Raw genomic sequence first — 57671 nt, forward strand, 5'->3', positions numbered from 1 at the left:
TATAATTACGATAGGTACCAAAAACGATTAAATGGCCTTAGCCCTATGGAATATAGAGCTAAAGCCGCTTAAGTGACTTTTTATTATTTCCGCTGTCTACTAGACAGGGAGCAGTTCAAATTAGTTAACCTCTACTAGTTCTTTTGAATGCGTTTGGATATATTCTAACACTTTCTTAACTGCCTCTTCACCTTGATCTATACAATCTGGGATGCCTAAGCCTTCGAACGAGCTTCCTGCTAAAAATACGCCGGGTAATTCCTTCTCCATTACTTCTTTCACATTCTCCACTCGTTCTTTATGTCCAACAGTGTATTGAGGCATTGATTTTTTCCATCGAGTTATGATAGAAAACTCTGGATCGCTAGTAATATTCATTGTTTTATTTAAATCTTCTAAAACAACTTTTATGATCTCATCATCCGTTTGATCAACAATTACTTCATCTCCAGCTCTACCTACATAGCAACGTAACAGGATTTTTCCTTTTGGTGTTGTATGTGGCCATTTCTTATGTGTCCAAGTACATGCAGTAATGGTAAAATCACTATTTCTTGAGACAACAAACCCAGTACCATCTATGTCTTTGTTGATTGCCGACTGCGGAAATGCAAGTGCAACTGTAGCAACTGAAGTTGATGGCATATTTTTAAATCCGTCAAAAAACGAATAATCAGCAAGAATGTTTTGGGTAATTTCATGTGGTGTTGTAATAACAACCGTATCAGCTATTATTTGCTCACCATTACTTAAATGAACAATATATTCATCATTTACCTTTTCTAACTTGATCACACTTGTGTTCTTTAATACTGAACCAGCATCTAACTTCTCCTCAACTGCATCAACTAACGATTGTAAACCAGTTGAAACAGTCAAGAACATCCCTTTTGCTTTACCCTTCTCAGCATTTTTCGCTTTTCGAGGTGTCATACTCTTCATTCCGACTATTAAACTACCATGCTTTTGTTCAACTTGATGAAATTGCGGAAAGGTTGATAATAAGCTCAGTTTGTCAATATCACCTGCATATATACCTGAGAGTAATGGCTCTATTAAATTTTCTACAACTTCATCACCTAATCGTCTGCGGAAAAATTGACCTAAAGATTGATCACCAACTACTTTTGATTTGGGTAATACAAAATCAGCTGCTGCTCGAATTTTACCGAATGGCGAAAACAACCCTGTTGTAACAAATGGAGCAATTTGTGTAGGAATTCCCATAATGGATCCACCTGGCATCGGGTGTAAGTTTCCTTTAACTTGTACAAAAGATTGTCCGGTAGAATTATTTACTAGTTTATCCCCTAGTCCCACTTCTGTAGCAAGTCTTGATGCACTTCTCTTTCTTTCTAAAAAAGAATCTGGTCCCTTCTCAATAACAAAGCCATCTCGCTCAGCTGTTTGAATCTTTCCTCCGAGATGATTGGAAGATTCTATTAACGTACATGCTAAAGAAATCCCTTTCTCTCTTGCTTCCTTTTGCAAGTAATATGCTGTTGTTACTCCAGTGATACCACCACCAATTACGACAGTCCTTTTCTTCACATTACTCACTTGCACATCGCCTTCTTTATTATAGTTTTTTATTATCTAATGCTTTTAACACAACTGAAGCCATTGCATCTATGAAATCCGAGTTTGTATTTGGCATTTCAGGACGGTAGTATGTTGCATCCAGTTCATCAGTAACCATTTTACATTCAATGTCATTATCATATAATACTTCTAAGTGATCGGAGACAAACCCAACAGGTATATATACGAATGTTTTATATCCTTGTTCTTTATACAGCTGTCTAGTTAAATCTTGTACGTCTGGCCCTAACCACGGCTCAGGCGTATTACCAGCACTCTGCCAACCAATTACATAGTCAGAAACCTCTGCATTCGTTGAAATTAAATCAGCTGTGTCCTGTAATTGCTGCAAGTAAGGGTCACCATTAGCAAGGATTTTCTCAGGTAAACTATGAGCTGAAACAATAAGTACAGCGTTATTCCGTTGCTCATCAGACATTTTATGATAAGTTTCTGTCACCTTTTCCACCCAATAATTGATAAATTTAGGCTCATCATACCAACTTTCAATTGAATGAATGATGGGTCCACCAAGTTTATTAGCAGCTTCCTTTGCTCTACCATTATAAGATTTAACACTGAAAGTTGAAAAATGTGGTGCTAAAACAATGCTAACTGCTTCTTCAATTCCGTCTTCTTTCATTTGTTTCACAGCATCTTCAACAAATGGCTCAATATGCTTTAAGCCAAGATAAGGTTTAAATTCTATCTCCTGCTGAATATCATTTAAATGTGAAGCAAGCTTATCTGCTTGTTCTTGGGTAATTTTAGCGAGTGGAGAAATTCCACCAATTGCTTGATATCGTTCTCTAAGATCTTCAAGCATATCAATTGTTGGTTTTCTTCCACGACGGATATGAGTATAATATCTCTCTATATCTTCCTCATTGTATGGTGTCCCATATGCCATAACGAGCAAACCCATTTGTTTCTTCATAATTTTATTACCCCCTTTTAATCTCTTAGCCAATATACCCCTTCTACATCTTTGTTACTTATTTAATGAATAATCATGAATAAATGTAGTAAGACGTTTTAAAGTATCAGGTTGAACTTCCGGAAATACCCCATGACCGAGATTAAAAATATAACCAGGTAACTCCATACCTTGATCTAATATTGCTTTAGTTCGTTCTTCAATGACTTCCCACGGTGCGAGTAAAATTGCTGGGTCAAGGTTTCCTTGTACTGGTTTATGAATACCTATAGACCTAGCTTCTTTTATCGGAAGTCGCCAATCTAAACCTACAACATTTAACGGTAAATCATGCCATTCTTTAGCTAAATGGCTTGCACCAACACCAAACATGATTAATGGAACTTGCTCTTCACTTAGTTCTGAAAAAATTCGATTCATTATCGGTTTAATAAAATAACGATAATCTGCAACATTTAATGCACCAACCCATGAATCAAATATTTGTATCGCACTAGCACCTGCATTAATTTGTGATTTTACATATGTAATAACCATGTCTCCTAACTTGTCCATTAAGGCAAACCAAGCAGTTGGTTCTGCATACATAAAGGCTTTCGTCTTATTGTAATTTTTCGACGGACCTCCCTCAATCATATAGCTAGCAAGTGTAAATGGTGCTCCCGAAAAACTAATTAGTGGTACATTTAATTGTTCCGTAGTCAATAATTTAATTGTATCAAGAACATATGGTACATCAGCTTCTGGATTTATTTTTCCTAGATTTTCAACATCGTTTAATGAACGTATCGGATTCGATATAACTGGTCCAATACCTGATTTAATTTCTACATCAACCCCCATTGCCGGAAGAGGGGTCATAATATCTTTATATAAAATTGCTGCATCAACATTATATTGCTCAACTGGAAGTCTCGTCACATACGCACAAAGTTCTGGTTGATGAGTAATGTCAAAAAGCGAGTATTTTTCTTTTATCTTTCTGTATTCTGGTTGTGAGCGCCCAGCTTGACGCATGTACCAAACAGGCACGTAATCTGTCTTTTCACCTCTACATGCCTTCAAAAACGTATCATTTAAAATTGTGTTGTTTGCCATAAAGCCCACCCTTTCATTATTCCACCTAAGTATCATATAAGAACTCTTATTTCCAATCAAATGATACATATTATTATACAAAACAATATACTGATAGTAGTATGTATATCTTGTGAACGTTTTCTTTTATACGAAGACTTGGCTGTAGCCAAGTCTATCTTTTTATTTATACAGGCCCTTGTCATAAATTTTGTTATAATATTAACTTAAAAAGGACACCTAGGCGTAGTATGAATATAATTTCTCTCCAAAGGAAAGATGCCTCAAAATCTTATTGATTTGATTTCTTACTACGCAATAATAACAATGAATGCGAAAACATCGTTGTACAAAAACACTATTAACTATAACTGTTTATACTATACTTGTATATATAACATTTAAAAATGTCAATAAATTGACCATAATTACTCATCAAATGTAAAGAATTGTGGCTTAACATTATTAGAAGGACTGCCCTCTTCGCCTGTAATTGGATTATAAGGGACTACTTGATAATTGGGTATCGAAAAAATGTTGACAGATGAAATAGCAAAGTTTCCTTTTCCTGTAACCGTACCTATAAGTGTTGCTTTATTATTTTTCTTTTCATAAATTCGATACTTGATTCTCTTATCGTCAGCTGGTGTCCATTCTAGATTTACAGAAAAAAAACCATATGGTTTGAAAGAGAGTTGTGCAAATAAATCATTTATCTCTTTTAATCGGATGGGTTGTTCTAGATCCTTTACTCGCTCAGGAACTTCAAAAGCTAAATGTTTACTTTCAAACGTCTCTTCTATAATTTTTTTAAATAATAGGGTTGGCTGACTACTACCTTTTGTTAAATAATGAGATTTGTCTGTTTTGTCATACCCCATCCATAATGCGCCAACAACTGTAGGTGTATACCCAACAAACCACGCATCTTTTGTCGCATCTTCAACTGGCTCGTACGATGTCGAGCCAGTTTTTCCAGCTAAAGCTCCTGAGTATTTTCCCATTTGTGCTGTTCCTTCTCGAACGACCCCCTCTAGCATGCGAGTCATATACCAAGCAGTTTGCTTAGAAAATACACGTTTTTCTTCTTTATTAAATTTACCGATCACCCGATTGTTACGGTCTTCAATTTTTGTAATAAAGTGAGGTTCAATTATTTTACCACCTTCAGCAAATGCACGGTAAACTGTTGTTAAATCAATTGGAGAAACTCCTTCCTCTAATCCTCCGAGCGCCATTGCGAGACCTTTATCTTTTATTGAAATCCCAGCTTTTTCTAAATATTTTTTTCCATAATCAATACCTAAATTATTTAACGCCCATACAGCAGGGGCATTTGCAGATTCAATAATAGCATCATACATCGTTATTTTATCTTTATAAACATCGTTGTAATTATGCGGTTCATAATCACCATATTGTAGCAGTTGATCAACTAATAATGAGTAAGGATTAAATTCTTCTTTCTCAAGTGCAGGACCGTATACGACTATGGGCTTAAATGTAGAACCAGGCTGTCTTTTTACCGTTGCACGATTCAAGCCCTTTTGTACATAGTTACGCCCACCAATACAAGCAATGATCCCCCCTGTTTTATTATCCATTAAGACAAAAGCGCCTTGCACATTTTCATCTGTACCAGCAAAATTATTTGAGTCTTGGAATAATTCATAAGCTTTTTGTTGCACAGTCGCCTCTAAGGGAACAGTAATTTTGTATCCACCCTTTAATAATTCGTTATTCGTCAGTCCATATCTTTCTTCGGCTTCCTTGACTACTAAATCTATATAAGATAATAAATACATATTTTCATTCATCTGATTTATATCTAACGCTAACGTTCTACCTTGATAACGAACTGCATCCTCAGGTGTGATATACCCTTTTCTTTCCATCAAACTTAAAACAAGGTTTCTCCGATCAAAGCTTTTCTCTGGCTGTAGTATCGGGGAATAATTAGTTGGAGCTTTTGGTATTGCAGCTAATAACGCTCCTTGTTCTATAGTTAGTTCAGACACATGTTTGTTGAAATATAATTGGGAAGCAGCTTCAATCCCGTAAGCACCGTGCCCAAAATATATTTGGTTCAAATACATTTCTAGCAGTTCTTGTTTACTATATTTTTTTTCCAAATTAAGGGCGATAATTACTTCTTTTGTTTTTCGTAGCCACGTTTTTTCATTGGAAAGGAAGATGTTTTTAGCGAGCTGTTGTGTTATCGTACTTCCTCCCTCCACCTTCTTTCCTTCAGTAATATCTCTATATAATGCCCTCATAATGGCTCTTAAATCAACTCCATGATGATTATAGAAACGTTCATCCTCCACTGATATAAATGCCTGCTGGACATGTTTAGGAATGTCTTGTATAGAGACCAACTCTCTGTTCTCTATATAAAGCTTTGCAATTAACTCATCCTCATCACTTACTAATGTTGAAGCAGAGTTCATCACAAGCTTTTTCTCATCAACTACATAATCTCCAGCATATATTATAAATAAATATGCAACTAATCCGACAAAAAAAGTAAAAAATATAATTACACTTGCTTTACCAATCACTTTAAGCATGCAACATCACCTCCAAATGACGCATTATAAAACTGATAACTTAATAGCGACCTCGACAGTACAGCTATACTATATTGAATTATCCATTCATGCAACTATTAATTATTATTCATGTAAATGTTTCACAATATGTAAAAAGATTAAGCTCTTTTTGTAGAAGTTTGTTGTTATTCTTAAAGGCTCTTTTCGTAAATTGAGCTCAAGATGTCGTTTAACACAACAGTTTTCATTTTTATAAGAAAAGATGTTAAGTATTTACCTTAATACGAAAACCAACAATGAATGGGAAAACAGCATAAGAATAGCCGCATTGTCCAGCATGGCACAATTCAGACTTATCTACATGTCGTAGGATATTGTTACTGAAATACCTCCAAGCCTCTCTAGACGTTTCTCTTCAATCCATAAAGACAAAAAACGCATTCATATGACTTGATGGTCCAACGCTTGTCGAACGTAGTCATGGATGACGACATTTCATCGTTGCCCTCAGGATATGGGAAGAATTTAGATGAAATTAAGTCGGCTTCGTTTTTCTATATAAGTTAACAATTTTTTCAATTTTATTGATTGGGACAATGGATAAAATTGTTATAATAATAGTGAGGTGATGAATGATGAAAATTTATCTGACACATGGTACGTATCATTATTTAAAAACCAAAAAAGATGAGTTTTCTAACGAGCTAATCGTTCTCATGCAAAACGAAGATCAAACTTTATTATTACATGAAACCAACCGAAATTGTGTCTTTAACGAACCTCGAAAATATGAAGTGCTTGATTCAGAAGGTAGCTTCCCACTAAAAGGCTATGTTGTTATGAATCACGTTCCAGTATCAGAGGAAGGAAGACCTGTCTTTGAATATAGATTTAGCAAGCGCCCCGGTCTTATTGACAAAGAACCTGGGTTTATTGCGATGCGTATTTTAAGGCCAATGGACAGCCATACATATATCATTATTACAGTATGGCATAATGAACAAAGCTACCAAAATTGGCAAAAGTCCAACGCATACGAAAAAACTCATGAAAAAAGAACTCCGGAAGGCGTTGATCACTACAAATCGTTTTTCCCTAGACCTTCTTATTTAAAAATCTATTTCATCACTAATGAAGATTTATCATAATCCCTTATAATTAATTATCCATGTATGCAAGTATAAGAATAAAGCCGCTTTTCGTAACCATTGTTGCTATTGTTATCTAATAAGTGCTAAAAAAGTGGTTTTATATTGTTAGTCATTGTTTTACAAAAGAAAAGATGCCACGAACTCTAGTTGTGTACGTGTTTACTTCTTAATGCGAAAACAGCAAAAAAGGTAAAACCAGTGGTATAGATGCCACCTGGTTTTACCTTTTTTGCTGCTATCAAATTCAATTAATATTTAGTTTAGTATACGTAAACGAAATCCGTTCATCGCAGTTTCTCCTAGCTGGTTAAGAAGTTGAAAGTTAGCAAAAGCTCCAACGACCGCTCCTACTCCAGGTACAATTTGCATCATTTTAATTAAATCAATATGATCTCGATATTCTTGCTGAAATTTTCTCCAATCCAATTCAATGAGTTCATTTTTTTTCTCGTTCCAGTTCGCAATAATCAAAAATGTTTCTTTTCTATGCTTATCACTTGAAAACGCTAATTGAAATAAATATAACAAAAATAAACGCTCTTCATATTTTTTCACATCATACCCATATAATGTAGCAATTTCAAACAATAGCTTCATTTTAATAGACAGTAATAAAGGGAAATCAGCAAGACCTAACAATATCCCTCCCATACCTGTTCCAGCCCCTTCTACTGCCGCTGTTCGTTTATAGGACTTAATTTTTTCTTTTATTAACAAATCTTTTTCTTGTAACGTAAGATGAGACACCTCGTGATCTTTCGTGGTAAAATCTGAACCAACAAGCGTTCCTTTGACAAGTTTTTTTATACTTTCTGTAATTATTTCATGAGCTTGCTCAGGGATCATTTGATTCACTTTGTACTGGGCCTTTTTCGTCACCCTAGTGTAAATTGGTGGTCGCTGTAACATTTTTTTACGCCATTGAATTAACTCATTTAAAATTTTTCGCTCATATGTGTTCATTCCTCATACTCCTCTGAACCTAGACGTATTTATAACTTTTTCAGCCTACTTTTAACATATAAATTTATAAACACATAACTAAAAACTATCCCACAAACGAAAGCTAAAAATGCAATAAATACTTTACCTATAAATAGTATGACGATAGCAAATATACTAGCTTGAATAATTAACAATTTATGTAACAGTTGTAAGAATGCTTTTTCCCTCATGGAGTTTTGAATCGGATACAAACCAAGCCAAATTTTCATTGAAAAATGTCGCCATAAGGTCATAAGTTGAAAGCCGGTAAGATATAAAAATAAAACAACAATGACGAGCGTTCCATAACTTAAAGGCAACATTACAAGTAAAAGTATCCCTATAATAAGTAATCGGATAAACAAACCAAAATAATCACTTGATCGTAAAAAAGCCCTCGCGAATAAATGAGTGAAAGTAGCATCTTGTGAAAAAGGTAACCTCTTCAATGTCCAATCTAGCCACTTTCGTCTCTTAACTTGTATTTTCAACTGTGGAACGTCTGTGAACAAATTAGCAATGCGGTAAAACGTCATCATCCTTTTCGATTCTAGTTCAATTAAGTGATCCCATTTCAATCGTTTAGAAGATGTTAGCTTTCTAAAATAAAAGTATAGGCCAAACATAATAAGGATGATTAAAATAGGATATAAATAATTGGCTTTAATAATGACAAAATAGACAAACGAAAAAGAAATGAATAATCGAATGATGAAATCAACAATGTGAACTTCTTTTTCAACAAAATATTGTACTGCCCATTCGATTAACATATTCCAAACCTTTAATATTAACAATAGTACTAGTAATAAAAGAAGGCTTGTAGCTCCTCTACCAGACATTGTTAAATAAAGAGGTGCAAGACCTGCTACGACCAAAATAACAATGTAGCTTTGTAAGGTAAAGCTGTACAAAAACGACCGATAGAAATATGCCGACATTTTTGTTTCCATTGGCAATAAGAATACAATGTCTGCTTGCTTTAAAAAAGTTTGTATTGGGCTTTTCGTGATTACTACGGCTAAAATAATTGACATGACTATCGCATACGGAAAATGCGGTGAGAGTGTCTCGAGCCACTGCTGATAATAATAAGCCCCTGCTCCAATGCTAAATATTAAAACAAAAGCTAAATGTTGATTAAATATATAACGAAGGTATCTGCCCGTTTCTTTTCTATGTTGTGCAAATCGCTGATTCCAAATCTTTTTTCCCTCATTCATCTGACTCTGCTTCCTTTGTCAATTGGATATAAAGATCATCAAGTGTAGCTTCTGGAGCTTGAAACTCTTTCCGCAACTCATTCAATGTCCCTTTCGCTCGTACTTTACCATTATGTAAAATAACAAATGAATCACAGTATCGTTCAGCAGTTGCTAAAATATGGGTTGACATTAAAATACCAGCACCATTCTTTTTCATCTTATTCATTAACTCTAATAGTGACTGAATGCCCAATGGGTCTAACCCTACAAAAGGTTCATCAATAATATAGAGCGACGGCTCAACTAAAAACGCACACATAATCATTACCTTTTGCTTCATACCTTTTGAAAAATGGGCAGGAAACCACTTCAACTTCTTTTCCATCCTAAATTCTTTTAGTAATGGTTCTAGTCTCTCTTCAAAAGTTTCTTTTGTGAGACCATACGCCATCGCCGTTAATTCTAGATGTTCTCTTAGCGTGAGTTCTTCATATAAAATAGGCATTTCCGGAATGAAGCTATATTGCGCCCGATATTCTTCAGTGTCTTCTAACATGGTCTTTCCATTTATTTTAATTGTTCCGTTTCTCACATCCATTAAGCCAATGATATGTTTAATTGTAGTACTTTTTCCCGCACCATTTAAGCCGATTAACCCGACTATCTCATTATTATTTACCTCAAAAGATACATCTTTAATGACTGGTCTTTTTGTATATCCACCAGTCACACCGTTCAATTCAAGTAATGCCATTGTACATCTCCTTAAGTTTATATATTTAACTATACTTAAGTATATTTTACCAAACAAAAAGAAAAAGAAACAATAATAAAAGCAGAAGTGCCTCGACCATTCCCGACAAGCACTGGAGTCAAATTACGTGAAGGCGCTGTTTGCCTTCAGGGGATTTGACGAAGTGACCTCGAGGGAATAGGCACTGGAGCTAGAAAATAATAAAAGCGGAAGTGCCTTGACATTCCCGACAAGCACTGGAGTGAAATCACGTGAAGGCGTTATTTGCCTTCAGGGGATTTGACGAAGTGACCTCGAGGGAATAGGCACTGGAGCTAGAAAATAATAAAAGCAGAAGTGCCTTGACATTCCCGACAAGCACTGGAGTCAAATTATCTGGAGGCGCTGCTTTTTAAAAGGCTGTTTTCAAACTTTGTTGCTTTTAGGTATGATTTTTCTTAACCTCATTATTACTAGCACTTTTTAACAAAATACATTTTAAAGTTGGTGGGAATATACCCATATGGAGGTGAAATAGTGAGTAAAACCATTCTTTTGTTTTTGTTTCTTCTAATTCCATTTGCCCACGTAGTCGAAGCCTCTGACCAATCAGAATGTGAGAAAGCACTACTTTCCTTGATGTTTGAGGATATTTATAAAGCAGTTAATGAAAATTATGAATTCGAAGGGGTTCAGTTTGAAAATTGGAAAATTACGGACTTAAAGATGACTAACGGACTTACTTTTGATATAACTGTTCAGATTTCCACGTTTATAGGGGCACACAACACAATTGGAACTGATACATTAAAATTTAAACGGGAAATTGATGGACTACAGTTAGTTAGTTTCGACCATATCCCGTCTGAACACAAAGACGAAATATTAGAGTGGTACTTTAATATTTCAACTCATCCTTAAAAAGAGCCGATTTATTATGCACTCCGAAGCATTTCCACAGTCGAATAATTAGATTTCTGACAAGCTGATTAAGCATATCCTCAACACGTTTACAAATGTTAAATTCTACCCTAATTCAAGCCAAGGGAACCAATTAAGATAGTTATCCAAGTAGTGAGTTCCTTAACCAACCTTTTAATCGATTGTGGAAGTTGTTGACGTACTGGATATGATAAATCCATTTCTTGGCATGATAAAATCCCATCCATTTTTTAGTAGTAAATAAAATCATATTTTTTTGTATATTGTTTTAAACATTGGGTATTCTAATTGTTGAAGAGAGGGAAGGGTGTTAGCTAAGAAATTGAACTCCCGCTTTTCTAGTGGTAATTCAATCTAAAGGAATGAGGTGTCTGTGAAAGACAACTTTCTATTTTAGACACTGGACCTATTAGTTGCTTTTAATGACGTTTGTCAAAGAGGGGATGGTCATCTTGAACAAAGTGAGTTAACGACGTTCAAAGACTACATTCATAATGAGGTGTTTACAGAAGGCAATTTAGTCTTTGCATCTAATTAAAGATCCCTTACTTCAATGTAGGGTGTAATCACTTAGAATGCTCATCTTGAACAATCATTCTCACTTTTAAACACATCATTCATAAAACAAATGAGGTGTTTACGAAAGACACATTAGCTTTTTCACAACGTATTCAAAGCAAAACACAATATCCCTCATCTTCAACTCAGGATGCAACCTAAAAGGTTGTATCCTGTTTCTATTTCCAAACAAATATATGGTAAAATAAAAAAATGTGCAAACAAGTTGACCATCTCGATACGCATACGCGAGCTAATACTCTTACTTGTTTCTAATCATAAAATTAATGGAGGGGTAAGAATATGTCTGATTGCATTTTTTGCAAAATAATTAATGATGAAATTCCTAGCGCAAAAGTTTTTGAGAATGAACATGTTATAGCAATACTTGATATTAGCCAAGTCACAAAAGGACATACACTAGTTATTCCGAAAGTACATAAAGAAAATATTTTTGATTTAACTCCTGACATTGCTAGAAACATATTTGAAGTAGTCCCAAAGATAGCTAATTCGATTAAAGAACATTTTGAACCTCTCGGATTAAATCTGCTTAACAACAACGGCGAAATTGCAGGGCAAACAGTATTTCATTACCACATGCATATTATCCCTCGCTATGGGAAAGGTGACGGCTTTGGAGCAGCATGGAAGCCACATGGAAATGAATATAGTCCGGAGGATTTACAACAAATTGCTCGTACAATCGCATCAAGCATAAAATGATGTCTGTTAAGTAAGTCGATATGGTAAACATTCCAATTAGACAGAGCTAATAACATATGTTGTATTTTCTACAATGGTTGTTTTTCATATTAAGAAATAAACACGCACACAACTAGAGTTCGTGGCATCTTTTCTACTTTTACAATTATTGAGTTCTCATAAAACTCAGCATTCTGACATTATTAGTAACAATAGCAACAAAATTTTACGAAAAGAGCCTCTACAATTTAAAAGGTAATCAGCTACCATAATCTGTCCTATATAGGATATTCTATATAGGACAGATTATGGTTCTTATTATAAATAGGCTCATTACGTAAGGCTGTTTTCGCATTGATTGTCTTTAGGAAATAAACACGCATACAACTAGAGTTCGTAGTACCTTTTATTCTGAAACATGATAACTAACATTTAGAGCCACTTCCTATGGTACGAATTTGGTGATAATTGCAACAAAGTTTACGAAAAGAGCCTTTTTATTTACTAAATTACACTAAATGCAATTCTATGAGTTTGTCATCGTTTTATTGTTTTCAAATTGTATTTAAACTTCATTCAACGATAACAACAAACCCCTATATTCAATAATCGCTAAATTTTCTGATCATTGCACGAACTGGTGTTATTTCTGATATTTTCAACCAATCCTCGTGATCAAAGAAATCTTCATACTGAGAAAGAAACCCTTCTACTGTTCTATGAAAAGAATCATTCCACCTTAATAGATGAATAAACTCTTCTCTTGTTCCAGTAAAACCGTATAGATCTTTTATTCGGTTTATCATATCCGCTTGCCATACTGATGGAATAGTAGAAATGCTGGAAATATCATTAAAACGATAATATGTTCCATCTAACTTCAGAGCATATGGATAATAATATGCATATACTTTTTCAAACGTTTCTCCTGTTTGAAGTGTTAGTTTTCTATTAAGATGTTCTCTAAGTTCATATCCGGTTTCTGTTCTATCCATAAGTTCAAGTTGATCCTTATCCAAGAATGTTAGCCATATTTCCGTTTGTGCACCACGATTTGGTGCAATTACTGCTGGTAATGCCCCGTAAGGAGCTAAAAATGGGCCAAAAATAATATCTGAATCAACCATCGTCCCTTTCATACAAATGAGTATTTGTTTCGAGTTTTGATTTAAGCCAAATTTGTACACAAGTTGTGCAATACATACGTTTGATCCATAAGCAACGACAGGAAATCTATTATCGATAGAACTTACTCCTTCTGACTCTAACAATTCCCCAATGTTGAGTACCTCTCCATCACCCGTTAAAAATGAACCTAGTGGGTGACTATTATTTGCAACATGAACTGAAAGTTGTTCAATTTTAGTATTATTTGCTTCTTCAATTTTATGGACTCTACCATTCATAAAAACAAATGAGCTAGGTGGTCTTGGTCCTGGATAAATGTCTGGGTGGTCATAAGGGCTAATAATAAACGGCTTGTTTTCACGGTACAAAAATATATCTCCCCTTTTGAATTCATGTAAGTTCATATTTGTATTTTGTTAACTAATCTTAGCTAATTTTCGAAAACTTTAAAATAATAGCTTACTTCATTACCGTTTCATGGTACTATATAAACAATTTAAGCAATTAACGTAACAAAACATTTTTGAGGAGGATATTACGTGATGCGTGCATACAACTTTAATGCTGGACCATCTGCACTACCACTAGAAGTTCTACAAATCGCTCAACAAGAGTTAGTCAATTTCCAAGGAACTGGGATGTCTGTCATGGAGCTTAGTCATCGTAGCAAAGAATATGATGCCGTTCATGAAAAAGCAAAAACTCTACTAAAGCAATTACTTAACATCTCAGATGAATATGAAGTATTATTTCTTCAAGGTGGAGCTAGTCTTCAGTTTACAATGATTCCAATGAATTTACTTTCAAAAAATACAGTTGCTAACTATGTTTTGACAGGATCTTGGTCTGAGAAAGCCTTAGCTGAAGCTAAAAAAATCGGGCATGTCCATGTATCTGCATCTAGTAAAGATAACCAATACAAGTACATTCCATCTATTAATGATTTAGAAGTAAGTGATAATGCTGCTTATTTACATGTTACTTCAAATAATACAATTTATGGTACCCAATGGTCGGAATATCCACAGTTAAACAATGTTGAGCTTATTGCAGATATGTCTAGTGATATTTTAAGCCATGAAATTAATGTGGAGCAATTCTCAATGATTTATGCTGGTGCACAAAAAAACCTTGGACCATCTGGTGTTACGGTTGTCATTCTAAAAAAAGATCTACTCACTAACGTCACTGATGAATTACCAACGATGCTTAACTATCGTACACATGCTGACAAAAATTCCTTATATAACACTCCTCCTACATTTGCAATATATACTTTATCACTTGTTCTTGAGTGGTTGGCTAATAACGGTGGTGTGAAAGGAATAGAGAGAGTTAATAATGTAAAAGCTTCTCTTCTATACAGTTGTATTGACGATAGTAATGGGTTTTATGAGCCTCATGCAAAGATGGATAGCAGGTCAAAAATGAATGTAACATTTACATTACCTTCTGAAGAGTTAACAAAGAAGTTTCTCTTCGAGGCTAAAGAAAAAGGCTTTTTCGGTTTGAGTGGGCACCGCTCTGTCGGAGGGTGTCGTGCATCAATTTATAACGCTGTACCACTAGAAGCTTGTGAAACCTTAGCAGATTTCATGAACGGCTTTTATAAGAGGAACCAGCTCTAAACTCACAAATAATTTTTATTAGAAGAAATTTATAAAAACCCCGATCTTTGGTCGGGGTTTCATCATCTAAAGTAAATGATTGATAGAGCTAATAGCAAACAAACACATCCACCTCCACCTAGGACAGCTGCTTTTTGACGAAGTATTTGTTTAGGTGGGTAGGCGACAGCTCTTTGTATTAGTGAGAAATAATTTATCATGCCAACAAAGAATAATAGACTTAAAACAAACAATAACAAGATTAACACTGTCAATGCAGTCCCCCCCTTAATTGATATTATGGTGTTTTCAGAACAACTATGTGTTTTGATTTAAATAAATTTCGTTTATTTTAAAATTTCCGAAATTTAATCCTTTATTAATTTTTATTTTATTGGCATAATAGATTGTAATAAAAAATCCAAAGAAAAGTAGGTGACTAGTTGTGACGAAAGAAAATAATTTTTCTATGAAAGAAGCTATGTTATTTAGCCAAAGAATGGCTCAACTCGGTAAAGCACTATGGAAGACTATCGAAAAGGATTGGCAAAACTGGATTAAACCATATGATTTAAATATTAATGAACATCATATATTATGGATTGCTTACCATTTAAATGGTGCCTCCATCTCAGAGATTGCAAAATTCGGAGTCATGCACGTTTCAACTGCCTTCAACTTTTCTAAGAAATTGGAAGAACGAAATTTATTGCAATTTTCCAAAAAAGAGAATGATAAAAGAAATACCTATGTAAAAATTACTAGTCAGGGAGAAGAAATTTTATTAGAGTTAATGGAGAGTTACGACCCAACAAGACATTCTACCTTTCAGGGTGCACTTCCAATAAAAGATTTATATGGAAAATTCCCTGAACTTACTGATGTAATGTGTATCATTCGTAGTATTTACGGAGACGATTTCATGAGGATTTTTGAAAAATCTTTTGAGAATATTGAAGAAGAATTTGTTGAAGTGGATGGAAAAATTAGAAAGCACAATCAGCTACAAGAAATTATTGAAGATAACTAAAGTCTATTTTAATAATTTCATAAATTCTTCCATCAACGGAGTGTACATTTGTTGTTTTAACATAGCAGTTACTGTATCTTTTACATTCATTTTGAATTGGATTGTTTTGGAAAATTCAATAAGAAGCGGGGTAAATACTAATAGGCCTTCCGCTTTTTGTTCTTCAAGTTTTATGCTCAACTTTTCACAAATTGATAGAATTTCATCTACATCTGCTTTTGATAATTGTTCCTTAATAACCATTTGATAAAATGGCATATGATCCTTTTCAACCATTTTCAGTAATAGTGTTTGATAATACTCTATCTTTTCTATTCGAGCAATAAGTTCATCCATACTACTATTCCCTTCTATAGCATTTACTTTTAATTTTTCCATATTTCTAATACAATAATATCTAAAAAGATACATGAGTACCAACATCTTTTCATAAGTTCTCTATAACAACTATTTTTAATAAAATTTTTTTCGTAACCTTGTTGCTATCGTTCCTAAATTAGAAGATTGCGTAAGAGTCGTCGTTTAAAGAAGAAAAGAAGATTCCAAGTCTATTTTTATACATGTTTTTTAATACTAAAAACCTAGTCTAAGCATAAATATTGATAGTTTTGTAACAGCTATTGATTTTTTCAACAAATGAGCGTAAAGTATGTTTGTAAGTTCGTAGATTATAGATTATAGATTTTATATTATAACTCATTTAGGACTGCAATCTTATAGTTCGGAAGGTGATTATATGAATTGTTGGAAAACAATCAATTTTTCTCGAGATGTTGGATTCCATCGAATCATACTCATTTCACTATTAACAATGTTAAGTACATTTATATTATTTTATTTACCATTAAATTTATATTACTCTTCAACTAAGTTGCATGGGGATAGATTTATTTATTTTATCATAGCATTACTTATGACCATAGTATTTCATAAATGCTTGCATGCTATACCTCTTATACTTATGAGAAAGAAAGTAAAAATTGAATTAAAATGGGTTACAATCATTCCGATATTCACAGTGCGATTTTGCAATATGATATCTAAAACAATGTCTATACTGGTGTTTTTAACACCGTTTGTCATGTTTACATCCATATGCTTGCTTCTAGCTGTGATGTTCCCAAGCTATATCCACTATTTTTCAATTATCGCAGCAGCTAACTTAGGTTTGTGTGTACCAGACTTTATATGCTTAAAGCAATTTATAAGTGCTCCTAAACGCTCAGTTATTGAAGAAATTGAAGACGGATATGATATTTTAGTAAAAAGTAATTAACCGTACAGCGACTTACTACAATAGCTTTCTTAAGGGCATCCAACAAATATGGATGCTCTTCACTATTGTTAAGGCCTCAAATACAAGGTAGTTCACTCATTCACGTATGTTATCAAAATAAAGCCTGTTATTTCGTTAATTATAGCTTTTCTTACTAGGCTGTTTTCACATTGATTGTTGTTTTTCGTTATTAGATATAAGCAAGTATACATCCCTACTTTTACAATTATTGATCTCTCATAATACTCATCGTACAGTCTCTTTTTAGCAAAATTAGATATAAAGTTTACGAAATGTGCCTCTTACTAAGACATAAACGTGGATTAAATTAGTGTTTACGGTATCTTTTGTTCTTAAACTTAATGCCAATCGTATAAACCACTATTTAGCTTTATAAAATATATAAAAAGCAACAAAGTTTACAAAAAAAGCTCAAAAATGACGTGTGTATTAGACCGTTAATCAAAAGCTTTAATACAATAACAAAGTATAAGGGTATCTTTTTTGCTAAATTTTTGATATTGTTATAAACATATACAAAATGTTCAACTAAATATTAAATGATGTTGAGCATCATCAATTAAATTCCAGGGAGGGAATCTCAAATTGCTAATATATTTTATTCCTTTCGCGATATTTGTCCTATATTATATTAATAAATTAACAAACACTTTATGTATTCAAAAAGAGATTCCTGAAGAGCGCCAGCCAAAAGTATTTCGAACAATCAATGTCCTTATAACTATCCTGCTACTTTCATCATATGTTGAAGTCATGTACACTTGATAACTCATTACCCGAAATAAACGATCAAGCTGACTTGTAAATTATTTATCGTTTTCACTTCAAAGCTGACAGATTAATTTGTCGGCTTTTGTTGTTTTTAGTACGGTTTATTTCTTAATACGAAAAACAACAAACGTTGCGAAAACAGCCGTTAGATAAGATCCTTACTAATACAAACACAATATTTGGAGTCTATCCCCTTATCATTTCCGGTGTTTATAATGTCACTGGAACTATGTATAGATTAATGGTCTGAATTCTGACTACAGTAACGACTAATGATCAAACTACCATACAAGATCTTCTATTTTTGTAAGGGCTGAAAAATAAAATAATTTCTTTCTCATTTCAAAATATGTTATAGTAGTTGTTGTGGCTTAGATATCATTTAATTTACCGATATAGGAGTGTTTTTAATGAAGAAAATGTTTATCGCATTCACAGCAGCAGCAAGTATATTTGCACTTTCTGCATGTAATAATGCTGGAGATAGTGAAGTGATCGTAGAAACAAGTGCAGGAAATATTACTAAAGATGAATTTTATGATGTAATGAAGGATCGAGTTGGTGAAGATGTTTTAAAAGAAATCGTATTTACAAAGATCTTAGAGGACAAATACGAAGTGACAGATGAGGAAATTAATGAGCAACTTCAAACAATAAAAGATCAATACGGGGAACAATTTGAAATGCTTCTTCAGCAATATGGTTATAAAGATGAAGAGCAACTTAAAGAAACGATTAAATTAGGACTTTTGACAGAAAAAGCTTCAAAAGAGCGTGAAGATGAAATCGAAGTTACCGACGAAGAAGTCAAACAGTTACATGACAGTATGGAAGGACAAATTAAAGCTAGTCATATATTAGTTGCTGATGAAGAAACAGCAAAAGAAGTGAAGGACAAGCTTGATCAAGGTGAATCATTTGAAGACTTAGCAAAAGAGTACTCTACTGATGCTTCTGCTGCAAACGGTGGAGACTTAGGCTGGTTCGGAAAAGGACAAATGGTACCAGAATTTGAAGAAGCTGCATTTGCACTGAAAGAAGAAGGCGAAATAAGCGATCCAGTACAAAGTGAACACGGATTCCATATCATCAAATTAACTGAAACAGTTAAACCACTTGACGAAATGAAAGATGAGCTTACTCAGCAAATTCGCGAATCTAAAATGAGTCAACCAGATTTTGTTGATAAAGTAATTTTAGAAGACGTAGAAGCTGCCAAAGTAAAAGTGAAAGACGCTGATTTAAAAGATTTATTTAAAACGAATGAATAATAATGACAATGTCTCATATAACAATAGCGAATCGCTCGTAATTAATTACGAGCGATTCGTTTTTTCTTCATTAATTAACTCCCGATTCAAGTTTCTCTGCTCACGCTCTTTCTTCATTCTCTCCATGTAAACATTTCCTTCTCTTTCAATATAGGTTTGTTCTATTTTCCGCTCCTTCATCGTAATATGAAAGGACATATACCCAGAAAACAAAATCCCTAAGATGACCAATAATACCCACCAAGGAATGATAAACATGCTTTATCCCCTGCCTTTAACTTAAGATTCAATGACTGTTGTCAAATGAATCGTTACTTAGATACAAATCATTAGTAACGATTGTACTTCAATAAAGAGCCTACAAACCTGACGTAGACGCTCGCATACGCTCTAGCTGTGCTTTCAACTCTTTATTGATTATATGCATAGGGACAAGCATTTATCACTATTGCAATAGACAAGATATTGTGTTTATTGTTAATGAAGGTGGGTATAGTGAACAGCTAACTTTGAGCATAGTTGTTAAGTGTTAGGCTTTACTTGTGAAAAGTAGGCTTGTAAAATGATCGATTGTCAAGCGCAAAAACCCTTTCGCTATACTCTCCTGGCTTCACACGTTCTAGTGCACGGTCCAACATATTCATTTTGGCATCTATATTGTCAATATAATGCAATATTTCTGCTTCCTTTATCATTGGTGGCTTTGGACTCCCCCATTCAGCTTTGCCATGATGGCTCAAAGTCAAATGCTGGAGTACCATTACTTCTTCACCATCAATACCGAGCTCATCAGCTGCTTTACCTATTTCATTTACCATGATTGTAATATGACCTAATAAATTACCTTCTACAGTATAAACTGTTGAGATGGGTCCAGATAATTCAATTACCTTTCCTAAATCATGTAAAATTACACCTGCATATAACAAGTCTTTATCTAGAGAAGGATATTGTTGAGCAATTGCTTTTGCTAAATCAAGCATGGAAACGACATGATATGCTAGTCCAGAGACAAACTCATGATGATTTTTTGTAGCAGCTGGATACTCTAAAAAAGATTGCTGATATTTTTTTAATAGATGTCGAGTAATCCGCTGGATATTAGGGTTTTTCATTTCAAATATAAATTGGGTTATACTGTCTATCATTGACTCTTTTGACAGAGGGGCTATCTCGATAAAATCAGACATTTTAACTCCATCACTTTGATTCGCAGGACGAATGTTACGAAGCTTTAATTGATTTCTTCCTCTGTAATTATGTATATCTCCAACAACTTTAACAATATTTTCACCTGCATATACGTCCTCATCTTCAGTGGAAGCATCCCACAGCTTTGCTTCAATATCACCACTTTTATCTTGTAAGATTAACGTTAAAAATGGTTTTCCATTACTAGCTATACCTTTTGTTGCAGATTTTATCAATAGAAACACGTCAACCTGCTCGCCAACATCAAAATGTAAAATTCCTTTCGACGACATGTGTTCACTCCCCCTCATTCACTTATATATAAGTTCATTTCATTATATCATGATTCATTAATCCTCGACGTGAATAGTAACTTTCCGCTGTTTATTATATAACCAAACTTTCATTGAAATCATCCCAATTACCATGATCAATGCTCCAAAGAAATATGGTAAATGTATATTTGCCTCGAACAAATTACCTGCAATTAATGGACCTGCAACATTTCCTAAGCTTAGAAATGAATTATTTAACCCCATGACCATACCTTGTTTATTGCCAGCAAGCTTAGAAATAAGGGAGTTTAGTGCTGGACGCAAAATTGAATTCCCAAGGAAGAAAATACTAGTTGTCAAAATAACCATGCTATAACTGTTAGCAAATGTCATGATTACGAAGCCAATCGCACTAAGCAACAACGACCCTGTTACTACTCTTTCATCTCCAAAACGATTTACTAACTTACCTACTAATACTCCTTGTGCAATTGTACCAATTAACCCGACAATGAGTATTATCGTTCCTACTTCACTTGGACTGTATTGATACCGTTCCATAGAATAATATCCAAAGATTGATTGAAAATTCGCTAAACCAAAGCTCATGATAAAAACAAGCACTAATAGGAAACCTACAGGACTGACAAGCGCTTTAACTAATAGTTCAAAATGGTTAGCAGATTTTTCTTGTATTTGAGTCTGAGCTCGCATATCCTTCGTATACGATTCAGGTAAGATAAGCATTGATACAATACCTGCTATAGTCGCTGCAATGCCAGCAAATAAAAATGGATAAGACAAATCAAATTCTGCTAACCATCCTCCAATACCAGGACCGACTACAATACCTAAACCCATTGCGGCTCCTAGAATACCCATTCCTTGACCACGTTTGTCTTCACTAGTTACATCTGATACATACGCCATTGCAGTTGGCATAAGAGCAGAACCAAATGTTCCAGCAAGAATTCTAGACAGGAATAGCATCCACAAGCCTGTTGCATAAGCAAATATAAATTCTGCTACAGCAAATCCAAAGAGGCCGATTGTAATAAGGGGCTTTCTGCCAATTTTATCAGAGAGGCGCCCCCAAAGAGGTGCAAATAAAAATTGCATAAACGCAAAAACAGCAACAAGCATCCCTAATACTCTAGCATTAGCATTGAATGCTTCTACGTAGAAAGGTAATATTGGAATGACTAAGCCAATCCCAACCATAATAATAAATAAATTAGTACTTAACAACAAAAGTGGACCACGTTTAAATGTAGAATCGTGTGTTGAATTCATATACCTATCCTTTCAGCCTTATTTTCCAATAAGATAATTTCGTTTTCATGAAAATAGTCAAGTATATATTCATGGCATGTAAAAAATAAAACCTGATGCTTTTTAGCTATAACTCTAATTAACTCGACTGACTTCGCTAACCGATCACGATCAAAATTTACGAAGCTATCATCAATAATAATCGGAAATTTTTCTCCTTTTCCTACTTGCTCTGCAAGTGCTAGACGTAGTGCTACATACATTTGTTCGGCAGTTGCTTGACTTACTTCATTAGGTTGAAAAAAAAGGCCATCCTTACGTTTTAATAAAAAGTTATTGTTTTCATTTGGAGGCAACACTTCGATATACTCTTCATTCGTTAATAATTTCATATATGCTGTCGTGTTTTTTAGTACATTGGGTAGACGTACATGACGATAATGATCAATAGTATTCGTAAGAATTTTTTTTGCTAATGCATAGCTCGCCCATTTTTTCGCATCCTCTTGAAGCTGTGTCTTTTCACTCTCAAATTTATGTAGTAATTCAGCATATGTTCCTCCCTCCTCAAGTTGAGAAAGAAGGACCTTTAATTCTGAGAGTTCTTCAATAAGGCTTTGTTCTTTCATAATTATGCTTTTGAGCTCGTTATCATACTTCTCAACCTGCTCTGATAAAGGGGCTAGATCTCTAGGGAGTTGATTAGTTAACTCATCTCCACGTTGAGTTAAAATTTGTGCCTCAACAATTGCTAGTCTCTCTAATATTTGTTGACTATCTTTAAATGCTTTCTCTTTCAAACGAAATTGCTCTTCATCTTGGACTTCAGCAAGTTGGAATAGATGCACAATATCATTGTGTAAGTGATTTTTTTTAGTCATAATCTCATGCAGTTCATCGTCTAATGCATTTATGTTTTTTACTTTTTCTTGCAACAGCCTTTTTTTATCCTTTTCTTTCATTAATCGCTTATCAATATTGTATAGCGTTACACTTATATCGTTATCATTCTTATCGATTTGGAATAAATCTGCTATCTCAGCCACTTTAGCATCAAATTCATTCATATTATGATCTAACAATTGTTTTTTTTCAGCTATCAATTGCTTTCCTATTATCAATTCTTTTATTTTCTCTATAATAAGTAATATTTCATATAATTGCTTAGCTGAAACATCCTCTTTAATAGGAAATCCTAAATCTAAATTATGCAACTTATTAGAAAATACAAACTTGTCATGTTCCCAATCTGTAAATTTCTTAACGATCTTTTCATATGTTCTACCACGTTGTTCAACTGCTATTTTTTCGATCTCAAGTAATTGCCTATAATGGTCATCTTTCGCTAACATTCGTTCTAAGTCTGAAAGGTGATCATTTGACAAATTTAAAAGTTGTTGCTTATTTTCATCAATTGCGCTTATTATCTCAGCTTTTTCTTTCTCGAGCTCTTTTAACAATATTTTATCGGACGGCTCATTGAATCTAAGTAACAGTGGGATAAATAGGATAACAATTCCACCTAATAACATGATCCAGTTACCAGTATAGAACGCTCCGCCAGCAAGTCCAAAAAGCAACAAGATACTCAAATAACTGACTAAATTTATCCGTTGTTTTTTCTTCTTTTCAACAACCTTAATCGTATCAACTTTTCGAGTTAAGCGAGCATAACTCTTTGCTAAATGTTCCTGCTCATGCTGTAACACTTGCAGTGAACTATGCTGTGAAATTTGTTTCTCATACTTGTCACGCTGTTCATCCTGTAAGGTTTGTTGTTCGAATTCAATGAGCTTTTGTTCACTATCTTCTAAATCTTCCTTTGCACGATTAAAACGCTCATCTAACACTCGTTTGTCATGAGCCAGTTCTTCTTCAATTTGTATAAGGGTAGAAAGTTGATCTTTTTTTAGTAAACCAGCATCGATTTGAAGAATATGTGTTTCGTCAAGATCAAAAGGTAACTTTGCAAGCTCAAAATGAAACTCTTTTTGCTGTTGATCAATTTGAACAGATAATTCATTTTGTCTTTCCAACATAGCTTGAAATAAACTATAATTCGACTTGACCTCTTGAACTTTTTCTTCAGCTATTAACATGCCTTCAGCTACCGCTTCATTTTGCTGCTCTTCAACAAGGTCTCTTCGTTTTGCAAATAAAGTATGATATTGTGCTTCATAAGCTGTTTTTTCAGCATATAGTTGTTCAAAGCGGATAAGTCCATCAGCAGGAAAAGGAAGATATGTCGGTAGCTTGTCTAATTGTGTACGATATAATGCTCTTTTTTCAAACAATGGCTGTAGCTCAGTTAGTTTTTTTACGATCACTGTTTCTTGTTCAAGCTTTTTTTTATTTACCTTTATCGTTTGTAGTTCTTCCTTTATTACTGTTGTACGATTCATTAAATTTTTGTATTGATTACTTTTTTCCTGCCATTGTAGAAGCTGTTTATTTTGTTCAGCTAGTTGAGGTAGCATCTCGTTAATTAACGGCTTTCTACCATTTGGCTTAAAATACTCATCTATCTTTTTTGAAAGCTTTTGCTCAGCTGAAAGAATGGCATCTGTTCCTACAGCGCCAGATGAAAATAAATAACGACCCAAATCCTCAGCTTTCATTGTATGTATATTTTGTAATCCATGAATATTAAATGAAAATATCGATTGATAGTTTGCTTTATCCATACCTTGAACAATCATTTGCAATGCTTCTTCTCCAGCCTTTGTACCATCAGAAAACGTAACTGTAACAGCTCTTTCACCTTTTCTTGATAACCTTTCAACAGTTACAACACCATACTTCTCTGTTTCAAGCACAAGGCGACCACCATACTTGCTCCCTAATCTTGGCTTGTATCGATTTTCACTCTGTTGCTTAGTAGGAAAACCAAATAACATACTATGGATAAATGAATGAAGTGTAGATTTTCCTGCCTCATTTTTCCCATAAAAAACTTGAATATCACCAAGTGGCTGTAAGTCTATATGATCAAGCTTTCCATATCCATAGATGTATATACCGATAATTTTCATGTTCAATCACCCGCTTATTTCCATGATTAATATAATTCTCTGAATAATAACTTCTGAGCCTCGTTATGAATTTCACGAATATCTTCTTCAGACAACTCTGTAAGGTATTTACGTGCTTGAGAATGAGAAAATAGCGGTTTGAGAACTTCCTCATATTCTTCGAACTCGCTTATCATAGTAACTAAATCTTTGAGAAAAGGAGATTGCGCTATGTTCTTATCCTCAATACCTTCACTAGTATTAACGATCGTTTTGTCAACCCAGATAAAATCTTGCCTTTCCTCTTCACCATCAACTATGATTGATAAAAAATCTTCTAACTGTGCTTCATTATGCAATACTTTATGTAGTGGTCCTGATCCAATAAACTCAATAGATAGTAGGGTTCCATTATTCCTTGATCGAATCTCTTCAAATTTTGTATAGCTCACGTTTAACAACTCCTCAAATGTTTCAAGTTGCGCTATATTAATTTCTAACTGATCCCAAATGAGATCTGTAGTTGGATGAAAAGAATAAGATACGCCTGTTGTAGATAGGTTCACTATATAACAGCCTTTTTCACCATACTCCTTTCGATGCCTACCTTGAGTATTCCCTGGATATATAATTGGAGGGTTATCACATAGAACTTGACGTTGATGGATATGACCTAATGCCCAATAATCAAAGTCTTTTTCAATGAGTTGTCTAACCGTAAACGGGGCGTAATTATTATGTTCTGTTTGTCCTTCAGAACTGCCGTGTAGGATTCCAATATGAAATTTTACTTCTCCATGTTTGTTATACAGGTCAGTCATATTGTTACGTACGGATCTGTTTAAATAACTAAACCCATATAAATTGACAAGCTCTTTTCCTTCTTTTTTATAAGTCTTACATTCAACTTTTTCATCAGCAAAAATATGTACATTTTCAGGCCACGTTATATCTATCCATGTGCCATTAATATAATCATGATTCCCGTGCACAATATATACCTCTATTTGTGCTTCTTTCAACCTTTCCATTTCTTTCCTTAATCGAGCTTGAGCTCTTATGCTTCGATCCTCTTGATCATAAATATCACCTGCTAGAATAACAAAATCTACTTGTTCTTGTATTGCCATATCAACAAGATTTGTCAATGCAATAAATGTACTACCCATTACTCGTTGAAATATTTGTGTGGGAAGCTTTTTTAATCCAACAAAAGGACTATCCAAATGCAAATCTGCTGCATGTAAAAATTTGATTTGCTCCATATAAACTTCCTCCTTTTAAACAACTATTTACTATTATTATAATTCTATTTATTTTACCATATGTTGCTCATAAACCCCTCTTTTTCGTAAATCACGAAAGTATATGTTGTCTAGCTCTAATCAAGCATTTCTTGATTAATTATATAACATAAAAAATGCTTTCACTTTGATTGTATATTTTCTATAGTAAAAGTAATTTCATAGTCATTGTTACAAAGCGTTTGTTGCTGCTCAATGTAACGGATCCTCATTTATGTCACTATACCCCTACTCAAGCAATTTACAACCCAAATATAATATCATCCCAGGCTGAGTAGGAACTACTACAGAGGCATTAGCTTTCCTTGGCAAATCTATATAAATGTCTATTAAAAAGCATTTTCAAAGTAGTAGTTACATACATTGTGTATATGTAGATCATCATGCTTTATCATTCTACTAAGTCTAAATTCAAGCCAAATGATATAACGATTAGATGCTATTCTACTTCATTCACATAGGCTTTTTTGTAAACTCTGCTGCTATGATTATCAAATTCGTACCATCGCCTCGTTGTACAGTAGAAAAGATGCTACGAACACAAGTTGACTACGTATTTATTTTATTTCTTAATGCACAAACAGCATTACTAAAGATGGATAGTATGATGAGTCTTATGAGGGCTCAAAAAGTTCTAAAAATAGAAAAGAAGTCACAAACGCTAGATCTAAGTGTATACGTTCATATATGTTAGAACGAACGTAATGAATCAATGTGAAAACAGTCTTCACATGTCATTCTATATTTTACTTCTTATTCTATCCAATTAGGGGAACATTCTATTCAATTCATGCAAGATTTTATCTAGCTGATGATGGATTCTATTTTCCATTAGTATTACATATTTCTATTAAGGGGGAGTTTATTTGCAATTCTATTATGGGCAGCAAATGCCCTTGCGCATACTTGATGAAGCTGAATTTTGGAAGCACCAGGAAGAGGAACATACTGTAGTCATTAGAGAGCTTGTTAAAGATCTAGAATCTGAATATGTAGATCAGTTAAAGGTATGGGAACAAACACTTAAAGAAACACATCAACATATAGTCAGGTTTATTGAAACTGTCATACGCTCAGGTAATCAAATATCTGCTAAGCTCCATGAAGACATTATGAAACTAGTACAATTTTGCTTACAACAGAGTGAAGAGTTTATTAAACTGTGCAGGTTCCTCCAAAGACATAGCAAGCCCATTCAAGAAAATCAAACTGCAATTGTAGTAATTGATCATATCATTCGTGAATCTGAGTACTTTATCGGTATTTCGAAAGCCTTATTATACAAATAGACCACTGAAAATGTCTCAGTGGTCTTATTATTGTTTTTAAGCGTTATGTTTAACGAACATGAATAATATCAGATTGATATACCGTTATTTTTTTGTTAATTGTAACGCCTTTTTAATATCTTTAAACGAGCTTGATTTTCCGTACATTAATACACCACCACGATATACTTTTGCTCCGAATAACGCTAACGCAACAATTGTTCCAACTAGCAATGTGATACTTAAAGCAATTTCCCACCAAGGAAGATTTAACATGCCTACACGTAAAAACATAATCATCGGAGTAAAAAATGGTATATAAGATGTAACTGTAATAAAGGGAGCTTCAGGTACTCCTAATCCAAACATTGCGATCATAAAAGCTGCAACGATTAACAGTGTCATTGGCATAATCATTTGCTGTACATCTTCAATCCTGCTCACTAACGAACCTAGAACTGCAGCAAGTGTTGAATATAACAAATATCCAAGTATAAAAAATACAAAACCATATATAATCGTAGATGCTGGTATATTAGCAAACCCAAAGAATTCTAATACCCCGCCACTGTTTTTAATATTATTTACATTGCTTGATAAAGAAAAATATCCTATTGCTAGTATAGCTGCAAGCTGCGTTAAGCTAAGAAGAGCAATACCTAAAATTTTCCCAAACATTTGTGTAACAGGAGAAACACTCGAAATAATTATTTCCATTACCCGTGAAGTTTTTTCTGTGGCAACTTCAGTAGCTATCATACTCGCATACATGATGACTGAGATATAAATAAAGAATAATAACACATAAACAATGCCTCGTGCTTGCATTAATTCTTCCTCTGTTTTTGCATCCTCTGCAAGCGCTATTTTTTCGAAAAATACTGGTTCATATAATTTCTCCACCTGTGATGGTTCAAGTCCTATTTGACTCGTTGCAATCGTTGTTTTCAATTGCTGTAAAGCTTGTTCTAGCTTCGTATTTACATCATTATCAGTTATACTCATCGCCTTAAAGGTTCCTTGAGGTAAATTTGCTTCATTATAAGAAAGAATGATAAATCCAGTATAATCTTCCTCTTCAACCTTCAATGTCGCTTCTTCTTCTGTCCCACTATATTTCTCAACTGTTAACTCTTCACTAAAAACATCTAACTGGGCTTTAAAAGGCTCAAATAACTCCTCAGTTTCGTCAATTACAGCAATCGTTGTTGCCTTATCTTGTTTATCAAAAAAATCTATAATATTTTGCATATTTCCTAAAGCAAATACTATTAAGCCAATGATAAGAGTTGATATAATAAACGATTTTGTTTTTAACTTGGTCATGTAAGTATTTGACACAATAATCCAAAATTTATTCATGATAAGAAGCACCTACCTTTTCTATAAAAATATCATTTAACGAAGGTTCTTCTAGCATAAACTTTCTAATAAAGCCCTTATTGCTAATTTGTGCAAGAATCTTTTGTGAAACATTCTCATTTTCTACTTGCAGCTCCACTCCTAGTGCCGTATCCTTAGCTTTGACTACACCAGGTAACGTTTTAATGTCAGATAAATCAAAGTCAGCGTCGATCATTACATTCTTTTTACCAAATGATCTTTTAATATCTTTTAGGCTACCATGGACGACAGGTTTACCGTGATGCATAATACATAAATGCTCACATAATTCCTCCACATGTTCCATTCTATGGCTTGAGAAAACGATTGAAGTACCTTCATTTTTCAAGTCGATGACAGCATCTTTCAGTTGTTCAACATTTACTGGGTCTAAGCCACTAAATGGCTCATCCAATATAAGTAATTTAGGTTTATGTATGACAGCCGAAATAAATTGAATTTTTTGCTGGTTACCTTTAGATAACTCTTCAACTTTTTTATTCTTGTATTCTGGAACTTTGAATCGTTCAAGCCAGTAGTCTAGTTCTTTTACCACCTTTGCTTTGTCCATTCCTCGTAGCCTACCAAAGTAAACAATCTGCTCGACAACCTTCAATTTTGGATAGAGTCCTCGTTCTTCTGGCAAATAACCAACTAAATGGCTTGATGAATAATTAATTGGTTTTCCTTCCCAAGTGATGTTTCCTTCAGTAGCATCTAACAATCCTAAAATCATTCGAAAGGTTGTCGTTTTTCCAGCCCCATTCGCCCCTAAGAAGCCGAACATTTCTTTCTCTGGAATATCAATTGTTAACTTATCGACAGCTGAAAAACTGCCGAAACGTTTGGTTACATTCTCTAGCTTTAATCCCATAGTCTACCCCCTCCTATTTTTCGATACTATAATTACGAATAAAAAAACTAATAAGTTTCATATTTTTTGCAGAATTTCGATTATTATGTAAGAATAATAGTAATTATTTAATAAGGAGTTGTTGAATTGTGTACACTTTAACAGTATATGATGCAAGCGGTGAGAAATTACTAGAAAAGACATTTGAAGCAAGCGGTGACAAAGAAGCAAAGCTAAAAGGAGAACAAATGTTAGTTAAAGCAAACTACCAAGATAAAACACACCGCTGTACGTCTTCGCAAGGAAAATTAATTTTGTTTCACCGCTAATAAAAATTTCCACAAATAAGTCTGTGATATGTAACAGGAAACGCATATCGTTAACAATCAATGTTAATCGACTACATGTACTGATTGTCAATTATGCAATTTTATCGGTCAAATTTACTGTTTTTCAGGTCAAATCTACTATTTTATCAATTTCAGAGTTTTATTCAAAACCAAAGCGCAAGCTCACTATTGATATGTAATGTGAAACTTGCGCTTTTTTACTTACTAGAAAGTAAATTGTTTATGAAATCGTTTTCAATTTTATGATTATTTTCCTGTAAATTGAGGTTTTCTCTTCTCAATAAATGAGATGATACCTTCTTGGTGATCAGCCGTTTGGCGCATTTTAAATTGGGCCTGCTTTTCTAACTCAAGAATATTCTTTAATGTAGGTAAATGCATTTGTTTAAAGATATTTTTAGTCTCTAACATTGTTTTCGTAGGTTTGTTTAACCACTCAGTAACTTTAGCTTGAACTGCTTCCTCGAAGTTACCTTCTACAACTTGATCGATCAGTCCTAGTTCAAGTGCCTTAGCTACAGGAAGTTTTTCGCCTTCCCATATAATTTCTTTCGCCTTTTGTTCACCTACACGTCTTTCGATAAAGAAATGTCCCCCACCGTCAGGAACTAAAGCGATCCCGATAAAGTTCATCGCAACAATTGAATGTGCTTCAGCCATTACGTAGTCACTCGCTAACGCAAAGCTTAACCCTAATCCAGCTGCAGGACCATGAATTGCACTAATCGTTAACAATGGCAACTTATAAAGCGTTTCCATCATTTCGTTTATTTTGTTCATCATTTTTTCGAAGTCTTCTGGGCCAGCTGATGCGGCAGTTGCTAGCATTGATTTAATGTCACCGCCTGAACAAAAACCTTTCCCGCTTCCTTTAATAACGAGTATGTCTGCCTCACTGTCAGCAACTTCATGAAGCTTTTCTACTATACTAAAAATCATTTCTACGTCCATCGCATTTAAAACTTTCGGACGATTTAGTTCTAGTGTTGCCACTCTTCCTTCGACTGTTAATAGAACTACTTCAGTAGAGCTTTGAGTTGTCATAATTATCCCCCTTTTATTTATTCTTTATAATTGTACCAAAACTATACAATAAAATAAATATTCTGAAATTATTTTTGTTTATAGTTTTTGAAAATGCTCCTTTAACTGCTCCCTCAATGCTCTTTTTAAAAATTTCCCAACCGATGTCTTAGGTATTTCTTTCATGAATACGATATCATCAGGAAGCCACCATTTGACAAACTGAGGGCGTAAATACTCGTAAAGCTCTTCCTTCGTTACAGTATTTCTTTCATCCTTCATTACAACACAAGCAATTGGTCGCTCTTGCCACCTTTCATGTGGAACTGCAATGACAGCAGCCTCAAAAACTTCTTCATGAGCCATTAAGGCATTTTCTAAATCTACAGATGAAATCCATTCTCCACCACTTTTAATAAGATCCTTTGTACGATCTACAATTTTAATTACCCCTTCTTGGTCCACTGTTACTACATCACCTGTATGGAGCCAGCCATCACGAAATGCCTCTTTACTTCTATCATCATGATAATATTCTTCTGCTACCCACGGACCTCGTAAACAAAGCTCACCCATTTCTGTTCCGTTCCATGTTACTTCGCCATCTTTACCGATCACTTTCATTTCAACACCCGGCACAAGATAACCTTGCTTAGCTCGAATTTCTAAACGCTCTTCCTCTGATAAGTTAGTTTGATGACTTTTTAGTCTAGACAAAACAACAAGTGGGCTCGTTTCAGTCATTCCATATGCATGAATAAATGGGATGCCATATTTGGATTCAAATGCTTTTATCATTCCTTTTGGTGCAGCAGAACCACCACATAAAATTCTAGTTACACTATTTAAATTGTAGTCTCCTTGCTCAAGAACCTGTAATAACCCTAACCAAATCGTAGGAACACCAGCTGCTATTGTCACTTTTTCTGACTCCATTAATTGTGCTAATATCTTTGGGGTAAAAGAAGGTCCTGGCATAACCATGGTTGTTCCAAACCATACCCCCGCAAAAGGTAATCCCCAAGCATTAGCATGAAACATCGGTACAACTGCTAATGATACATCACTCTCAGAAATTGCTGCACTGTCAGCCAATCCTAATGCAAAGCTGTGTAGAACAATTGCCCTGTGAGAATAAACGACACCTTTTGGATTCCCTGTTGTTGCTGATGTATAACATATACCTGCTGGGTCATTTTCATCCAAATTATTTTCAAATGGAAATGTTGGGTCTGCATCAGCAAGTATTTTTTCATAGTGGAAAGCCGGCTCAAGTATTGTTTCAGGTATGTCTTCTTGATCTGTCATAATGATATAAGCACGAACGGTTGGAAGCTCATCTTTAATTTTTTCTATAAGAGGAAGCAAATCATCATCTATTAATAAAACTTTGTCCTCCGCATGATTAATAATATAGACGATATGTTCAGGAGCTAGGCGAATATTAATTGTATGAAGAACGGCTCCTAGCCCAGGTATGCCAAAATACGCTTCAAGATGGCGATGGTGGTTCCACGCAAACGTTCCAACACGTTCCCCTTTGTTGACCCCCAGTTTTTGCAATGCACTTGATAAACGTCTAGTTCTCTCACCTATTTGCTTATACGTATGCGTTGTTTTTCCTTGTGCAGTTCGAGAGATAACCTTCTTGTTCGGAAAATATGTTTCAGCGTGCTCCATCATCATTGACAAAAGTAACGGTGAATTCATTATGATACCAGCCTCCTATTTGTTGGTTTAAGGAAAGAACGAGCTTCCAATTACAACTTTAGTCTCCACTTCTCCATAACAAACACTACAATCATCTAAGTTTCATATCCCCAAAGATCATTTCAAAGACTTACACAACTAGAGTTCAGGGCAGCTTTTCTTCTGTGACATAATGACTAACAATATAAAACCACTTTTTTATATTATTAATTTGATAACAATAACTACAAAAATTACGAAAAGAGCCATATAAAGAAGATATTTATACTTGTGTGTTAGTCATTTCCTCTCGAAGTAAAAACTTTTGGATTTTTCCACTCGCATTGCGAGGTAAAGCATCTATAAAAACATATTTTCTAGGTCGTTTATAATTTGCAAGCTGATCGCTATTTAACAAGTAGTCTTCTAACATCTCTGCCGTTAGCTTTGGATTTTTTTTGACTATTACAGCTATGACTTTTTCTCCCCATACCTCATCTGGCTCACCAAGCACAGCAACATCTAGCACTCCGTCATATGCATGGAGTACGTCCTCTACTTCTCTCGGATATACGTTCTCTCCCCCACTTATAATCATGTCATCAACTCTATCTGCTACATATAAATATCCTTCTTGATCAAGATAGCCTAGATCTCCTGAATGATACCATCCTTTATACATCGCTTTATCAGATGCTTCAGCACGATTAAAATATCCTTCCATCATACAAGGACCCCTAACAATTATTTCCCCTACTTCTCCAGGAGACAGAACATTCTCCGGATCTGCAGGGCCATCATCATTCGGCAGTACTATACGTATTTCGTGATTTATGCATGCTCTGCCAGCAGACCCTGCTTTGAGTAATTGTTCATCTTCCATAAGAAACGAAACCGCAGGACCCATCTCCGTCATACCATATGCTTGTATTAAATCAATTCCCATTACCTCTTTTATTGACTTTACTAATACAGGAGCCATTGGCGCTGCACCATACAGCCCTAAGCGTAATGAAGTGAGTGATTTAGATTCAATTTGTTCCTGCAACAGCATATTCCACATCGTAGGTGCTGCAAACAAAACTGAGATTTTCTCTTCTTCAATTGTTTTTAACACACTTTGTGGATCAAAATGGTGGAGTATGACATTAGTTGCTCCGACATGTATCCTCGGTATGAAGCAACAATGTAATTCAGCACAATGAAACATTGGGGCCGTGACAAGACCTCGGTCTTTATCCGTTATTTTCAGAGCGGTAAGGCAAATAATACTTTGTTCAACCATATCACGGTGACGGTGAAGGACACCTTTAGGCCTTCCTGTCGTACCACTCGTATACATAATTGCATAGAGATCATCTTCACTAATTTTTACTTGGGGTTGTTCTGGAGAAGCTAGCTTTAATCTTTCATCATAACTTACTGCATAAGAAGGAGTATCTTCGTTAATGTACCAGAAGGAAGTGTTTGTAAATTCTTCATGAATTGCAAATATATGAGGTTCTAAGGCTTGCTCAAATAAAACTACTTTCGGTTCTGCATCTCTTAAAATATAAGCTACCTCTTTTGGTTGCAGCCTAAAATTTATTGGATTAAATATAGCACCGATTTTGGCACAAGCTACAAGGGTCGTTGCTAGTTCACTCGTGTTAAAAAGATAGGTCGATACTCTATCACCCTTTTGCACCCCTGAGGAAAGTAACGCATTTGCTAACTTATTTACCTCGATGTCCCATTGTTCATAAGTTAACCTACAACCTTTAGCAACATCGACCAACGCTTCCTTCTTAGGAAATTTAGCGACCGTTTGTTCAAATAATTTGGCAATAGTCATGTACAAAAAAAATTCCTCCTTTTTACTATTAATTAAGTAAGTCATTCCAATATATATTTCATCAAAAAAAAGTAAAACACCTTTATTTTTGTGAATATTCTAAAAATATAATTCACTAAAAAAAGTTGCCAGGAAAGTTAAAATTTCAAGGGCAACTTTTTTAGTGAAATAATGCAATTTTTCAATCAGAAAATATATTTGAAAGGATAGAAATCTTATCATGTGTATACTTTTCGTAACCGTCATTAAACGTTTTCGGGTCTTTAGGATTTGCAAACCTAGTTATTTTTCCGGTTTTTGGGTGCACAAATTTACTCGATGCCCCGCAGCCTAATCCAATAATTGTTTGCTGTTCTTCCATTATCATAATATTATAGATGCTTTCTTGGTTGGGAAGAGCATATCCAACGTTTTCTAAATTTCCCAGGATATTTTTTTGTCGATACAAATAATAAGGTCTATATCCTTTTTCATTGGTCCATACAGTAGCCATATCCATCATTGCAGCTATTTCTTGTCTATCAGCTACTGGATATTTAGCTTTGTTTTTTGTCATTTCTGAAGCACGTTTAAATGATAAAGTATGCACCGTTAAAGATTCTGGCATTAATTTTTCTGTTTCGGATAATGTATGGTGAAATTGTTCTTTACCTTCTCCAGGTAATCCAATGATAAGGTCCATATTAATGTTATTCATCCCCATTTGTCTAGCAAGATGAAATTTATCAATCGTTTCTTGAACCGTATGATGGCGTCCAATTGCTTTTAATGTTTCTTGAATATACGATTGTGGATTGATGCTTATACGATCAATTTTCCATTTGTTCAACACAGTGAGCTTCTCAGGTGTAATTGTATCAGGACGACCAGCCTCTACCGTTATTTCTCGCACATTTTCAACATTCGGAAAGGACTCATACATTTCCTCGTAAAGCATATCCATTTCTTCTGCAGAAATACTTGTAGGTGTTCCACCACCGTAATATATAGTCGTAATGTTAATACCATTCTCTTTTAACCAAGTTCCTACTTTACGCATTTCATAGTGGAGTCCCCCCAGAAAGGAATTTACTGAGCCCTGCCTACCATTTATCGCATAAGCAGGAAAGGTACAATATGCGCATTTCGTTGGACAAAATGGAATACCGATATAAATGCTTACTTCGTTCTTTAATTGATATAGATCTGGCACAACTGAAAGCTGCTGATCCACAATTTGCTGCATCAGTTGTATTTTTTCATCTGAAATCATATAGTTGTCACGAAGCTCGTTATGGGCTTGTTTTTTAGCTATACCTAACTGACGTTTTTTATGAAGTAATTTCGTTGGGCGAATCCCAGTTAATAATCCCCATGGTTGTCTCACTTTTGTATGCTGCTGTAACAATGATAAATACACATATAAAACGATATTTTTTATTTGGGTAAACCGTTCCTTTTCACTTTCAAAAGAAACAAGCGATTTTTCCATCTTTGCTTCAAATATATGATTTGTCGCAAGTACATGTAATTTAGCAGTAGCTGAAGCGTTTTTGCTCTCGTCTAAATCAACCGTAACAATTAATGTTGGATCATCAATATTATCAAACGAGAGTTCGCTTTGTTCAAAAAATAAATCTGTAATTAGTTCCATTGGACGTTTATATCGTGGATCATCCAAGCCATTTATTAATATTTTCATATACATCACCTTCTTATTGTCCGATCCAAACTTATCTAAGTGTACAGAACATATGTAAATTGGTCAATCATGAGATGGGCGAATAGATTTTCACCTCAAAAAAGATTATCTCTACTTAGTATTTCTCTCCTGCTTGGAGATATAATTTCTGTTAAATGATCCTAATTAGAAAACTAAAATTATTGAATATGAGTATTTTGTTAGCAGCGTGCAAAATTATAGAATCTCTAAAACTATTGTTTGTATTTTTATTTATAATTTAATGATATTAGTTTTCTAATCTACCGAGATTGTTTTCAGTTAAGAGTTATTCAGTGGAGGAAGAGAAGTATAATTGACACATGGTTATTTTTTCACGTGTAATCAGATGTCGTATTACAAGGTCAACCAGTTACCTGGTTGACCTATTAACTAAGGGTAGTCGTGATAGCCTTAACTACATTTTTGTTCCCTTTTTACGAAGACTTGATATTAAGAAGGTTTCAATAAGGCTTTTTTTACATATGCTTCCCTATAATTGAGGATGGTGCTATAAAAATCTATTTAAACTCTGAATTAGAAGGATGAAAGAATTTTCTTCATTTAAAGCTCTTCTGTTATATCATATTTCAACAATTGCCGTTGGTCATAAATTTTTTCAAAGAAAACACCTAGAAAATAGGAAAACAGTAGACCAAAACTAATATGAATAAGTGTAAACTTAACACCGAATGAAGACAATTCATATACAACAACTGGTAGTTTTGCAGTTGACCAAACTCCTAAAAAAAATACAATATACCGCAGACTTACTCCTTTTTTTAAAAAAAGTACTGCAATGGGAAACGCTACGTATAGGGGACCAGCTGCAATTACTCCTAATAATAAAGTGAACAAGGTGCCATAGAATCCAGATTCTTTTCCCATATACTTAATTAGTGTATCTTTCTTCACCCATTGGTCTAGTAAAGCTACGAATATTAAGACTGGAGGGAGTAAAAACAGCATATCTAATATACTTTTTCCAGTTAATTTGAATGCATTCCATCCCATCGATTGGTTAATACAAGTAAGTAATATGATCCCAAATAATAAAACAAAAAAGAAACGGTATTCTCTTAATTTATCCATGTTATCACCACCCAAATAATAAAAGAAAACATGACAGACATTAACACTGAGGCAGCATTTCGATAAAGGGCAAAACTTCGTCCAAATATTCTTTGTTCCATAGGTAATGTTACGATTCCAACTGACATTAATGCCGACATTAATGCAGCTACTTGAGGGTAACCTGCACCATTTTGGACTAATGTAGATCCGAGAGGAAATACTACAAAACTTGGTATTAGTGAAACTGAACCAATTATTGTCGAATAAACAATACCTAACAATCCAGATTTTTCTCCAATGATTGAAGAAATTAAGGATGGTGTTAATATAGTTAGTGATAGTCCAACAAATAGCATAATTGATAACACGTCAGGTATAATATTTCTAAACATTTTCCACGATTTTAACAAAGCAGCTTTTGTTTTATTTTTATTTTTTTTATAAGAAATACTAGTAAGAATGATAGCTATAACGTAAAGAATAGCACCATTAATCATAATTAGTACTCATTTTTCCATTCTTTATATTTGTTTAAGAAGAATGATAAATTTTTTAACTTTGCTTCAATATCTACGTGAAAATCTTCTAATTTTCTTTTTCCAACTGTAGTAATCTTATACATTTTGATCAGCTTATCTTGATCAGATGTACCCAAATAAGACTCGACAGCACCTTCTATCTCTAACTTTTTTAGTGTGCGATAAATAATTGCACTATCAATCGGATTGTCGGAAAGCTCTTCCTCACATTTTTGTAGAAGTTTCCCTCCATAGCTATCCCCCTCTGTTAAAAACAACAAAAGGAATGCACCTGTATGTCTTCCTGTATGTTTCATTAAACATCGTACCTCCTTAGATAAAATTACGTCTATCAAATAACTATTAATAACATTATACTGTCATTAACAGTAATGTGTTATTAACAGTTTAATATGGATATAATTTCAAGTCAACTTTAAAACCTCAAATACACATAATTTAGGGTAGCCATTATCGTTTGTGTAAATAAGCTCTTACATTGGATCTATGTCTTATTAAAACGCAAAACAACCTTCCAAAATGTATATTCGGAAGGTTATTTGTTATGGACAGTTTTAGTATCGCTTAATTAAATCAAGTCTTTCATTGAAAAATGTTGACAAACCTTAGCTGGTTTTATTGAGTATGGATATCATCTTAAAATAAGTTATCATGATTTAACCATTTTCCCTTATAGATGTCGGATCAACCCCTACCTTAGAATTAGAAAGTAATTGCCGATGTATAAATGTCACTACTTTTCAAAAAGATAAGTAAACACAAGAACTGCCCTACTTTAATCAAAGAGTAGGGCAGTTTCCATGTCACCATGCCAATGTAATACATAATATGTTTTCCTTATTTGTTGGTGCATCAGATAAGAATAATAGTTATTCAACACACTTTCTATTATGTTTCACAAAAAAATATTCTTTTATGTCATTTGAGAGAGCTTGTGCTGAAATGATATTGAAGATAAGTTCCCTATGTTCAACATTAGTGTTACTGCCTACAATGTACATGGCTTTTTTTCTAATATATTCTTTTCTATTGTAACTTTATTAATTTTAATACTATCTTCTGGGGTATCAGTCAAAATAATTTGGATTCTATTATAGAGGACATCACCATGATGAATGTAAATTAACGTACTTACATGAACAATATGTCTTCTAGTATCTTCACATATTCTTTCTATTTTTCACACACAGGATAAATTCAAAGTAAATTTTATCAAGGTAGGAAAAATATCTGGTATAAAAAGTTTGTTTTAGCAACTCATCATTATTGGCTCCAACGCTATCCTTTTCAACAGGATTATATCATTTACATAACTACGCATGGTAGTTGTTCACCACAATGGTAGCTATTGTACTTATGATCTTAATAGTTTCAAGAAATGGTTCATTATATCCAACAAGACAGACCCCAATTAAGTAAGTCCATAATTCCCATACTCATAAATTCGAAGTTCCTACTGAAAATTTCTTTCAACAACGTTAGTTACCTTCTACACGCCAAGAAGAGCGATAGTTATACTTAATTAAAATAATCTTGCAACCTCTTTTGCATTGTTAGCTGCTTCAAGGTATATCTCTTCAGCTTTTGAATGATCTAAATTTACACCCTCACACAAAACAACTTTAAAGTTTTTAACCCCTAAAAAATTCATGACAGTTTCTAAATAGCTTTTTGTATGTTCGGAGCTTGCTCCTGAACCTTCTGAATAAATCCCCCCACGTGCCTCAAGTAAAACAACAGCTTTATCTCCTGCTAAGCCCACCGGCCCATTCTCTGTGTACTTAAAAGTTTTGCCTGCAATGGATATGGCATCAATATATGCCTTTACCATAGGTGGAAAACCAAAATTCCACATAGGGGCAGAGAAAATGATTTTATCTGACTCTAAAAATAGGTCTGCTAGTCGGTTTATTTTATTTATTTTCTCTAACTCTATTTCATTAAGCTCTTGTTGTAACACGACCTTCCCTCTAGCAGATAACACATCACCATCAATAAAAGGAATCTCTTCCTTGTACAAATCTAACTCTATAATTTGATCATTTGGGTTCTCCGTCTGGTATTCATCAATAAACGTTTTTGCTAAGCGTAGTGAATAAGATTTTTTCTCTTGTTGTGGATTTGCTTTGACTAATAGTACTTTTTTCATTTTACTTCTCTCCCTATTATACTGAGTTTACTTAACTACTTATTTGCTGAAAATATTGATAAACTTTTTCTAGTTTTTTTGTATGTTTTCCTTTCCGGTTCTCCATATTACCGAATTCGAAAAATTTTACATCTTTAATTCCTACAAAATTGAATACTAACTTTTCCATTGAACGTTTATGGGAATTTCTCAATATAAGTAACGGATAAAGAATTTCCGGTCCTTTCATTGTTGAGATACAAACAACCGACTTTCCCTTCAATAGCCCTTCTGGCATGATTTTTCCAACATTTTTATATGCAAAATTTGTTGAGAATATTTGATCTATATAGCCTAAAAGCATTGCTGGTGGTCTTCCCCACCAAATTGGATAAATAAAAACAATTTTATGTGCCCAAATAATTTGATCTCTATACTTTTTTAAATCAGGATCCTTATGCATGTCCCTTCTTCTTTTGTCCTGATTAAATACAAGCGCAGGATTAAATCCTTCCTCATATAAATCGAGTACTTTTATTTCCTTAATATTGGCATTCTCTCTCATTCCTTTTAAAGTTTTTTGCAAAAATGAATAACATAAACTGGAATGATTCGGATGTGTATAGATAATGAGTGTATTCATATTTTCACCTCATATTTTTTTGTATTTAATTTTGTATTATTTTTCAGAACTAACCCAAGTGAAAGGATAAGACCTATGATTGAAAAACACAGTAATAGTAAAAAAAAGATTGTATTGCCTATTAAAATAGCAACTACCACGGATGCCATTATTCCACCCATATATCTAAAAGTAGAGTAAATGCCAGAAGCAATTCCCGCTTTCTCTCTTGGTACAGATTTCAAACTATTGATCTGCATAGAGGCAATTCCAATTCCTGAAGAAAAACCACCAAAAATTAAAGAAATTACAACAAACAAATAAGAAGATTCATTACTAAACGTGAAATAAAGTAGTGCTGTGATGCAACATAAGAAAAAGGATATAGAAATGACTTTATCCTTGCCAATCTTATTGGCCAATGTCCCCCCTATCCATGAAGATAATGACATAGAAAGGGCAAAATAGAATAACATCATACCAATTGTGCTAATACTAAACTGATTCAGTGAAATAGGAATAAAAAGAACCGTACTGTACATGAAAAAGTTATTAATCATAATAAATAAGTTTGCAGTAGTAAAATGGATATTTTTAAACATACTAAATTCAATTATAGGAGCTTTGCTTACTAGCTCTTGATAACTAAATAAGGCAACTAAGATAAATAAAACAAGAGTCGTCCAACCAGTTATAATTTCATTTTTGGTTGCAAATAATGTCATGAATGTCAATATTGCACCAAGGTATAAAGTACCTGCTATATCCAAGGTTTTGTTATTAGGTTGGGAATCGTTCACATTAGGTACAAAAAGCCAAGTGGTAATCACACCAATGACCAAAAAAGGAATATTAACCCAAAATATAGCTTCCCAACTGAATGAACGGATTAAAAATGAACCCAGTAGGGGGCCTATTGCTGCACCTAAACCCATCGTAAGGCCAAAAATACCAAAAGCATGACTCAATTTTTTTGTTGGAATGGCGAAACGAATAATCGCGGTAGCATTTGGGGTTAATAATGCACCGCCTAGTGCTTGTAAAGAACGGAATAGAATAAGAGAAAACAAATTAAAAGAAAAAGCACAAGCGATCGATGAGATAAGAAACACAATAAACCCGATCTGCATTACTTGTTTATTCCCATATAAATCCCCTAATTTACCCGCAATGGGCTGCACGACTGCCATAACAATTAAATAAATAGTAACCACCCATGATATATCAGTAATTGAAACATTTAAATAGGATGCAATACTAGGAAGCCCAACAGCGATCATTGTTGAATTAACAGGGACTAAAAACGTCCCTATTAATATAGACAACAAAATCAGATTTGTTTTATTCAAGAATGGTAACTTCACCTTTAGCACCATCCACTTTAACCACATCTCCGTCTTTTAGTGTAGAGGTTGCAATTTTCGTTCCAGTTACACAAGGAACTCCATATTCTCTTGCAACAGTAGCAGCATGTGATAGAATTCCACCTACATCTGTAACAATAGCACCTGCTAAGTTAAACAATACTGTCCAAGGTGGTGTAGTCGTTTTACAGACAAGGATATCTTCTTTTTTCACCTTATCAAATTCACTTTGATCACTAACAACCTTTACTGTTCCAGTGTGTACTCCTACGCTACTAGAATAACCCGTAAATGTTTTCTTCTCTTCATTTAAGTCGGCCATTCTTGTACCAAACATTCTTTCTGCGATTGGATCTGACGAACGCCCCTCCGGTGGATTACCATAGAAAGGAACAGGAGTAATTGCTTCATTGTTCTTATGTTCTTCCTTTCTTTCTTTGATCAAGTCAAATACTGACTTAGGTTGTCTTAATAATTCAACTAATTCGTCTAAATAAAGATAAGAAATATCTTCTTTCTTTTCGATGACAGAATGATTAACTAATAAACTTCCAACATTTAATAAAAATAGACGTGCTTTTGCCGGTAACATCGCATCAATATAAAAATGATGGTCTTCATTAATTCCCCACATTCTTAGTGCCATACCATAAAGCGAAATAAATGTTTCTTTTAACTCCCCATCAGGCATTCTAGCTAATACTTCATTCACTTTCTGTTCTCTCTTATTGATCCCTTCTTGCAGCTCAGCTTTGAAATCAAAGTCTTTTTCAATATAGTTTTTAACCAATGTTAAAGCATGATTTGGATTTTCCACCCATGTTTCTTCATTAAATTCATGATTGCTCGCACGGTAACCATATGTTTCTAAGAAAGTTTTGACAGTAGTTAAAAACTGACGGCCTTCATCCACATTATTAAGTGATTCACTTAAATGAATCACATCTGAATTATTAAATATTTCAGATAAAATTGCTGAATCTTTTACAATTAAAGAGAGCCTCCATAGTTCTCGGTCTGTTTCAATTGATTTATTCATGGTTCCTAATAACAAATCATATACTTCTGTTGTGTCTTTGGTATTTAACAATTTCTCGTATATCTCCTCAAGAGCTAGCCCTATTGACATTTTTGGCATCACTACTTCAAAGTGTATGGACCAAATTTTCAAATACATCTGATAAAGTTCTAACACTCTTTCTTCTGCTTCTTCTAAGGTTAACTTTTGTTTTTTTGCTTCATCCAGTATGCTGTAGTATGGAAGTAGAGTATTTTCTACATATTCAAAAAGAATTTCTGATGCTCTTGGAAAAACTGTTGTCATCACTTCTTTATGTTCCGCTACTCTCGTCTCAGGGTTATCATGTACTTTAACTGTTTGGTAATGGTAGCCTTTCGAAATTTTAAATTGAAATTGTTTTAATGGGAGTTTCAATTTTTCAAAAGCTTCCAAGGTCCCACTAGAAACTGAAGGGCCCATGAATGAAGCAAATAAGGGAGTAAGTGGCTTAGAGAAATGCGTATCATTGTATTCCCAAAACCATTGCTTCTCTTCCTCTGATATTATTAAATTTTGTTTAAAATCCTTTAAATCTACATGATATACATTGGATGTCATTATACATTTTCTCCTTTTAAAGTCGTAATAGGTCTTGCTTGCAAAATATAAATGATGTTATTTTTTATAGCAAATTCTATATCTAGCGGATTTTCAAAGAAATTTTCTATTTTCATTGTTATATCAACTAGTTCTAGAATTTCTTCGTCACTCAAGCAAAATATTTCTTGTTGATCCGCAGAAACCACTACGGTTTCATTTCCATCTTCCATAGCAATTATTTGTATCTCTTTATCACCTAATTTTTTTACAATGTGTTTGTTTTCTTTGTTAATTACATACATATCTGGAGTTACACTACCATCCACAATCGCTTCTCCTAATCCATAACTTGCATTTACTAGTATTTCATTTTGGTTATTCGTTACTGGATTAGAGCTGAAAATTACTCCCGATACATCTGCGTGAATCATCTGTTGAACGAAAACACCCATCTGAACATCGGAGAGAGATATATTATTGGTTTTAGCATAGTCTAGTATGTGTGGTGAAAAATACGAAGCCCAACAACGTTTAATACTATCCAATAATTGATCTAAATTTTTCACACTCAAAATTGTTTCATATTGCCCTGCGAAAGATGCGTTATTTAGGTCTTCCATTGCTGAAGAGGAACGGACGGCTATCGTTACATCAGGACTGGTTTTTATATCCTTGAAAGATTTTGATATTGATAATTCCAGTTCCCTTGGATATTCAGCAGTCAAAATTTCTTCTTGAATGTGTCGGTTATTCTTGGACCTGATATTGTTATGTGTAAGAAATTTTTTAAAAGAATCTGAAGTTAATACAAACCCATCTGGTATTGAAGGTATTGTTGATTTTATTTTAGATAGGTTCATCGCTTTTGAACCTACCAATACTTTCTCTAGTTTTATACAATCTGTTAAACTTACAACATTCATTACTTTTTGCTTCTCCTTCCAAGGGCACAATTTAATAAGTGTATATTACCCAACAACATGTTGATTATTTAATAACCTGTTGTTTATACTGTTATTATATTTGAATTTTACGATGACACAATAATCAATGTTTCTTCATTTGTTTTATACACGACATCGTAAAATGAATTGTTGTTTAAAATAATAAAAAAAACGATTGGATTGGTGCATTATGGCAAATAAAGAAGATTTACGAATCACTCGTACGAGAAAACTAATTGGAGAAGCCTTCTTAAAATTACTCCAACAAAAAGGTTTTGATAGCATTACAATCCAAAACATTGCAGATGAAGCGATGATTAACCGCGCGACATTTTATTTACATTATCAGGACAAGTATGATTTATTAGAGCAGATGATGGATGTAGTATTAAAAGAACTCAAAACATCTTATGGTGATTCTAATAATCATATCGAAGAGCAACAGTTTAAAATAAACAACCATCAAATGACCATTCAGAGAGTTTATGAAAGTGTTGAAAAACATCGATTCTTTTACCAAGTAATGTTCGGAAAACATGGAGTTTATGAATTTAGAAAAAACTTAGAGGAAGTCATGATTGGTAAATTCGAAGAAAATTTTAATAATCTAGGAATGACAGATGCTGATTTTAAAATTCCAAAAGAAGTACTTCTTCATTTTTCTAGCTCAGCTTTTGTCGGAATAATAGATTGGTGGTTAAGAGAGGAAAATTATAAATCTCCAGAAGAAATGTCCGTTATGATATCTCAAATTATTTTGAGAGGACACACGAGTGCTGCGGGAGTTGAGATTAGATAGAACTGTTGTTCTATGAGTGGTATGAACAAATAAATTTGTTTAATTCTTAGCCTTCAAATTCATTAACCCCGTCCTAATTTTTTTGAGACGAGGTTAAAAAAGATCTTTTGTAATCTAATTGGTTGTTTCATCAGAACTAATAAAAGAGTGAAATAAATATAAATTGTAAAAAAACATGTGTGCTAAAATCGCATATTCAAAACCTTTCTTCCAAAATAAGTATCCGAATAATAGTCCACCAATACCATTTAGTATGAAAGATCTAGTGATTAGATTAGTTGTTAACTCTCCAAACATTGCATCAGTTTTGTACGTCTATCCTAAAAATATACAATTAATTCTTAATCGACTCAATGGACACATACTAAGAACAAAACTAAAGGCCGGAATCAGCCCCTGTAAGCAATAATTTATGCAAATACTCAACTAATTTTAGTTTAATAATCTAGTAAAAAAAAGCTAATGATCCTTATAAAGTTAGACAAGTTCAGGTTTAGTATTGAATCTAATGGAACAACTTTATGTCAATTAACAACTATCTATTCAAATATTATTTTCATTATAAATACACCCCTTTAGATAACCATATCCAAAGGGGTAAACCATCGTATTTTTTTGTGTACACCGTGACTTTATCTTATCCAAATCTTTCTTATATACATCGTAACTTTATTTGAAATTAACATCAAAATGTGTTTTGAGCGCGATAGCTAATCATGTTGTTTTGCAAAAAACTATTACTTTTGTAACTTATAGCTTCTCCTAAATATTTGATATTATAAAGTGTCGCGATCAAGTTAAAATCACTTATCGGAAAGTTTTTTTTATAAGTTTGTAAAGTAAGGTATACCCGATTTGACTTGACTATCAACACAATAATTAACGTGACGGACAAGATTCTATTTAGTTTTCACCCGAACGACTTACTTCACGGAGAAATTCTTTTCGTTGTTGCTTACGAAAATGTTCTTTAATCATATATGTTACACCTTGTTGATTACTCGTACGTGTAATCCAATCTGCTGCCTTTTTCACCTCGTTAGGTGAATCCCACATCGCTACACCTAAGCCTACTTGTTTAACTATAGGTAAATCATCTAATGCATAACCAATTGCAACCATTTCATTCAATTGAATACCAATATGCTCACCTAATTTCTTCAATCCGTTAAGCTTTGATACCCCTTCTGGAATAATTTCAATTTTATTTTCAATATGTGCAAGTATAGAGAGTGTTGGGAATGCTTTGCTAATCGTTTCTTCCACTTTCTTCTTCTCATCTTTATTGGGAAAATACACTTCTATCTTTAGTGCTGAGACTGGATTATCACGTACATGGTCACCTAATGAATCAACAAATTGTAATGGATAAAACAAAGGATCACCACTATTTAAAACTGCTTTTGCAACAATATTTTCTGTTGCTTTTTTTCTATTGCCTAAAGAGAACTTTTCATGAATTAATCTTATATTGCAATCATAATTTTCTAACACTTGCACAATATTAAAAGTTCTCTCCTCTGATAAACCATTTACATAGATTGGACGATCAATAGAATTAGCAATAAAAGCCCCATTAAGAGTTACAAGTACGGAATCTATTTTTAAAGCCTTCGCTACTTTTTGAGCCGACAAAAAGTTTCTGCCTGTAACTAGTGTTACATACACATCTTTATTTTGAACAAACTGAATTGCTTCCTTTACACCTTTTTGTAACCGACCATTTGACCGTAGTAGAGTTCCATCAATATTGATAGCGAGTAAGCGGTAATACATTACTACCTCTCCCTTCTAGCTGTAACTATGTTTATCTATAATACTTATGTATTAATAAAAAGAAATAGAACACTAAAAATATATTGACAAAATATTAATTGTGTGTTATAATAAAATATTTATTTCTATTCCGTCGTTTCTGTGTTAGAATATGATTAGCGCTGATTGAACTAAGTAGTTAACTACTTAAATATGTTAAGGAGATGTTTAAGTGAATAACAAAGCAAGCCTAACCGCAATTGTTAGTGCCTTTGCTAGGTCCTATCATTCACAACACCATTACCCCATCATCTTTGATGATTTCCTTGCACAAGAGCTATTATCAGACGAAGAAAGTGCCATGATTGGACATAATTGGACTAAGGCCATATCATTTTTCAATCCAGAAAACGCATTAAATTATAGCAATCAAACAGACGCATTAAATTGGGTTATGAGTACCCAATGTATTCCACAAACTGTGAGCCGTGCAAAATATGTGGAGGATTGTTTAGAAAATGCTATTGCTAGAGGGGTTGAACAATATATTATATTAGGAGCAGGCTTTGACACGTTTGCGTATCGCCGAACAGAATTAATAAACCATTTACAAATTTTTGAACTTGATCATCCTACAACTCAGACTCTCAAAATAAAGCGAATGGCTGAACTCAACTGGGAGATACCTAATAACGTGCACTTTATTCCTATAGACTTCACAGAAGAAAACATTACTAATGTGCTTATTAAATCTTCATTCTCACCTAAGAAATTGACGTTTATCAGCTGGTTAGGTGTAACGTATTATTTAACGATAGACACGATATTTGAAACATTAAAAGCATTAAAAAATATCATACCAACTGGAAGTTCAATTGTATTTGACTATTTAGATGATATTGCATTTGACCCAAACAGAGCATCAAAACGTATATTACAAATGCAAGAAGTAGCTAAACAAGCACAAGAACCTCTAAAAACTGGCTTAGACTCAAATACGATGGACTTATCGCTTCAGCAAATAGATATGCTACTTTACGAACACCTTTCTCCTGAGGATATTGACAAGCGATATTTCAACAACAGACATGATCTATTAAGCGCTTTTGAGCATTTCAATTTTGCTCACGCTATATTTTAACAACTTGTAAAACTAAGATGATTATATATCATCCTATTATTAGAACATAAGAAAGGCTATTTGAAATTGTTCTTTTCAAATAGCCTCATTTTTTTCTATAACAACTAAACAATGTTAAATTGGTTTAAAATTTGACAACTTGAATGAAAACAACGCTGCTATAATCGTTACAATAGCACCAATCAGAAAAATAATCATAGATCCAAACATTGTCCAAACTACTGCTCCTAGAATTGGGATACAAACTGCAACAACGTGCGCTATTGTACTACCCATTGCTAACGTCGCACTTAATTCATCCCTGGGAACTAGACGTCCTACGAAAGATGAAATACCGATATCGTCAAAACCAACTAACACATCATCAATGATAAAAAGAAAATAAATAAGATAGACATAATCGAACAAAGCATACCCTACGAATACAAACGTAACTAGGATATAATTAACCGCAAGTGCTCTTCCTTCACCCCATCGCTGTATTGCCTTACCAACTAATGGACGCGTAATAACGGCGCATATACTGTGAGCAGCCATAAGTAGTGCCATTAATTGTACAGATGTATTAAATGTTTCAATCAAGAGTAATGTCCCAAAAGTAATAAAAAACATTTCCCTTGTCGCAGATAAGATAGTCAACAAGTAATAAGGAGTATACACCCTTTTAAAAACTAATTTCGCTGTGGGAGAAGAGTAACTTTTAGCTTGCACGATCTTCCCCCCGGCAATTGTGCTAATCAATGCAAAAATACTGCTTATAATAAAAATTGTTTCAAATGAAGATACCGTACTAATTCCCCACACTAAACCCATTCCTAATAAACTTGCTACTGCATTATAGCTTGCAATTAGTCCAAATTTATAGGAACGATCTCGTTCTGTAGAAAAATCAGTTACTAAATAATCTCCTTGTATCGACCTTAAATGTGTTCCTGTACTATAAATTAAAGTAAAAATAATAATGAATAATAAATTGTCAGAGACAGTATATAAAACTAACCCTGCTCCAATCACTATTAGAGAGCAAATCCACACAGCTTTTGGGGTAAACCGCGATGCAATAAAGACAATTCCAACTGCAAATAATCCAGGCAGCTCCTTCATTCCATCAACCCAACCATATTGAGTCGGGGAAAAGGACAAATGATCTAGTAAGTAATTTTTATAAACTCCCTGATACATAGCGACCGCTACACTTGATAAAATAAATGAATATAACAGGATGCGAAAATTTTTTTCTTTCATTTCAGTTAACACTCCTTCAACTTTTTTGCAAACTTATACGTTCGTCAAATAAAAATTGAAGGAGCTCTTGGGTAGCAACCAATTAATAAGTTAAGAGCAGATGTTCAAACTCATTTAATTCATATAAAAATAAATTCATACCCCATTGACCTCATCCTTTCTATATAGCTTTAAACACTTCCCGATGCTAACATATATTATAGAAGATAAAAATTTAGCATTCAATATATTCATAATAATATGATTTTTATAACAAATAAATCATATATATCTAACTTATTCACTTTTTCGTAAACTTTGTCGCTATAGTTCCTTATATTGAAGATTAGAAAGTCATTTTACTCAACAGTCATCGTTTTATAGAAGCAACAATAAATGCATATGCAAACAGCTAACTTATTTTTCAGCTATAATACGAATCCTTTTATAATCCGCAACCCAAGATTCTTGATGAAACAATTGAGGTTTTATTTTCTCATTAATTAATCTATATAAATGCAGCTGCTGTTCTTCATTAAATCCAACAAAAAAATCGCTAGCAAAACTATCTAACCAATGATTCAACCCTTTTTCTTGGTCGGCCAGTAATGTCGGTCGATCAAAATATTGAGCGTAATGAACTGTAAAACCGTGCTCTTCAAGTAAAGTAGTGTATTCTCCTACACTTGGAAAAAACCAAGGGTTTCTTACTGAAGCATCTATCCCAAACTCACTATATAGTACACTTGATATACCTTTGATAATTGTTTCTACATTGTATTTACCACCAAACTCAGCTACAAACCTTCCACCCGGCTTTAACGCATATGAAATATTTTCAACAACTTTTGATGTCTGCTTCATCCAATGAATAGCCGCATTAGAAAATACAGCATCGTATTTATCGTGAGTGATAAAGGTTTCACCATCTTGGATGAGAAATGAAATGAATGGATACTTGCTTCGTGCTTGTTGAATCATTTCTTGAGACGAGTCAACCCCAACTATCTCTGATCCAAATTGAAATATATCATGTGCAAGGTCACCTGTTCCACAACCTAAATCAAGAATTTTCTCTCCTGCTTGTGGGTTAAGAAGTTCTATTAGTTCTTTGCCAAAATTTGAAACAAAATGTTGCTTGTCATCGTACAAGTTTGCATTCCAGCTATTCAATGGCTTACCCCTCCTCTAGAATTTATTAAAGGTAGTTTCATCATAGCCAATGGAAAAGTATTCGTCTAAGATATATAATCTATTATATTAATAGCTTTTAGCTATGGAGGTTAAATTGTTGGAAATAAGATTATTAGAATACGCACTGGCGATATCCAGGAGCAGGAACTTTACTAAAGCAGCAGAGAGCCTTCACATTGCACAACCATCCTTGAGTAAACAAATTTCTAAGTTAGAGAATGAATTAGGGGTACAATTATTTATTCGTAAGCACGGTAACATTACTCCAACTCCTGCTGGAGTAAGATTCTTGAAAAAAGCGGAAAAGATTGTCCTTATGCGGAACGACTTAATTCGTGAAATGAAAGAAGTTAATCAAGGAACAAGCGGGGAGTTAATCATCGGTTCAACAGCAGTCACAGGTGGTCATGTGTTACCTCCACTTCTTCAAGAATACAAACAAAGATACCCAAATGTTCAAATTAAGCTAGTTGAAGAATCAACAAAACAGCTTACTTCCTTAACTGCTAAGGGGGAAATAGACATTGCTATATTAGCTCTCCCAATAGAAGATACTTACTTAACTACTAAAATAATGTTTACCGAGTCACTTAACATCGTTTTACCTACAAAAATAACCTCTTGGATGCCGAGCCATATTCAAAGTCTATTAACACCATCACAAATAAAGCACACCCAAACTCTTTCATTAGAAAGCTTGTCCCAATGTCCATTTATCCTGTTAAAGCAAGGTTTTAGGTTTCGAAATTCGGTATTAGAGTTATGTGCAAAGAGCGGGTTTCAACCTCAGATAGAGTTTGAAACAAGTAGTATTGAAACAGCGCAGTCACTAGTAAAAAATGGCCTCGGCGTGACGATTGTACCGAATATGGTCGTACATCAAAATTCTAATACACAACTTACATACTTTAAAATAAATTCAAATCCAACAAGGACATTAGTCTTTGCTTATCATCATGAGCGTTACTTAAGCTCGCCTTCTAGAGCTTTCATGAGTGTCTTTGATGAATTAAATAATCAAAATTAATATGTTTTCCTTTAATAAACTTTGATCTAAGTTTTATAGGTAGAGTAGAACCCCACCTATAAAACCAAAACCCCCACTAGATGTAAAAGTGGGGGTTAAAAACGACTAGATCAAATCCTAATTTTCATTCACGTATGTATCGTTAGCCTAGATAAATAGCTGTTTGAATTAAATGATATGTTTGCTAATTTTATCAGGTACCATAACAACTTCTGTAGCTATTGGTGTTTGTTCCTCTTGAACAATACATTCTTCCCAATACTCCATATGCTTCTTAATTATTTCATTCTTATTGTTTATTTCATCTTCCGTAAGTTCTACATTCATTTCATTATCACCTTGTATTGCATACCAATAAAGAAATTCACCATCAGCATTTTTTTCACGAAACATTGTTTCAACATACAAGTTTTCATTTTTCAATATAATAAGTACCTTATCCATGTTTTGATTTAACATGTCCATCCATTCGTCCACACGCTTCGTTTTTCCTTCTTTAATACGATATTTACTTAATCGAACTTTCATTTAGTTTAACCTCCTACATTAACTTCCATCCTAATTAATATATCATACCTTTTCAAATAAGTTTGTGTTTTACTATTAAAAACCAGCTCCCTTAAAGGTAGCTGGTTTATGGACAATTAATAACCTTATTCCTCAATGAATACAAACTCAGTTGGACATCTTCGAATACCCTTACTTATAAGCTTAATCGTCTTAGGAGTGTTCTCGATAAACTGAAGATGAAAACGATTAAATTTAGTAACAAGTTCTTTATCATTAGCTAAGTCTTCTCGTGTAATATGATAATATTCTAAACTACTAGGGTATTGATGTTGTAGCAAGACGCTTTCGATCTCTTCAAGTAACTTGAACATATCGATATCATGAAAGTAATTAACACTAGCTTTTATTGATGACCAAATTTTCGGTTGTGCATAAAAATATGAACTCCACCAATACAACTCTACTATAGATTTTCTTGCATGATCATAATACATATGAAATACGAATAAAGCTTGTTGTCCACTAGTTAGCTGTTCATAAAATTGCTCTTTAAACACGGACATGCTTTGTAAAGTTTGCTCAGCCATACTATTTTTATAGGCTATGATCAAAGGTTCAAAGCATTCTTTACAAAGCTCCTCATTAGCTAACGTGTCAAATTGTTTTCTTGTCATCTTAACTATCAACATTTATCACTCCTCCAACTTATTATACATTAATTGGAAGAGATAAATAATTTAGTTGTCAATGATAGTTTTTACTATAAAATATAATTCCAATAAAATTGAACAAGTGTAGGAGGAGTTGGTTACCCTCACCTACACGACCTTAATATACAGCAGGTACCCAATAGTCTCTAAATCTTTAAATTCCACCATATTTGCAAAAAGAATTTAATATAATAAGTAGAAAAGATGCCACGAACGATAAATGTATACGTGCTTATATTGTTGTACGAAAAGCAACAATCCCTTTCATCAAGACTGCAAGCACATAGATTAAGCTCACATTTAATCTGAAAATAGCTCCTCATTTACATTAATTAAATTAGATATAAGATCTAATTGTAACTTTGTAAACTGTCACTGCTGTATGACTATAGAGTCCCTCTCTCTCAAATAGCACCTCTGTACTATTTTTTCACTCAGTGACTATCACTCTCTCCATATGTTGAATTGTATTTCTTCATTAATAAGCTCTGCTACTTTTTTCATTATACGTGATACTCGCATTTGAGAAATATTCTCTATTTTAGCTGTTTGAGTTTTATTATATCCGTCAATCCTATAATCTAATATCCTCTGTTCTTTTTCATCGAGATATTCCTTAACTACTGAAATAACTTTATCTACATACACTTTATCTATAGCTATGTTCTCAACCTTTTCATTAGCTTCAATTGAATCTAGTAATGTTAGATTTTCACCATCTTCTGTTGCAATAGGCTCATCTAAGTACTTCACAGCTTGACCTACTTGCAGAACCTTAGCTATAGTATCTACAGGCTCATCTAACAAAGTTGCTAGAGATTCACAAGTTGGTGTATAGCCTAACTCTTGCTCTATTTGCTTAATTTTATTGATGATATCATTCGCTGTTCGTGTGGGCCTGAAAACCCGTGCAGAATCACGTAGAAAACAACGAATTTCTCTCACTATAGCTGTAACACTAAATGAAGAAAATCTTAAACCTCTGTCTACATCAAATGCTTTTACCGCCTTCATGAACCCGAGTCTACCTAATTGTAAAATATCATCTTTTTCAATACAGTGATTACGAACAATCAAATCGGGATCACCGATATATTTATGCACACTGTGCCAAATTAGGTTCTCATTTGCAATGATTACATCACCTAAATAATCACTATCTTCTTTAGCCATGAGGATATTTTCTTTTACGTCCATTGAATAAAAATGATGATCAGAAGCTAGATTATTGCTAATATGTTCTGGAAAATGATTTGATTTGCACATTAGAAGAATTATAACCTCCTTTCTTTATAATTTAGTGTCACTACGTAATATCATCAGAATATTTTCTAGGAAACTCTTAAAATTGGAATTTAATTCATGTTAAGATTAGTTGAACTTTTCTTCTCTATAATTTCTTCCATTTGCATATTAACCTTTAAAACCTTTGTATAGTATCGAATGTTATAGTTTCCCTTTTTCACATTACCGATACCTTGGTTGTAAGAAATTGTAGCCATTTTTAAAGTACCTGTCTGATTAATTAGTTGTCTAAGATAGCGAGTTGCTAGTTCAACATTTATTTCCGGATCAAATAGCTGCTTTTTAGTTACACCAAACATACTTGCAGTACTTGGTAAAATTTGCATGAGGCCGATAGCATTAAAATAGGATACAGCTGTTTTATCAAATGTGCTTTCAACCTTCATAATAGATAACAACCATAAAAAGCTTATATCATATTCCTTACCGTATTCTCTGCACAGTCGAATATAGCGAAAGGCACTTTCTTCATCTGTGTAGCTTGATAAAAATTTAGCTAATTTATGATTTTCTATTTCAACACTTTTATTTTTTACCTTTAAATATTTTTCTTTCACCCTAATCTTTTCTGTTTTTCTAGCACCTTCTACAATTGAATAATATTCGTTTATTATAAAATTCTTATATAAATTATTTGGGAACAAGTCTGAATGTTTAGCTGCTTCTGAAGGTGTAAAAAACGACATAAAAACTAAGATAATTAATGAGTTTAAGATAATTATTTTTTTCAACATAATCCCCATGTTCTTTTTTTTATTTGAATACTATACGGACTTAGATTTATATGAAATTACTGTTTAGTTCATTTGTGGGCAATATTATAAAAGATTATCTTGATCACCGACAGTAAGATCAACTTTTTCATCACTAACGTTTGTAGCTTGATGCTTCGTAATCAATTTTTTCCACTCTTCTTCAGTTATTTCCATAATTTCTGAATCATGCACTGCAAGTTGGTAGCCTATACCATCAGTCAATAAAATATTAAAATATACTTTTTCCTTTTCAAGAAACTTACCTCGTTCGTAATCAAACTTAATGTATGCTTTTTCATACCCAGCCACTTCCCCAGCAAACCATGCGTTTACCTCTGATTCCTCTATCTCACCTGAGTCAGTAGCTTGTTTAACCAAATGTTTGTTCACTGGTACATGAATTATTTTTCCTACAAATGACTTCACCAATTCTTCCGTCAAAATCATATTGCTATCTTTTATTAGTACTGACATAAAAAACCTCCTAGTTTTCATTAAACTCACATTATCCTTATACGTCTGAGAATAATTAAAGTTAAATAAAAAAGAGTGCTTTCGCACTCAAATTTACTTTCTTTTTATATAATTACAAAGTAATCGCTTTCTAAACTACACGCACTACATCTTTTTAGTAATTTTTTTGTATATGCATAAATAATGCTTCAAAATCTCGAAACCAATTAGTAATAGCAAATGATAATACATCACAAATACTTGTATTTCCTACACAAAATATAGGTTTTTTCATAGTATACACAGTATCTATTAGAATAACTTCGTCATTCGAAAAGACTCTATTATTATCGCTTTGTAAAATTAAAATATCTGTATAATCAGCCATATTTTTGCACTTTATATAATACTCATATGATGACATCCCATTTGCTATTCCGGGGGAATGCAATACTACAACCATGTTAGATGATTGATAAGGAATATTTTCTTCTTGTCCCCCAAGCATTAATAAATTTATCATAATTCTAATTCACCCTTTTCCAAAGGACATTAATTCTTCTATAAATAGCTCGAAGTATTGACTTTGTATGTAGACCGAAGCTCTAAGCATTCATATCAACAAAGCTTTTATTTGCTAATTCAATAGATACTAGTTTTTAAACCCTTGTATTTCTTTATTATTAAACATATGTTTTTCAACAACTAAATTCCAGATACTAACGTATTTTGCCTTTTCCATTACATTTATCCCCAAATTTTAATTTAGCTCGTTTTGGAACAGGTATAACACGTGTTTCTACTAATTTTTGAAAATTTCTACGGATCGTTTCTGCTGGAGTGGCATTCACAATATCATTTATCTTTTCACATCCATCATAAATTGACCAATATGCTGCATTTAGTTTGTTGTAATTTTCCCCCAGATCAGGAAATTGCTCCACAAGCACCTTTACTTTTTGGCGCACAGTTTGATGAGTATTCATTCCCTTTCATCTCCTTCATATATATTAAATTACTTACAAATCTATACTTTCTTATAAATTTATAAGTTAACATTTAGATTTTTTTCTTTAAAAGATCTATTTCATTTTCATCCATCTTTTTTCCCCATTTACGTCCTACTTCTATGTCGGATTTCAGTCCACAACTCAAAGGAAGAGCGTTACACATAACATCAGAAATTCGTTTTAAATTGGCATTACCAATGCCTTCTGGTACATCAAAAATAATCTCATCATGCACCCATAGTAAAATTCGACAGTCTAACTCCTTTAAGAGCGGCTGTAATTTAATAGATGCTAGTTTAATCATATCGCTCGATGTTCCTTGAATAATCGAATTAATCCCCATTCGAAATCCACGCTCTACTAACCATTTTTTTTGGGATTTCACCTCTTGGTAGACACGCCTTTTTCTACCAATGATAGTTTCAGTAAATTCAACTTCTATCATCTGTTTTTTCATTCTTTCTATCCAGATCTTTACCTTAGGGTATGTGTCAAAATAACCTTTAATATATTCCTTCGATTCATAAAGTGAAATTTCTAATGTTTCAGCTAATCCCTCCTCACCCATACCGTATATAATTCCAAAATTAACTACTTTAGCTAATTTTCTGATTTTTTCAAATTCCACACCATTTATAACATCCTCTCTCACATCAACAAGGTCAGTTGTATTAATAATTCCATCATTGTATAAGTTTCCGATAAATTTTATGTCGTAAAAACGTTCTTGTATAAATTCACCATCTTCATCTTGAAAGTGTCTAGCAATTTTTCTACAATACTGAAAATAATTGTAATCAAGATCTCTATTACTATTCCTCCTATTCAATATTCCT

At 33.6% G+C, this 57671-nt stretch carries 54 protein-coding genes and 1 pseudogene (1 of these 55 running past the window's edge); 14 read left to right on the forward strand and 41 right to left on the reverse strand.

Going from position 1 to position 57671, the window contains the following annotated elements:
* Positions 1 to 120 precede the first annotated feature (120 nt).
* The 4 genes from hemY to ACSVDA_RS11585 form a co-directional block, all read right to left on the reverse strand.
* Positions 121 to 1551, reverse strand: coding sequence for a protoporphyrinogen oxidase (hemY, locus tag ACSVDA_RS11570; RefSeq protein ID WP_485883347.1), 1431 nt, complete (start codon positions 1549 to 1551; stop codon positions 121 to 123).
* A gap of 28 nt (positions 1552 to 1579) precedes the next feature.
* Positions 1580 to 2521, reverse strand: coding sequence for a ferrochelatase (gene hemH / locus ACSVDA_RS11575; RefSeq protein ID WP_485883513.1), 942 nt, complete (start codon positions 2519 to 2521; stop codon positions 1580 to 1582).
* 51 nt (positions 2522 to 2572) lie between these two features.
* On the reverse strand, positions 2573 to 3616 hold the full coding sequence (gene hemE / locus ACSVDA_RS11580) for a uroporphyrinogen decarboxylase (protein ID WP_485883348.1): 1044 nt from the start codon (positions 3614 to 3616) through the stop codon (positions 2573 to 2575).
* A 407-nt stretch (positions 3617 to 4023) separates the two neighbouring features.
* Positions 4024 to 6165 carry a transglycosylase domain-containing protein gene (locus tag ACSVDA_RS11585; RefSeq protein ID WP_485883349.1) on the reverse strand — a complete coding sequence of 714 codons (2142 nt, stop codon included), beginning with the start codon at positions 6163 to 6165 and terminating at the stop codon, positions 4024 to 4026.
* A gap of 614 nt (positions 6166 to 6779) precedes the next feature.
* Between ACSVDA_RS11585 and ACSVDA_RS11590 the strand changes: the two genes are divergently transcribed.
* The gene (locus ACSVDA_RS11590; RefSeq protein WP_485883350.1) at positions 6780 to 7295 is read left to right on the forward strand and encodes an antibiotic biosynthesis monooxygenase family protein; all 516 of its coding nucleotides are present in this window, start codon (positions 6780 to 6782) and stop codon (positions 7293 to 7295) included.
* Positions 7296 to 7553: 258 nt separating this feature from the next.
* On the opposite strand, the gene ACSVDA_RS11595 is transcribed toward ACSVDA_RS11590, so the two are convergent.
* The 3 genes from ACSVDA_RS11595 to ACSVDA_RS11605 are packed head-to-tail and all read right to left on the reverse strand — an operon-like array spanning position 7554 to position 10241.
* A complete protein-coding gene (locus ACSVDA_RS11595) occupies positions 7554 to 8261 on the reverse strand; it encodes an EcsC family protein (RefSeq protein WP_485883351.1) in 708 nt (235 codons plus the stop codon).
* A gap of 29 nt (positions 8262 to 8290) precedes the next feature.
* Complete coding sequence (locus ACSVDA_RS11600; protein WP_485883352.1) at positions 8291 to 9505, reverse strand: ABC transporter permease; 1215 nt, start codon at positions 9503 to 9505, stop codon at positions 8291 to 8293.
* Positions 9498 to 10241, reverse strand: a complete 744-nt coding sequence (locus tag ACSVDA_RS11605; protein WP_485883354.1) for an ABC transporter ATP-binding protein — start codon at positions 10239 to 10241, stop codon at positions 9498 to 9500. The genes ACSVDA_RS11600 and ACSVDA_RS11605 overlap by 8 nt, the downstream gene beginning before the upstream one ends.
* 516 nt (positions 10242 to 10757) lie before the next feature.
* On the opposite strand from ACSVDA_RS11605, the gene ACSVDA_RS11610 reads away from it, so the two are divergent.
* The gene (locus ACSVDA_RS11610; protein WP_485883356.1) at positions 10758 to 11141 is read left to right on the forward strand and encodes a DUF3888 domain-containing protein; all 384 of its coding nucleotides are present in this window, start codon (positions 10758 to 10760) and stop codon (positions 11139 to 11141) included.
* A gap of 14 nt (positions 11142 to 11155) precedes the next feature.
* On the opposite strand, the pseudogene ACSVDA_RS11615 reads toward ACSVDA_RS11610, so the two are convergent.
* Positions 11156 to 11364 (reverse strand): annotated as a pseudogene (locus tag ACSVDA_RS11615) (IS1595 family transposase); the annotation flags it as partial.
* A 659-nt stretch (positions 11365 to 12023) separates the two neighbouring features.
* Here ACSVDA_RS11615 and ACSVDA_RS11620 point away from each other — a divergent pair.
* Positions 12024 to 12446: an HIT family protein gene (locus ACSVDA_RS11620; protein ID WP_485883358.1), complete on the forward strand. Its 423-nt coding sequence runs from the start codon at positions 12024 to 12026 to the stop codon at positions 12444 to 12446.
* A 581-nt stretch (positions 12447 to 13027) separates the two neighbouring features.
* On the opposite strand, the gene ACSVDA_RS11625 is transcribed toward ACSVDA_RS11620, so the two are convergent.
* Positions 13028 to 13921 (reverse strand): hypothetical protein, encoded by an 894-nt coding sequence (locus tag ACSVDA_RS11625; RefSeq protein ID WP_485883359.1) that lies wholly within the window; start codon positions 13919 to 13921, stop codon positions 13028 to 13030.
* Positions 13922 to 14095: 174 nt separating this feature from the next.
* On the opposite strand from ACSVDA_RS11625, the gene serC reads away from it, so the two are divergent.
* A complete protein-coding gene (gene serC, locus ACSVDA_RS11630; RefSeq protein ID WP_485883361.1) occupies positions 14096 to 15181 on the forward strand; it encodes a 3-phosphoserine/phosphohydroxythreonine transaminase in 1086 nt (361 codons plus the stop codon).
* A gap of 62 nt (positions 15182 to 15243) precedes the next feature.
* On the opposite strand, the gene yhzF is transcribed toward serC, so the two are convergent.
* Positions 15244 to 15429, reverse strand: a complete 186-nt coding sequence (gene yhzF / locus ACSVDA_RS11635; RefSeq protein ID WP_485883515.1) for a membrane protein YhzF — start codon at positions 15427 to 15429, stop codon at positions 15244 to 15246.
* Between the two features lie 176 nt (positions 15430 to 15605).
* Here yhzF and ACSVDA_RS11640 point away from each other — a divergent pair, with 176 nt between their 5' ends.
* Complete coding sequence (locus tag ACSVDA_RS11640; RefSeq protein ID WP_485883362.1) at positions 15606 to 16190, forward strand: HTH-type transcriptional regulator Hpr; 585 nt, start codon at positions 15606 to 15608, stop codon at positions 16188 to 16190.
* A 3-nt stretch (positions 16191 to 16193) separates the two neighbouring features.
* On the opposite strand, the gene ACSVDA_RS11645 is transcribed toward ACSVDA_RS11640, so the two are convergent.
* Positions 16194 to 16568: a DUF1878 family protein gene (locus ACSVDA_RS11645; protein WP_485883364.1), complete on the reverse strand. Its 375-nt coding sequence runs from the start codon at positions 16566 to 16568 to the stop codon at positions 16194 to 16196.
* A gap of 358 nt (positions 16569 to 16926) precedes the next feature.
* Between ACSVDA_RS11645 and ACSVDA_RS11650 the strand changes: the two genes are divergently transcribed.
* The 3 genes from ACSVDA_RS11650 (at position 16927) to ACSVDA_RS11660 (ending at position 19529) form a co-directional block, all read left to right on the forward strand.
* Positions 16927 to 17466 (forward strand): DUF3267 domain-containing protein, encoded by a 540-nt coding sequence (locus ACSVDA_RS11650; protein ID WP_485883365.1) that lies wholly within the window; start codon positions 16927 to 16929, stop codon positions 17464 to 17466.
* Between the two features lie 606 nt (positions 17467 to 18072).
* The gene (locus ACSVDA_RS11655) at positions 18073 to 18252 is read left to right on the forward strand and encodes a hypothetical protein (RefSeq protein ID WP_320208281.1); all 180 of its coding nucleotides are present in this window, start codon (positions 18073 to 18075) and stop codon (positions 18250 to 18252) included.
* Between the two features lie 416 nt (positions 18253 to 18668).
* Positions 18669 to 19529 carry a peptidylprolyl isomerase gene (locus ACSVDA_RS11660; RefSeq protein WP_485883367.1) on the forward strand — a complete coding sequence of 287 codons (861 nt, stop codon included), beginning with the start codon at positions 18669 to 18671 and terminating at the stop codon, positions 19527 to 19529.
* A gap of 45 nt (positions 19530 to 19574) precedes the next feature.
* Here the strand turns inward: ACSVDA_RS11660 and ACSVDA_RS11665 are convergent, their stop codons facing one another.
* The 5 genes from ACSVDA_RS11665 to ACSVDA_RS11685 all read right to left on the reverse strand — a co-directional run bounded on the left by ACSVDA_RS11665 (position 19575) and on the right by ACSVDA_RS11685 (position 26543).
* Positions 19575 to 19787, reverse strand: a complete 213-nt coding sequence (locus ACSVDA_RS11665) for a sporulation YhaL family protein (RefSeq protein ID WP_485883369.1) — start codon at positions 19785 to 19787, stop codon at positions 19575 to 19577.
* 278 nt (positions 19788 to 20065) lie between these two features.
* Entirely contained in the window at positions 20066 to 21013 is a 948-nt protein-coding gene (gene yhaM, locus ACSVDA_RS11670) for a 3'-5' exoribonuclease YhaM (protein ID WP_485883370.1), read from the reverse strand.
* A gap of 57 nt (positions 21014 to 21070) precedes the next feature.
* Entirely contained in the window at positions 21071 to 22288 is a 1218-nt protein-coding gene (locus ACSVDA_RS11675) for an MFS transporter (protein ID WP_485883372.1), read from the reverse strand.
* Entirely contained in the window at positions 22285 to 25299 is a 3015-nt protein-coding gene (locus ACSVDA_RS11680) for an AAA family ATPase (RefSeq protein ID WP_485883374.1), read from the reverse strand. The genes ACSVDA_RS11675 and ACSVDA_RS11680 overlap by 4 nt, the downstream gene beginning before the upstream one ends.
* A 26-nt stretch (positions 25300 to 25325) precedes the next feature.
* The gene (locus ACSVDA_RS11685; RefSeq protein WP_485883375.1) at positions 25326 to 26543 is read right to left on the reverse strand and encodes a metallophosphoesterase family protein; all 1218 of its coding nucleotides are present in this window, start codon (positions 26541 to 26543) and stop codon (positions 25326 to 25328) included.
* 523 nt (positions 26544 to 27066) lie between these two features.
* Between ACSVDA_RS11685 and ACSVDA_RS11690 the strand changes: the two genes are divergently transcribed.
* The gene (locus tag ACSVDA_RS11690; protein WP_485883377.1) at positions 27067 to 27276 is read left to right on the forward strand and encodes a hypothetical protein; all 210 of its coding nucleotides are present in this window, start codon (positions 27067 to 27069) and stop codon (positions 27274 to 27276) included.
* A 172-nt stretch (positions 27277 to 27448) separates the two neighbouring features.
* Entirely contained in the window at positions 27449 to 27871 is a 423-nt protein-coding gene (locus ACSVDA_RS11695) for a DUF2935 domain-containing protein (RefSeq protein WP_320208288.1), read from the forward strand.
* Positions 27872 to 27955: 84 nt separating this feature from the next.
* On the opposite strand, the gene ACSVDA_RS11700 is transcribed toward ACSVDA_RS11695, so the two are convergent.
* Positions 27956 to 29212 carry an ABC transporter permease gene (locus tag ACSVDA_RS11700; RefSeq protein ID WP_485883379.1) on the reverse strand — a complete coding sequence of 419 codons (1257 nt, stop codon included), beginning with the start codon at positions 29210 to 29212 and terminating at the stop codon, positions 27956 to 27958.
* The gene (locus ACSVDA_RS11705) at positions 29205 to 30107 is read right to left on the reverse strand and encodes an ABC transporter ATP-binding protein (RefSeq protein ID WP_485883380.1); all 903 of its coding nucleotides are present in this window, start codon (positions 30105 to 30107) and stop codon (positions 29205 to 29207) included. Before ACSVDA_RS11705 ends, ACSVDA_RS11700 begins: the two co-directional genes overlap by 8 nt.
* Before the next feature lie 128 nt (positions 30108 to 30235).
* Between ACSVDA_RS11705 and ACSVDA_RS11710 the strand changes: the two genes are divergently transcribed.
* Positions 30236 to 30415, forward strand: a complete 180-nt coding sequence (locus ACSVDA_RS11710; RefSeq protein ID WP_485883382.1) for a YhzD family protein — start codon at positions 30236 to 30238, stop codon at positions 30413 to 30415.
* A 267-nt stretch (positions 30416 to 30682) separates the two neighbouring features.
* Here the strand turns inward: ACSVDA_RS11710 and ACSVDA_RS11715 are convergent, their stop codons facing one another.
* From ACSVDA_RS11715 to ACSVDA_RS11770, 12 genes are all read right to left on the reverse strand, one after another.
* Positions 30683 to 31480, reverse strand: a complete 798-nt coding sequence (locus tag ACSVDA_RS11715; protein ID WP_485883384.1) for an enoyl-CoA hydratase — start codon at positions 31478 to 31480, stop codon at positions 30683 to 30685.
* A gap of 78 nt (positions 31481 to 31558) precedes the next feature.
* Entirely contained in the window at positions 31559 to 33172 is a 1614-nt protein-coding gene (locus ACSVDA_RS11720; protein WP_485883517.1) for a long-chain fatty acid--CoA ligase, read from the reverse strand.
* Positions 33173 to 33431: 259 nt separating this feature from the next.
* Positions 33432 to 34988: a fatty acid--CoA ligase gene (locus tag ACSVDA_RS11725; protein ID WP_485883386.1), complete on the reverse strand. Its 1557-nt coding sequence runs from the start codon at positions 34986 to 34988 to the stop codon at positions 33432 to 33434.
* A gap of 175 nt (positions 34989 to 35163) precedes the next feature.
* Positions 35164 to 36663 (reverse strand): coproporphyrinogen III oxidase, encoded by a 1500-nt coding sequence (locus ACSVDA_RS11730; RefSeq protein WP_485883387.1) that lies wholly within the window; start codon positions 36661 to 36663, stop codon positions 35164 to 35166.
* Between the two features lie 582 nt (positions 36664 to 37245).
* Positions 37246 to 37773: a permease gene (locus ACSVDA_RS11735; protein WP_485883389.1), complete on the reverse strand. Its 528-nt coding sequence runs from the start codon at positions 37771 to 37773 to the stop codon at positions 37246 to 37248.
* Positions 37761 to 38252, reverse strand: coding sequence for a hypothetical protein (locus tag ACSVDA_RS11740; RefSeq protein ID WP_485883390.1), 492 nt, complete (start codon positions 38250 to 38252; stop codon positions 37761 to 37763). The genes ACSVDA_RS11735 and ACSVDA_RS11740 overlap by 13 nt, the downstream gene beginning before the upstream one ends.
* A 2-nt stretch (positions 38253 to 38254) precedes the next feature.
* Positions 38255 to 38590 (reverse strand): PadR family transcriptional regulator, encoded by a 336-nt coding sequence (locus tag ACSVDA_RS11745; RefSeq protein WP_485883391.1) that lies wholly within the window; start codon positions 38588 to 38590, stop codon positions 38255 to 38257.
* Between the two features lie 1226 nt (positions 38591 to 39816).
* On the reverse strand, positions 39817 to 40443 hold the full coding sequence (locus ACSVDA_RS11750; protein ID WP_485883393.1) for an FMN-dependent NADH-azoreductase: 627 nt from the start codon (positions 40441 to 40443) through the stop codon (positions 39817 to 39819).
* Positions 40444 to 40474: 31 nt separating this feature from the next.
* Positions 40475 to 41065, reverse strand: a complete 591-nt coding sequence (locus tag ACSVDA_RS11755) for an NAD(P)H-dependent oxidoreductase (protein WP_485883395.1) — start codon at positions 41063 to 41065, stop codon at positions 40475 to 40477.
* Complete coding sequence (locus ACSVDA_RS11760; protein ID WP_485883397.1) at positions 41062 to 42393, reverse strand: MFS transporter; 1332 nt, start codon at positions 42391 to 42393, stop codon at positions 41062 to 41064. The genes ACSVDA_RS11755 and ACSVDA_RS11760 overlap by 4 nt, the downstream gene beginning before the upstream one ends.
* Positions 42386 to 44026, reverse strand: a complete 1641-nt coding sequence (locus ACSVDA_RS11765) for a PEP-utilizing enzyme (protein ID WP_485883399.1) — start codon at positions 44024 to 44026, stop codon at positions 42386 to 42388. Before ACSVDA_RS11765 ends, ACSVDA_RS11760 begins: the two co-directional genes overlap by 8 nt.
* A complete protein-coding gene (locus ACSVDA_RS11770; RefSeq protein ID WP_485883401.1) occupies positions 44026 to 44931 on the reverse strand; it encodes a PEP/pyruvate-binding domain-containing protein in 906 nt (301 codons plus the stop codon). Before ACSVDA_RS11770 ends, ACSVDA_RS11765 begins: the two co-directional genes overlap by 1 nt.
* 211 nt (positions 44932 to 45142) lie before the next feature.
* Between ACSVDA_RS11770 and ACSVDA_RS11775 the strand changes: the two genes are divergently transcribed.
* Entirely contained in the window at positions 45143 to 45751 is a 609-nt protein-coding gene (locus tag ACSVDA_RS11775; RefSeq protein ID WP_485883403.1) for a TetR/AcrR family transcriptional regulator, read from the forward strand.
* Between the two features lie 903 nt (positions 45752 to 46654).
* On the opposite strand, the gene ACSVDA_RS11780 is transcribed toward ACSVDA_RS11775, so the two are convergent.
* On the reverse strand, positions 46655 to 47527 hold the full coding sequence (locus ACSVDA_RS11780; protein ID WP_485883404.1) for a Cof-type HAD-IIB family hydrolase: 873 nt from the start codon (positions 47525 to 47527) through the stop codon (positions 46655 to 46657).
* Between the two features lie 211 nt (positions 47528 to 47738).
* On the opposite strand from ACSVDA_RS11780, the gene ACSVDA_RS11785 reads away from it, so the two are divergent.
* The gene (locus ACSVDA_RS11785) at positions 47739 to 48647 is read left to right on the forward strand and encodes a class I SAM-dependent methyltransferase (RefSeq protein WP_485883406.1); all 909 of its coding nucleotides are present in this window, start codon (positions 47739 to 47741) and stop codon (positions 48645 to 48647) included.
* 114 nt (positions 48648 to 48761) lie between these two features.
* Here ACSVDA_RS11785 and ACSVDA_RS11790 read toward each other — a convergent pair whose 3' ends face one another.
* Both ACSVDA_RS11790 and ACSVDA_RS11795 read right to left on the reverse strand, forming a co-directional pair.
* Positions 48762 to 49892: an MFS transporter gene (locus ACSVDA_RS11790; protein WP_485883408.1), complete on the reverse strand. Its 1131-nt coding sequence runs from the start codon at positions 49890 to 49892 to the stop codon at positions 48762 to 48764.
* A gap of 396 nt (positions 49893 to 50288) precedes the next feature.
* Complete coding sequence (locus ACSVDA_RS11795) at positions 50289 to 51044, reverse strand: class I SAM-dependent methyltransferase (protein WP_485883409.1); 756 nt, start codon at positions 51042 to 51044, stop codon at positions 50289 to 50291.
* A 118-nt stretch (positions 51045 to 51162) separates the two neighbouring features.
* On the opposite strand from ACSVDA_RS11795, the gene ACSVDA_RS11800 reads away from it, so the two are divergent.
* Positions 51163 to 52092: a LysR family transcriptional regulator gene (locus tag ACSVDA_RS11800; protein ID WP_485883411.1), complete on the forward strand. Its 930-nt coding sequence runs from the start codon at positions 51163 to 51165 to the stop codon at positions 52090 to 52092.
* A 168-nt stretch (positions 52093 to 52260) separates the two neighbouring features.
* Here the strand turns inward: ACSVDA_RS11800 and ACSVDA_RS11805 are convergent, their stop codons facing one another.
* From ACSVDA_RS11805 to ACSVDA_RS11840, 8 genes are all read right to left on the reverse strand, one after another.
* Positions 52261 to 52620 (reverse strand): DUF6176 family protein, encoded by a 360-nt coding sequence (locus tag ACSVDA_RS11805; protein WP_320208306.1) that lies wholly within the window; start codon positions 52618 to 52620, stop codon positions 52261 to 52263.
* A 125-nt stretch (positions 52621 to 52745) separates the two neighbouring features.
* Complete coding sequence (locus ACSVDA_RS11810; protein ID WP_485883413.1) at positions 52746 to 53291, reverse strand: hypothetical protein; 546 nt, start codon at positions 53289 to 53291, stop codon at positions 52746 to 52748.
* Between the two features lie 465 nt (positions 53292 to 53756).
* Positions 53757 to 54578, reverse strand: a complete 822-nt coding sequence (locus ACSVDA_RS11815; protein WP_485883414.1) for a sigma-70 family RNA polymerase sigma factor — start codon at positions 54576 to 54578, stop codon at positions 53757 to 53759.
* 89 nt (positions 54579 to 54667) lie between these two features.
* Positions 54668 to 55348, reverse strand: a complete 681-nt coding sequence (locus ACSVDA_RS11820; protein ID WP_485883416.1) for a lytic transglycosylase domain-containing protein — start codon at positions 55346 to 55348, stop codon at positions 54668 to 54670.
* 87 nt (positions 55349 to 55435) lie between these two features.
* Complete coding sequence (locus tag ACSVDA_RS11825; RefSeq protein WP_485883418.1) at positions 55436 to 55846, reverse strand: hypothetical protein; 411 nt, start codon at positions 55844 to 55846, stop codon at positions 55436 to 55438.
* A 154-nt stretch (positions 55847 to 56000) separates the two neighbouring features.
* Positions 56001 to 56348, reverse strand: a complete 348-nt coding sequence (locus ACSVDA_RS11830; protein ID WP_485883420.1) for a hypothetical protein — start codon at positions 56346 to 56348, stop codon at positions 56001 to 56003.
* A gap of 196 nt (positions 56349 to 56544) precedes the next feature.
* Positions 56545 to 56811, reverse strand: a complete 267-nt coding sequence (locus ACSVDA_RS11835) for a hypothetical protein (RefSeq protein ID WP_485883422.1) — start codon at positions 56809 to 56811, stop codon at positions 56545 to 56547.
* Positions 56812 to 56884: 73 nt separating this feature from the next.
* On the reverse strand, positions 56885 to 57671 hold the 3' end of the coding sequence (locus tag ACSVDA_RS11840; protein WP_485883423.1) for a DNA polymerase. Its footprint extends 1343 nt past the window's final position; the window shows 787 of its 2130 coding nt (coding positions 1344–2130); its start codon lies beyond the right edge, outside the window; its stop codon occupies positions 56885 to 56887.

The sequence above is a fragment of the Cytobacillus sp. Hm23 genome (genome assembly GCF_051842895.1).
Taxonomy (GTDB): domain Bacteria; phylum Bacillota; class Bacilli; order Bacillales; family SM2101; genus Nanhaiella.

Excerpts from the sequence above, each read along its gene's own strand:
- hemE (WP_485883348.1), bottom strand. The coding sequence starts at position 3,616 with ATGGCAAACAACACAATTTTAAATGATACGTTTTTGAAGGCATGTAGA.
- ACSVDA_RS11585 (WP_485883349.1), bottom strand. The coding sequence starts at position 6,165 with ATGCTTAAAGTGATTGGTAAAGCAAGTGTAATTATATTTTTTACTTTT.
- ACSVDA_RS11590 (WP_485883350.1), top strand. The coding sequence starts at position 6,780 with ATGATGAAAATTTATCTGACACATGGTACGTATCATTATTTAAAAACC.
- ACSVDA_RS11595 (WP_485883351.1), bottom strand. The coding sequence starts at position 8,261 with ATGAACACATATGAGCGAAAAATTTTAAATGAGTTAATTCAATGGCGT.
- ACSVDA_RS11600 (WP_485883352.1), bottom strand. The coding sequence starts at position 9,505 with ATGAATGAGGGAAAAAAGATTTGGAATCAGCGATTTGCACAACATAGA.
- ACSVDA_RS11605 (WP_485883354.1), bottom strand. The coding sequence starts at position 10,241 with ATGGCATTACTTGAATTGAACGGTGTGACTGGTGGATATACAAAAAGA.
- ACSVDA_RS11620 (WP_485883358.1), top strand. The coding sequence starts at position 12,024 with ATGTCTGATTGCATTTTTTGCAAAATAATTAATGATGAAATTCCTAGC.
- serC (WP_485883361.1), top strand. The coding sequence starts at position 14,096 with ATGCGTGCATACAACTTTAATGCTGGACCATCTGCACTACCACTAGAA.
- ACSVDA_RS11645 (WP_485883364.1), bottom strand. The coding sequence starts at position 16,568 with ATGGAAAAATTAAAAGTAAATGCTATAGAAGGGAATAGTAGTATGGAT.
- ACSVDA_RS11650 (WP_485883365.1), top strand. The coding sequence starts at position 16,927 with ATGAATTGTTGGAAAACAATCAATTTTTCTCGAGATGTTGGATTCCAT.
- ACSVDA_RS11660 (WP_485883367.1), top strand. The coding sequence starts at position 18,669 with ATGAAGAAAATGTTTATCGCATTCACAGCAGCAGCAAGTATATTTGCA.
- ACSVDA_RS11665 (WP_485883369.1), bottom strand. The coding sequence starts at position 19,787 with ATGTTTATCATTCCTTGGTGGGTATTATTGGTCATCTTAGGGATTTTG.
- yhaM (WP_485883370.1), bottom strand. The coding sequence starts at position 21,013 with ATGTCGTCGAAAGGAATTTTACATTTTGATGTTGGCGAGCAGGTTGAC.
- ACSVDA_RS11675 (WP_485883372.1), bottom strand. The coding sequence starts at position 22,288 with ATGAATTCAACACACGATTCTACATTTAAACGTGGTCCACTTTTGTTG.
- ACSVDA_RS11680 (WP_485883374.1), bottom strand. The coding sequence starts at position 25,299 with ATGAAAATTATCGGTATATACATCTATGGATATGGAAAGCTTGATCAT.
- ACSVDA_RS11685 (WP_485883375.1), bottom strand. The coding sequence starts at position 26,543 with ATGGAGCAAATCAAATTTTTACATGCAGCAGATTTGCATTTGGATAGT.
- ACSVDA_RS11690 (WP_485883377.1), top strand. The coding sequence starts at position 27,067 with ATGATTATCAAATTCGTACCATCGCCTCGTTGTACAGTAGAAAAGATG.
- ACSVDA_RS11700 (WP_485883379.1), bottom strand. The coding sequence starts at position 29,212 with ATGAATAAATTTTGGATTATTGTGTCAAATACTTACATGACCAAGTTA.
- ACSVDA_RS11705 (WP_485883380.1), bottom strand. The coding sequence starts at position 30,107 with ATGGGATTAAAGCTAGAGAATGTAACCAAACGTTTCGGCAGTTTTTCA.
- ACSVDA_RS11715 (WP_485883384.1), bottom strand. The coding sequence starts at position 31,480 with ATGACAACTCAAAGCTCTACTGAAGTAGTTCTATTAACAGTCGAAGGA.
- ACSVDA_RS11730 (WP_485883387.1), bottom strand. The coding sequence starts at position 36,663 with ATGAAAATATTAATAAATGGCTTGGATGATCCACGATATAAACGTCCA.
- ACSVDA_RS11735 (WP_485883389.1), bottom strand. The coding sequence starts at position 37,773 with ATGGATAAATTAAGAGAATACCGTTTCTTTTTTGTTTTATTATTTGGG.
- ACSVDA_RS11740 (WP_485883390.1), bottom strand. The coding sequence starts at position 38,252 with ATGATTAATGGTGCTATTCTTTACGTTATAGCTATCATTCTTACTAGT.
- ACSVDA_RS11745 (WP_485883391.1), bottom strand. The coding sequence starts at position 38,590 with ATGAAACATACAGGAAGACATACAGGTGCATTCCTTTTGTTGTTTTTA.
- ACSVDA_RS11750 (WP_485883393.1), bottom strand. The coding sequence starts at position 40,443 with ATGAAAAAAGTACTATTAGTCAAAGCAAATCCACAACAAGAGAAAAAA.
- ACSVDA_RS11755 (WP_485883395.1), bottom strand. The coding sequence starts at position 41,065 with ATGAATACACTCATTATCTATACACATCCGAATCATTCCAGTTTATGT.
- ACSVDA_RS11765 (WP_485883399.1), bottom strand. The coding sequence starts at position 44,026 with ATGACATCCAATGTATATCATGTAGATTTAAAGGATTTTAAACAAAAT.
- ACSVDA_RS11770 (WP_485883401.1), bottom strand. The coding sequence starts at position 44,931 with ATGAATGTTGTAAGTTTAACAGATTGTATAAAACTAGAGAAAGTATTG.
- ACSVDA_RS11775 (WP_485883403.1), top strand. The coding sequence starts at position 45,143 with ATGGCAAATAAAGAAGATTTACGAATCACTCGTACGAGAAAACTAATT.
- ACSVDA_RS11780 (WP_485883404.1), bottom strand. The coding sequence starts at position 47,527 with ATGTATTACCGCTTACTCGCTATCAATATTGATGGAACTCTACTACGG.
- ACSVDA_RS11790 (WP_485883408.1), bottom strand. The coding sequence starts at position 49,892 with ATGAAAGAAAAAAATTTTCGCATCCTGTTATATTCATTTATTTTATCA.
- ACSVDA_RS11805 (WP_320208306.1), bottom strand. The coding sequence starts at position 52,620 with ATGAAAGTTCGATTAAGTAAATATCGTATTAAAGAAGGAAAAACGAAG.
- ACSVDA_RS11810 (WP_485883413.1), bottom strand. The coding sequence starts at position 53,291 with ATGTTGATAGTTAAGATGACAAGAAAACAATTTGACACGTTAGCTAAT.
- ACSVDA_RS11815 (WP_485883414.1), bottom strand. The coding sequence starts at position 54,578 with ATGTGCAAATCAAATCATTTTCCAGAACATATTAGCAATAATCTAGCT.
- ACSVDA_RS11825 (WP_485883418.1), bottom strand. The coding sequence starts at position 55,846 with ATGTCAGTACTAATAAAAGATAGCAATATGATTTTGACGGAAGAATTG.
- ACSVDA_RS11830 (WP_485883420.1), bottom strand. The coding sequence starts at position 56,348 with ATGATAAATTTATTAATGCTTGGGGGACAAGAAGAAAATATTCCTTAT.
- ACSVDA_RS11835 (WP_485883422.1), bottom strand. The coding sequence starts at position 56,811 with ATGAATACTCATCAAACTGTGCGCCAAAAAGTAAAGGTGCTTGTGGAG.